General features: G+C 69.8%; 51 protein-coding genes and 1 tRNA gene (1 of these 52 running past the window's edge). 13 read left to right on the top strand and 39 right to left on the bottom strand.

The window, feature by feature from the left end; translation table 11 throughout:
- The 3 genes from aroC to ACWD3I_RS30985 all read right to left on the bottom strand — a co-directional run.
- Positions 1–615, bottom strand: partial view of a chorismate synthase gene (gene aroC, locus ACWD3I_RS30995; protein WP_365403317.1) — the 5' portion only. Its footprint begins 570 nt before the window's first position; only the first 615 of its 1,185 coding nucleotides appear in the window; it begins with the start codon at positions 613–615; its stop codon lies beyond the left edge, outside the window.
- A gap of 171 nt (positions 616–786) precedes the next feature.
- Positions 787–1,137 carry a hypothetical protein gene (locus ACWD3I_RS30990; protein ID WP_365403320.1) on the bottom strand — a complete coding sequence of 117 codons (351 nt, stop codon included), beginning with the start codon at positions 1,135–1,137 and terminating at the stop codon, positions 787–789.
- Positions 1,138–1,184: 47 nt separating this feature from the next.
- Positions 1,185–2,024 carry a shikimate dehydrogenase gene (locus tag ACWD3I_RS30985; protein WP_365403323.1) on the bottom strand — a complete coding sequence of 280 codons (840 nt, stop codon included), beginning with the start codon at positions 2,022–2,024 and terminating at the stop codon, positions 1,185–1,187.
- Between the two features lie 175 nt (positions 2,025–2,199).
- Here ACWD3I_RS30985 and ACWD3I_RS30980 point away from each other — a divergent pair, with 175 nt between their 5' ends.
- Entirely contained in the window at positions 2,200–2,439 is a 240-nt protein-coding gene (locus ACWD3I_RS30980) for a hypothetical protein (protein WP_365403326.1), read from the top strand.
- Here the strand turns inward: ACWD3I_RS30980 and mltG are convergent.
- The 5 genes from mltG to ACWD3I_RS30955 form a co-directional block, all read right to left on the bottom strand.
- The gene (mltG, locus tag ACWD3I_RS30975; protein ID WP_365403329.1) at positions 2,414–4,120 is read right to left on the bottom strand and encodes an endolytic transglycosylase MltG; all 1,707 of its coding nucleotides are present in this window, start codon (positions 4,118–4,120) and stop codon (positions 2,414–2,416) included. The two genes, ACWD3I_RS30980 and mltG, sit on opposite strands and share 26 nt — an antisense overlap.
- A gap of 122 nt (positions 4,121–4,242) precedes the next feature.
- Positions 4,243–4,707 (bottom strand): Holliday junction resolvase RuvX, encoded by a 465-nt coding sequence (gene ruvX / locus ACWD3I_RS30970; protein ID WP_266899739.1) that lies wholly within the window; start codon positions 4,705–4,707, stop codon positions 4,243–4,245.
- Positions 4,708–4,709: 2 nt separating this feature from the next.
- Positions 4,710–7,382 (bottom strand): alanine--tRNA ligase, encoded by a 2,673-nt coding sequence (gene alaS, locus ACWD3I_RS30965; RefSeq protein ID WP_365403332.1) that lies wholly within the window; start codon positions 7,380–7,382, stop codon positions 4,710–4,712.
- Positions 7,382–7,741 carry a hypothetical protein gene (locus ACWD3I_RS30960; RefSeq protein ID WP_046260066.1) on the bottom strand — a complete coding sequence of 120 codons (360 nt, stop codon included), beginning with the start codon at positions 7,739–7,741 and terminating at the stop codon, positions 7,382–7,384. Before ACWD3I_RS30960 ends, alaS begins: the two co-directional genes overlap by 1 nt.
- A 9-nt stretch (positions 7,742–7,750) precedes the next feature.
- Positions 7,751–8,185, bottom strand: a complete 435-nt coding sequence (locus tag ACWD3I_RS30955; RefSeq protein ID WP_365403335.1) for a DUF948 domain-containing protein — start codon at positions 8,183–8,185, stop codon at positions 7,751–7,753.
- Positions 8,186–8,345: 160 nt separating this feature from the next.
- Here ACWD3I_RS30955 and ACWD3I_RS30950 point away from each other — a divergent pair, with 160 nt between their 5' ends.
- On the top strand, positions 8,346–10,481 hold the full coding sequence (locus ACWD3I_RS30950) for an ATP-binding protein (RefSeq protein WP_365403337.1): 2,136 nt from the start codon (positions 8,346–8,348) through the stop codon (positions 10,479–10,481).
- Between the two features lie 30 nt (positions 10,482–10,511).
- Here the strand turns inward: ACWD3I_RS30950 and rpsD are convergent, their stop codons facing one another.
- From rpsD to ACWD3I_RS30935, 3 genes are all read right to left on the bottom strand, one after another.
- Positions 10,512–11,126 carry a 30S ribosomal protein S4 gene (gene rpsD / locus ACWD3I_RS30945; protein WP_046260069.1) on the bottom strand — a complete coding sequence of 205 codons (615 nt, stop codon included), beginning with the start codon at positions 11,124–11,126 and terminating at the stop codon, positions 10,512–10,514.
- A gap of 316 nt (positions 11,127–11,442) precedes the next feature.
- A complete protein-coding gene (locus ACWD3I_RS30940) occupies positions 11,443–12,798 on the bottom strand; it encodes a replication-associated recombination protein A (RefSeq protein WP_365403342.1) in 1,356 nt (451 codons plus the stop codon).
- A gap of 56 nt (positions 12,799–12,854) precedes the next feature.
- The gene (locus tag ACWD3I_RS30935) at positions 12,855–13,511 is read right to left on the bottom strand and encodes a vitamin K epoxide reductase family protein (RefSeq protein ID WP_365403345.1); all 657 of its coding nucleotides are present in this window, start codon (positions 13,509–13,511) and stop codon (positions 12,855–12,857) included.
- A 146-nt stretch (positions 13,512–13,657) separates the two neighbouring features.
- Between ACWD3I_RS30935 and ACWD3I_RS30930 the strand changes: the two genes are divergently transcribed.
- The 4 genes from ACWD3I_RS30930 to ACWD3I_RS30915 are packed head-to-tail and all read left to right on the top strand — an operon-like array spanning position 13,658 to position 17,185.
- A complete protein-coding gene (locus ACWD3I_RS30930) occupies positions 13,658–14,524 on the top strand; it encodes an ABC transporter ATP-binding protein (protein ID WP_365403348.1) in 867 nt (288 codons plus the stop codon).
- The gene (locus tag ACWD3I_RS30925) at positions 14,521–15,366 is read left to right on the top strand and encodes an ABC transporter permease (protein ID WP_365403351.1); all 846 of its coding nucleotides are present in this window, start codon (positions 14,521–14,523) and stop codon (positions 15,364–15,366) included. The genes ACWD3I_RS30930 and ACWD3I_RS30925 overlap by 4 nt, the downstream gene beginning before the upstream one ends.
- Positions 15,363–16,562 (top strand): sensor histidine kinase, encoded by a 1,200-nt coding sequence (locus tag ACWD3I_RS30920; RefSeq protein ID WP_365403354.1) that lies wholly within the window; start codon positions 15,363–15,365, stop codon positions 16,560–16,562. The genes ACWD3I_RS30925 and ACWD3I_RS30920 overlap by 4 nt, the downstream gene beginning before the upstream one ends.
- The gene (locus ACWD3I_RS30915; RefSeq protein WP_365403357.1) at positions 16,559–17,185 is read left to right on the top strand and encodes a response regulator transcription factor; all 627 of its coding nucleotides are present in this window, start codon (positions 16,559–16,561) and stop codon (positions 17,183–17,185) included. The genes ACWD3I_RS30920 and ACWD3I_RS30915 overlap by 4 nt, the downstream gene beginning before the upstream one ends.
- Before the next feature lie 48 nt (positions 17,186–17,233).
- Here ACWD3I_RS30915 and hisS read toward each other — a convergent pair whose 3' ends face one another.
- Together hisS and ACWD3I_RS30905 are read right to left on the bottom strand one after the other, a co-directional pair.
- On the bottom strand, positions 17,234–18,496 hold the full coding sequence (hisS, locus tag ACWD3I_RS30910) for a histidine--tRNA ligase (protein WP_365403360.1): 1,263 nt from the start codon (positions 18,494–18,496) through the stop codon (positions 17,234–17,236).
- Positions 18,497–18,507: 11 nt separating this feature from the next.
- Positions 18,508–19,218 carry an MBL fold metallo-hydrolase gene (locus ACWD3I_RS30905; protein ID WP_266894998.1) on the bottom strand — a complete coding sequence of 237 codons (711 nt, stop codon included), beginning with the start codon at positions 19,216–19,218 and terminating at the stop codon, positions 18,508–18,510.
- A gap of 180 nt (positions 19,219–19,398) precedes the next feature.
- Between ACWD3I_RS30905 and ACWD3I_RS30900 the strand changes: the two genes are divergently transcribed.
- Positions 19,399–20,214, top strand: coding sequence for a peptidylprolyl isomerase (locus tag ACWD3I_RS30900; protein ID WP_365403363.1), 816 nt, complete (start codon positions 19,399–19,401; stop codon positions 20,212–20,214).
- 135 nt (positions 20,215–20,349) lie between these two features.
- On the top strand, positions 20,350–21,579 hold the full coding sequence (locus ACWD3I_RS30895; protein WP_365403365.1) for a DUF349 domain-containing protein: 1,230 nt from the start codon (positions 20,350–20,352) through the stop codon (positions 21,577–21,579).
- A 72-nt stretch (positions 21,580–21,651) separates the two neighbouring features.
- Here ACWD3I_RS30895 and ACWD3I_RS30890 read toward each other — a convergent pair whose 3' ends face one another.
- From ACWD3I_RS30890 to pgsA, 15 genes are all read right to left on the bottom strand, one after another.
- Positions 21,652–24,186: a RelA/SpoT family protein gene (locus tag ACWD3I_RS30890; protein WP_365403368.1), complete on the bottom strand. Its 2,535-nt coding sequence runs from the start codon at positions 24,184–24,186 to the stop codon at positions 21,652–21,654.
- Between the two features lie 234 nt (positions 24,187–24,420).
- Positions 24,421–24,960 (bottom strand): adenine phosphoribosyltransferase, encoded by a 540-nt coding sequence (locus ACWD3I_RS30885; RefSeq protein ID WP_365403371.1) that lies wholly within the window; start codon positions 24,958–24,960, stop codon positions 24,421–24,423.
- Positions 24,957–26,066 carry a protein translocase subunit SecF gene (gene secF / locus ACWD3I_RS30880; protein WP_365403374.1) on the bottom strand — a complete coding sequence of 370 codons (1,110 nt, stop codon included), beginning with the start codon at positions 26,064–26,066 and terminating at the stop codon, positions 24,957–24,959. Before secF ends, ACWD3I_RS30885 begins: the two co-directional genes overlap by 4 nt.
- Before the next feature lie 2 nt (positions 26,067–26,068).
- Entirely contained in the window at positions 26,069–27,826 is a 1,758-nt protein-coding gene (gene secD / locus ACWD3I_RS30875) for a protein translocase subunit SecD (RefSeq protein WP_365403377.1), read from the bottom strand.
- 129 nt (positions 27,827–27,955) lie between these two features.
- The gene (yajC, locus tag ACWD3I_RS30870) at positions 27,956–28,459 is read right to left on the bottom strand and encodes a preprotein translocase subunit YajC (protein WP_365403380.1); all 504 of its coding nucleotides are present in this window, start codon (positions 28,457–28,459) and stop codon (positions 27,956–27,958) included.
- Positions 28,460–28,633: 174 nt separating this feature from the next.
- On the bottom strand, positions 28,634–29,704 hold the full coding sequence (gene ruvB, locus ACWD3I_RS30865) for a Holliday junction branch migration DNA helicase RuvB (protein WP_365403383.1): 1,071 nt from the start codon (positions 29,702–29,704) through the stop codon (positions 28,634–28,636).
- 10 nt (positions 29,705–29,714) lie between these two features.
- Complete coding sequence (ruvA, locus tag ACWD3I_RS30860; RefSeq protein ID WP_307033232.1) at positions 29,715–30,320, bottom strand: Holliday junction branch migration protein RuvA; 606 nt, start codon at positions 30,318–30,320, stop codon at positions 29,715–29,717.
- Complete coding sequence (gene ruvC, locus ACWD3I_RS30855; protein WP_365403386.1) at positions 30,317–30,856, bottom strand: crossover junction endodeoxyribonuclease RuvC; 540 nt, start codon at positions 30,854–30,856, stop codon at positions 30,317–30,319. Before ruvC ends, ruvA begins: the two co-directional genes overlap by 4 nt.
- 132 nt (positions 30,857–30,988) lie before the next feature.
- Positions 30,989–31,741 carry a YebC/PmpR family DNA-binding transcriptional regulator gene (locus ACWD3I_RS30850; RefSeq protein WP_365403388.1) on the bottom strand — a complete coding sequence of 251 codons (753 nt, stop codon included), beginning with the start codon at positions 31,739–31,741 and terminating at the stop codon, positions 30,989–30,991.
- 51 nt (positions 31,742–31,792) lie between these two features.
- On the bottom strand, positions 31,793–32,401 hold the full coding sequence (gene pdxT, locus ACWD3I_RS30845; protein WP_365403391.1) for a pyridoxal 5'-phosphate synthase glutaminase subunit PdxT: 609 nt from the start codon (positions 32,399–32,401) through the stop codon (positions 31,793–31,795).
- A 7-nt stretch (positions 32,402–32,408) separates the two neighbouring features.
- Positions 32,409–33,314, bottom strand: coding sequence for a pyridoxal 5'-phosphate synthase lyase subunit PdxS (gene pdxS, locus ACWD3I_RS30840; protein ID WP_266833219.1), 906 nt, complete (start codon positions 33,312–33,314; stop codon positions 32,409–32,411).
- A 116-nt stretch (positions 33,315–33,430) separates the two neighbouring features.
- Complete coding sequence (locus ACWD3I_RS30835) at positions 33,431–33,973, bottom strand: LemA family protein (RefSeq protein ID WP_365403396.1); 543 nt, start codon at positions 33,971–33,973, stop codon at positions 33,431–33,433.
- Between the two features lie 44 nt (positions 33,974–34,017).
- Positions 34,018–35,187, bottom strand: coding sequence for a glycosyltransferase family 4 protein (locus ACWD3I_RS30830; RefSeq protein ID WP_365403399.1), 1,170 nt, complete (start codon positions 35,185–35,187; stop codon positions 34,018–34,020).
- Entirely contained in the window at positions 35,184–36,092 is a 909-nt protein-coding gene (locus ACWD3I_RS30825) for a phosphatidylinositol mannoside acyltransferase (protein WP_365403402.1), read from the bottom strand. The genes ACWD3I_RS30830 and ACWD3I_RS30825 overlap by 4 nt, the downstream gene beginning before the upstream one ends.
- Positions 36,089–36,817, bottom strand: a complete 729-nt coding sequence (gene pgsA / locus ACWD3I_RS30820; RefSeq protein WP_365403445.1) for a phosphatidylinositol phosphate synthase — start codon at positions 36,815–36,817, stop codon at positions 36,089–36,091. The genes ACWD3I_RS30825 and pgsA overlap by 4 nt, the downstream gene beginning before the upstream one ends.
- Positions 36,818–37,060: 243 nt before the next feature.
- Here pgsA and ACWD3I_RS30815 point away from each other — a divergent pair, with 243 nt between their 5' ends.
- Together ACWD3I_RS30815 and ACWD3I_RS30810 are read left to right on the top strand one after the other, a co-directional pair.
- Positions 37,061–39,256: an elongation factor G-like protein EF-G2 gene (locus tag ACWD3I_RS30815; RefSeq protein WP_365403447.1), complete on the top strand. Its 2,196-nt coding sequence runs from the start codon at positions 37,061–37,063 to the stop codon at positions 39,254–39,256.
- A gap of 220 nt (positions 39,257–39,476) precedes the next feature.
- Entirely contained in the window at positions 39,477–41,144 is a 1,668-nt protein-coding gene (locus ACWD3I_RS30810) for a hypothetical protein (RefSeq protein ID WP_365403405.1), read from the top strand.
- 4 nt (positions 41,145–41,148) lie between these two features.
- On the opposite strand, the gene ACWD3I_RS30805 is transcribed toward ACWD3I_RS30810, so the two are convergent.
- Positions 41,149–41,706, bottom strand: coding sequence for an HIT family protein (locus tag ACWD3I_RS30805; protein ID WP_266833230.1), 558 nt, complete (start codon positions 41,704–41,706; stop codon positions 41,149–41,151).
- Positions 41,707–41,773: 67 nt separating this feature from the next.
- Here ACWD3I_RS30805 and ACWD3I_RS30800 point away from each other — a divergent pair, with 67 nt between their 5' ends.
- Positions 41,774–42,430, top strand: coding sequence for a potassium channel family protein (locus tag ACWD3I_RS30800; protein WP_365403408.1), 657 nt, complete (start codon positions 41,774–41,776; stop codon positions 42,428–42,430).
- A gap of 45 nt (positions 42,431–42,475) precedes the next feature.
- Here the strand turns inward: ACWD3I_RS30800 and thrS are convergent, their stop codons facing one another.
- The 3 genes from thrS to ACWD3I_RS30785 form a co-directional block, all read right to left on the bottom strand.
- A complete protein-coding gene (gene thrS / locus ACWD3I_RS30795) occupies positions 42,476–44,452 on the bottom strand; it encodes a threonine--tRNA ligase (RefSeq protein WP_365403411.1) in 1,977 nt (658 codons plus the stop codon).
- A gap of 91 nt (positions 44,453–44,543) precedes the next feature.
- Positions 44,544–45,770, bottom strand: a complete 1,227-nt coding sequence (locus ACWD3I_RS30790) for a hypothetical protein (protein ID WP_365403414.1) — start codon at positions 45,768–45,770, stop codon at positions 44,544–44,546.
- Positions 45,767–46,333 (bottom strand): DUF4365 domain-containing protein, encoded by a 567-nt coding sequence (locus tag ACWD3I_RS30785; protein WP_365403417.1) that lies wholly within the window; start codon positions 46,331–46,333, stop codon positions 45,767–45,769. Before ACWD3I_RS30785 ends, ACWD3I_RS30790 begins: the two co-directional genes overlap by 4 nt.
- Before the next feature lie 168 nt (positions 46,334–46,501).
- Here ACWD3I_RS30785 and ACWD3I_RS30780 point away from each other — a divergent pair, with 168 nt between their 5' ends.
- Positions 46,502–47,230, top strand: a complete 729-nt coding sequence (locus tag ACWD3I_RS30780; protein WP_365403420.1) for a 3'-5' exonuclease — start codon at positions 46,502–46,504, stop codon at positions 47,228–47,230.
- Between the two features lie 56 nt (positions 47,231–47,286).
- On the opposite strand, the gene ACWD3I_RS30775 is transcribed toward ACWD3I_RS30780, so the two are convergent.
- Both ACWD3I_RS30775 and ACWD3I_RS30770 read right to left on the bottom strand, forming a co-directional pair.
- A tRNA-Val gene (locus tag ACWD3I_RS30775) sits at positions 47,287–47,358 on the bottom strand.
- Positions 47,359–47,397: 39 nt separating this feature from the next.
- Complete coding sequence (locus ACWD3I_RS30770) at positions 47,398–47,844, bottom strand: SRPBCC family protein (protein ID WP_365403423.1); 447 nt, start codon at positions 47,842–47,844, stop codon at positions 47,398–47,400.
- Positions 47,845–47,930: 86 nt separating this feature from the next.
- Here ACWD3I_RS30770 and ACWD3I_RS30765 point away from each other — a divergent pair, with 86 nt between their 5' ends.
- Positions 47,931–50,267 carry an SCO7613 C-terminal domain-containing membrane protein gene (locus ACWD3I_RS30765; protein ID WP_451084223.1) on the top strand — a complete coding sequence of 779 codons (2,337 nt, stop codon included), beginning with the start codon at positions 47,931–47,933 and terminating at the stop codon, positions 50,265–50,267.
- A 62-nt stretch (positions 50,268–50,329) separates the two neighbouring features.
- On the opposite strand, the gene ACWD3I_RS30760 is transcribed toward ACWD3I_RS30765, so the two are convergent.
- The 5 genes from ACWD3I_RS30760 to ACWD3I_RS30740 all read right to left on the bottom strand — a co-directional run bounded on the left by ACWD3I_RS30760 (position 50,330) and on the right by ACWD3I_RS30740 (position 56,928).
- Complete coding sequence (locus tag ACWD3I_RS30760; RefSeq protein WP_365403429.1) at positions 50,330–53,065, bottom strand: exo-rhamnogalacturonan lyase family protein; 2,736 nt, start codon at positions 53,063–53,065, stop codon at positions 50,330–50,332.
- A 112-nt stretch (positions 53,066–53,177) separates the two neighbouring features.
- Positions 53,178–53,777 carry a hypothetical protein gene (locus ACWD3I_RS30755; protein ID WP_365403432.1) on the bottom strand — a complete coding sequence of 200 codons (600 nt, stop codon included), beginning with the start codon at positions 53,775–53,777 and terminating at the stop codon, positions 53,178–53,180.
- A 24-nt stretch (positions 53,778–53,801) separates the two neighbouring features.
- A complete protein-coding gene (locus ACWD3I_RS30750; protein ID WP_365403435.1) occupies positions 53,802–54,674 on the bottom strand; it encodes a carbohydrate ABC transporter permease in 873 nt (290 codons plus the stop codon).
- Complete coding sequence (locus ACWD3I_RS30745) at positions 54,671–55,627, bottom strand: carbohydrate ABC transporter permease (RefSeq protein ID WP_365403438.1); 957 nt, start codon at positions 55,625–55,627, stop codon at positions 54,671–54,673. The genes ACWD3I_RS30750 and ACWD3I_RS30745 overlap by 4 nt, the downstream gene beginning before the upstream one ends.
- A gap of 14 nt (positions 55,628–55,641) precedes the next feature.
- A complete protein-coding gene (locus tag ACWD3I_RS30740) occupies positions 55,642–56,928 on the bottom strand; it encodes an ABC transporter substrate-binding protein (RefSeq protein WP_365403441.1) in 1,287 nt (428 codons plus the stop codon).
- Between the last annotated feature and the right edge of the window lie 383 nt (positions 56,929–57,311).

The following is a 57,311-nucleotide window of genomic DNA, read 5'->3' as shown; positions in this document are numbered from 1 at the left end:
CTTCGACGTGTCCGCGTCCAGGCAGCGCAGCGGGTCGGCGTCCAGCTTCTCGACGTCGGCCGGGGTCGGGTACACACCCTGCGGGGCCTTCACGGAGCACAGCTCGACGACGTGGCTGACGATCTCGATGCCGGCCGTCTCCTTGATGTACGACCGGGCCACCGCACCCAGCGCCACACGCGCCGCGGTCTCGCGGGCGGAGGCGCGCTCCAGGATCGGCCGGGCCTCGTCGAAGCCGTACTTCTGCATGCCGGCGAGATCGGCGTGGCCGGGGCGCGGGCGGGTCAGCGGCGCGTTGCGCGCGAGTCCGGCCAGGATCTCCGGGTCGATGGGGTCGGGAGCCATGACCTGCTCCCACTTGGGCCACTCGGTGTTGCCCACCATGATCGCGACCGGGGAGCCGAGGGTGAGGCCGTGCCGGACACCACCGAGGAAGGTGACCTCGTCACGCTCGAACTTCATCCGCGCGCCGCGTCCATAACCGAGGCGGCGCCGGGCGAGGTGGTCCGCCACCATCTCCGTGGTGATCGGCACGCCGGCGGGAAGGCCCTCCAGCGTCGCGACGAGTGCGGGGCCGTGGGACTCCCCCGCGGTCAGCCAGCGCAACCTGCTCAACGGTGCTCCTCAGTGCTCGCGCCCTCGTACTGCCCTGCGTACACGCGTCCTCGCGTACGGCAATGGCGCGACCGGGTGCGCGGCCCCGGCCCGCCACCTTCGATCCTCCCATGTCCGGCACGCTCCTCCCGCCGCTGGTCCATCAGGCGGACGGATGCACACCGGAACGGCTCAGACGGAGCCGTTCCCCTGCCGGTTCTGCGGCGCGTAGGCCCCCAGGAAGTCGGCACCGTTCTGCTGGGCGGGCGCCTGCTGCGCCGGGGCCGGCTGCTGCTGGGGCGCGTACGCACCGAGATAGTCGGCGCCGCTGCGCTGCCCGTACCGCGCCGCCGCGTGGACCGGCTGCCCGTTGCGCACGGCACGCCGGTAGTCGATCTTCCGCTTGAGCTTGACACCCCAGGACACGAGCACCACGAGCACGACCAGGGCGATCACCGTGATCTGCACCCAGTCGGGCATGAACTTCAGTACGGCCTCGAATATCTCGCTCTTGCCTGATGCCAGCTGCATGCCTGCGGACACGTCTGTACTCCCCTCCCGGTTCCGCCCCCTGCGGAACCCGGAGGATCCTAGCGGCCGGACAGCGCGTGCTCGCCCGCTTTTCGCATGGCCGCCAGCGGGGCCCTGGCACAGCCCGTCATCTGCTCGACCTGGAGCACCGCCTGGTGCACCAGCAGGTCGAGTCCGCTGACCACGGCCCCGCCGAACATGGACCAGCGGGCCGCGAGTTCGGTGGGCCACGGCTCGTAGAGCACGTCGAAGAGGGTCGTGGGCCGCTCGGGTACGGCGGCGGCCAGGGCGTCCGTCGTGCCGGCCGGGGTGGTGGCGATCACCAGGGGGTGGTGCAGCGCGTCGGCGGCGTCGGTCCAGTCCTCGGTACGCACGTCGACGTCGAGGCGTTCGCCCCACTGCCGCATCTCGGCGGCCCGGGCCTCGCTGCGGACGTAGACGACGACCTCACCGGCGCAGACCCGGGCCAGCGCGGCCAGCGCGGAGGACGCGGTGGCGCCCGCGCCGAGGATCGCGGCGGAGTCCACCTGTTCGATGCCGTGCTCGCGCAGGGCGGCGACCATCCCGGGGATGTCGGTGTTGTCGCCGACCCGGCGGCCGTCCTCGGTGAACACGAGGGTGTTGACCGCCTCGACCGAGGCGGCGGTCTCGCTGACCTCGTCGAGCAGCGGGATGACGGCCCGCTTCAGCGGCATGGTCAGCGACAGCCCGGCCCACTCCGGCCCCAGTTCCGCGACGAACCCGGGCAGCGCGGCCTCATCGACGTCGAACCGGTCGTAGGACCAGTCCGTGAGCCGCAGTTCCTCGTACGCGGCGCGGTGCAGCACCGGCGAGAGGGAATGGACGATGGGCGAACCGAGCACGGCGGCCCGGCGGGCGTCAGTGGCCCGAGCTGTCATTGAACCTGTCCTTGAGCCTCGCGAATCCGCCCTGCGGCGCCTGCGGATTCGGTCCGTGTCCCGACATCGGCCCCCAGTCGAACAATTATCCGAAAATCACCACTCGGCGTCCGGAAACCCGCTGTCTGACGACCCTTCCGGATCGTATCGTCCCTCGCGTCTTGATCCTTTGTCAGTGAGGACACCGAGCAACCCCGTCAACGTCGGCATCCGTGCCGAGGGCGGCACCTGGATCAAGGACCCCGGCAACTACGACTCCTACGCCGGTCCCGTGCACCTGAAGGCCGCGGGCAAGTGCGTGCAGTACATGGGGTCGACCCGCTGGTGGAGCTCTTCGCTCCGTACGGTCGGGCCCGGGGGCGGACATCCGCCGCGGGGCCCGACCGTTGTCAGTCCTCGTTCCTCGACGCGTTGAACTGCTGGACCAGCTTGTCGTGCTCCGCGAGCGTCTTGGTGAACTTGCTGGTCTTGCCGTCCAGCGAGATGAAGTAGTACCAGCCCTGCTTCGTCGGGTTGAGCGCTCCCTTGAGCGCCTCCGCACCGGGGTTGTCGATGGGCCCGGGGGGCAGCCCCTTGACGTAGTACGTGTTGTACGGGTTGTTGTACTGCTTCAGCTCGGCGATCGTCAGGTCGATCTTGCTCTGGTTCTTGACGTAGTTGTACGTGGAGTCGAACTCCAGGGAGCCGTACGTCTGCGGGTTCCCGGGCTTGAGCCGGTTGTAGACGACCTCGGCCATCTTGCGGAAGTCGTCGTGGCTGGTGCCCTCGGCCTGCGCGAGACTCGCCACGGTGAGCAGTTCCCAGGGGCCGTCAAGGCCCAGGCCCTCGGCCTTCTTCTCCAGGCCGAGCTCCTCGTACGTGTCGTTCGCCCGGGCGACCATCTCCTTGAGGACGGTCTCCGGCTTCTGCCCCTTGCTGGCCGCGTAGGCGGAGGGGTAGAGGAACCCTTCGAGCGGGTCCTTCAGATCGGAGTGGCCGAGCGCCCAGTCGGGGAGCCCGAATTCCTTGTACTTCTGCTTCGCGACCTTCGCCGTGGTGCCCTTGTCGAGGTCGAGGCGCTTGTCGATCGCCTCGTAGACCTTTGAATTGCGTTGGCCTTCGGTGACGATCAGGTTGTTCTTGCTCTTGGGGTCGAGCATCAGCGCCACGGCGCTCTCGGCGGACATCTCCTTGTTCAGGAGGTAGGAGCCGGCCTGGATGCTGCCCGAGTTGTCGTTCTGGGTGAACGCGGACACGAACGCGTCCACGCTCTTCACGACGCCGGCCTTCTCAAGGAGCCGCCCGATCTCCGCGCCGTTGGCACCTTTCGGGACGGTGACGGCCACCGTCGAACTCGTTCCGTCGCCCGCGAAGTCCGGAGCCGAAGAGAAACGATCCTGGTAGAACTGATAGCCGAAATAGCCCACGCCACCGACCCCGCCACCGAACACCAGCAGGACCACCAGGCACGCGCAGCCACTGCGCCGCTTCTTCGGCTTCTTGCCGCCGCGGCCCCTGCGGTCGCCGCGTCCGCCCTGGTCGTCGGTGTCCTCGGCATCGTCCTCGTCGTCACCGCCGCCCGCGAAGAAGGCGTGTTCGCCCTGGTCGGGGCCGGGATCCCAGTCCGCCCGCTGCGGTTCCGGCTCGGTGCGCCGGCGGCTCGGCGGCTCCGGCGGCGGGTAGGCGTCGGGGGTGCCGTAGTAGTCAGGCTGGTCCCCGGTGCCGTACGCGGCGGCCTGCTGGCCGTACGGGTCCGACGGGTCCGTGTACTGGACATGCGTGTGCGTCCCGGTGCCCCAGCCGTTGTTGTCGTACTGCTGCTGATGCTGCTGGGGCGCGTACTGCTGCTGGTCGTAGTTCTGCTGCGGGTCGTACTGCTGCTGGTCGTACTGCTGCTGGTACTGCTGCTGCGCCTGACCGTAATCGGCCTGCTGGCCGTTGCCCCAGTCGCCGTACTCCGGCTGCTGCGGCTGCTGCGGATAGTGCTGCGGCTGGCCGCCGTAGGCAGCTTGATGGCCGACCTGGCCCTGCTGCCCTTCCCATCCGCCGTCCCCGTAATACGGGTCCTGCGGATGCCACGGTTCGGAGCCTTCCTGGCCCCGGCCATACTCAGTCATCGATCCCCTAGAGCCGCGAGGCGGCGGTCGCGCGGCTTGTGGCCCGGCATCAGTTCCGCCTCTCTCTGTGCGGCATCTGTTCGAACAGCGCCGCAGTCGCGCGGAACGTTACCGTATCGCGATCAGATGACCACTTCGACGCTCTCTCCGGGTGCTTTACCTGACACCCGTTCGGATTCGAGCGCCTGCTGGAGGATGATCACAGCGGCGGCCTGGTCGATGACGGAGCGGCCCTTCTTGGATTTCACGCCCGAGGCGCGCAGTCCCTGGCTGGCCGTCACGGTCGTCATCCGCTCGTCGACCAGGCGAATCGGTATCGGCGCGATGCCCTTGGCGAACTCCTGGGCGAAGGCCCTGACCTTGACCGCGGCCGGGCCCTCACCCCCCTTGAGGGAGCGAGGGAGTCCGACCACGACCTCGATCGGCTCGTACTCCTCGACGATCTGCTTCAGCCGTCGATGGGCGGCCGGGACGTCCCGGCCGGGGACCGTCTCCACCGGAGTGGCGAGGATCCCGTCGGGGTCGCACGAGGCGACCCCGATCCGGGCGTCCCCGACGTCGATGGCGAGCCGACGGCCTCTGCGCATCGTCACTTCGCGGTGTCCGTGACCAGACGCTCGACGGCCTCGACGGCCTCGCCGATCGCGGCCGCGTTCTGGCCGCCGCCTTGGGCGACGTCCGGCTTGCCGCCACCGCCGCCGCCGAGGGTCTTGGCGGCCGTACGGACCAGGTCGCCGGCCTTGAGACCGCGCTCGCGGGCGGCCTCGTTGGTGGCGATGACGGTGAGCGGCTTGCCGTTGACCGTGGTGAACAGCGCCACGACCGCGGCCCGGCCGCCCTGGATGCGGCCGCGTACGTCGAGGACCAGCTTGCGCAGGTCGTCGGCGGTGGTGCCGTCCGGGACCTGACCGGTGACGAGGGCGATACCGCGGACGTCCTTGGCGGACTCCGCGAGACCGCCCGCGGCCTGCAGGACCTTCTCGGCGCGGAACTTCTCGATCTCCTTCTCGGCGTCCTTCAGCTTGCCGAGCATGGCGGAGACCTTCTCCGGGAGCTCCTCCGGGCGACCCTTGATCAGCTCCTGGAGCTGGGCGACGACCGTGTGCTCACGGGCGAGGAAGTTGTAGGCGTCGACACCGACGAGGGCCTCGATACGGCGCACACCCGAGCCGATCGAGGACTCGCCGAGCAGCTTGACCAGGCCGAGCTGCGAGGTGTTGTGCACGTGGGTGCCGCCGCACAGCTCCTTGGAGAAGTCGCCGATGGTGACGACGCGGACGCGCTCGCCGTACTTCTCGCCGAACTCGGCGATGGCGCCCTGCTTCTTGGCCTCGTCGAGGCTCAGGATCTCGGCGTGCACATCGAGGTCGCGGGCGAGCACCTCGTTGATCTTCTGCTCGACGTCCGTCATCACGGCCGTGGGAACGGCGGACGGGGAGCCGAAGTCGAAGCGGAAACGGCCGGGCTGGTTCTCGGAACCGGCCTGGGCGGCCGTCGGGCCGAGCGCGTCGCGAAGGGCCTGGTGGGTGAGGTGGGTGGCCGAGTGGGCGCGGGCGATGGCCGTGCGGCGGCGGAAGTCGATCGAGGCCTGGGCCTTGGCCCCGACCGTGACCTCGCCGAACTGCACGACGCCCTTGTGGACGTACACCCCCGGGACCGGCTTCTGGCAGTCGCGGATCTCGATGACGGCACCGGAGTCGACCTTGATCTTGCCGGTGTCGCCGATCTGGCCGCCGCCCTCGGCGTAGAACGGGGTGCGGTCCAGGACGATCTCGACCTCGTCGCCCTCGGTGGCGGCCGGGGAGGAGGCGCCGTCGACGAGGATGCCGACGATCGTGGACTCGCTCTCGGTGTCCGCGTAGCCGATGAACTCGGTCTCGCCGGCCTTGTCCGCGATCTCGCGGTAGGCGCCGGCGCCGGCGTGGCCGGTCTTCTTGGCCTGCGCGTCGGCCTTGGCGCGCTCCCGCTGCTCCTTCATCAGACGGCGGAAGCCGTCCTCGTCCACGGACAGCCCCTGCTCGGCGGCCATCTCGAGGGTGAGGTCGATCGGGAAGCCCCAGGTGTCGTGGAGCAGGAACGCCTTGTCGCCGGCGAGGACCTTGCCACCGGAGGCCTTGGTCTCGGTGACGGCGGTGTCGAGGATGTTGGTGCCGGCCTTCAGCGTCTTGACGAAGGCGTTCTCCTCGGCCAGGGCGACCTTCTCGATGCGCTCGCGGTCGGAGACGAGCTCCGGGTACTGCTGGCCCATCATCTCGATCACCACGTCGATCAGGTCCTTGACGACCAGACCCGTGGCACCGAGGAGGCGCATGTTGCGGATGGCGCGGCGCATGATGCGGCGCAGGACATAGCCGCGGCCCTCGTTGCCGGGAGTCACGCCGTCGCCGATGAGCATCACCGACGTGCGCATGTGGTCGGTGACCACGCGCAGGGAGACGTCCGAGTCGTGGGCGTCGCCGTAGGCCACGCCGGTCAGCTCGGTGGCCTTCTTGATGACGGCCATGGAGGTGTCGATCTCGTACATGTTCTGCACGCCCTGCAGAATCATCGCGAGCCGCTCGAGGCCGAGGCCCGTGTCGATGTTCTTGCTGGGGAGCTCGCCGAGGATCTCGAAGTTGTCCTTGCCGATGCCCTCGCCACGCTCGTACTGCATGAAGACGAGGTTCCAGATCTCCACGTACCGCTCGTCGTTGACGGCGGGGCCGCCCTCGACGCCGAACTCGGGGCCGCGGTCGTAGTTGATCTCGGAACAGGGGCCACAGGGTCCGGGGACGCCCATGGACCAGTAGTTGTCCTTCATGCCGAGGCGCTGGATGCGCTCCTTCGGCACCCCGACGACCTCGTGCCAGATGCGCTCTGCCTCGTCGTCCTCGAGGTAGACGGTGATCCAGAGCTTCTCCGGCTCCAGGCCGTAACCACCCTTGTCCTGGGGGCTGGTGAGCAGCTCCCAGGCGTACTTGATGGCGCCTTCCTTGAAGTAGTCGCCGAAGGAGAAGTTGCCGCACATCTGGAAGAACGTGCCGTGCCGGGTGGTCTTGCCGACCTCTTCGATGTCGGGCGTGCGGACGCACTTCTGCACGCTGGTCGCGCGCGCCCACGGCGGCTTGACCTCACCGAGGAAGTAGGGCTTGAAGGGGACCATGCCGGCGGGGACCAGGAGCAGAGTCGGGTCGTCCGCGATGAGCGACGCCGAAGGGACGACGGTGTGACCGCGCTCCTCGTAGAAGCTCAGCCAGCGGCGGCGGATCTCGGCCGACTCCATCAGTGGTCCTCGTTTCGGTTGTACGGGTACGTCCGGTACGTCGATCCCTCGACGTACTTCGGGTTGTTGCGGTTCTCGATGGCGGCGTGCCGCCGGGGTGCGGGGAGTTCGGGGTCGACCGGGGCGTTCAGCCCGAGTGCGTCACCCAGTTCTTCCTCCCGCTGGGCCATGTTGTCGCGGACGTCGAGCGCGAAACCCACCGCGCGGTCCTTGATGCGGTGACCGGCCTCGAGCGCCTTGTTCGCCGCGGTCGCGGCGAGGCTCTCGGGGGTCAGCTGCCTCAGCTTGCGGTTGACCTTGGTGGTGGCCCACACACCGGCGGCGACGCCCGTGCTGAACCAGAACGTACGGCGGAACATCGCTAGGTCTCAGTCCTTCTTCCGCTTGCTCCGTCGTGACGCCGGAACGGTGCGGCCCACGATCACGGTACGCCGGGGTGCCTTCGCGGGCACATCGTCCTTGCGTCCGCTGACCGCGCGGCGCACGCCGTAGCCGAAGGCCGCGACCTTGACCAGGGGGCCGCCGAAGGTGGAGGCGACGGTGGTGGACAGCGCGGAGGCGTTGGAGGTGACCTCCTGGACGTCCGAGGCGATCGCGTCCACCCGGTCGATCTGGGTCTGCGCGGAGCGGACCGCCGAGGAGGCGTCCGCCAGGAGCGGGACGGCCTGGTCGGTCACGTCCGCCACCAGCTTGGTGGTCGCCCTGAGCGTCTGGGCCAGCCTCGCCAGCGCGACGGCGAGGAAGGAGACCAGGATCGCCCAGAAGACGGCCACCAGGATCCCGGCCACCTCGCCACCGGACACTGCGCACCCGCTCCCTGTACGTGCCTGAACATCGAAAAAGTCGTGCGGTGAGCCTATCGCGCCGCGGGCGGGCCTCCGCACCGGATTACCGTGCGCGCGAGGGCCGCGTCGCACGGGGCGATTGTACGGACCGAACACGCTTCAGTACGCTCCGTGTTCCATGCGTGACGATCGGCTCTGCGACGGCAACCTCCCCCTCGAACTGGACGCGTTCGTGGGCCGCTCGGCCGAACTCGCCGCACTCTCCCTGGCCCTGGAGAGCTCTCGGCTGGTGACCGTGACCGGCGCCGGCGGCATCGGCAAGTCCCGGCTGGCGGCACGGGCGGCGTTGCGGGACGGGGCGTGGCGGGTCGAGCTGGCGTCGGTGCGCGATCCGGAGTTCGTCGACTTCGCGGTGGTGGAGGCGCTGGGGCTGACCGACCACACCACACGGCTGCCGCGCGAGATCCTGCTCGCACACCTGGCGCGGCCGGGGCGTGAACTCCTGCTGGTTCTCGACGGGTTCGAGCACCTGGTGGACGTCTGCGCCGAGCTGGTGACCGATCTGCTGCACCGGGCGCCGGGGCTCAGGGTGCTCGCCGTGGGCCGCCGCCCGCTGTCCGTGGCGGGCGAGCGGGTGTTCGCCCTGGAGCCGCTCGCCGAGGCCGAGGCCGTGGAGCTCTTCGTGGACCGGGCGGGCCGGCAGGGCCTGTCCGTCGCCGCGGATCCCGACGTACGGGAACTGTGCCGACGCCTCGACGGCATCCCGCTCGCCGTCGAGCTGGCCGCGGGGCGGCTGCGGGCCCTGTCCCCCGGTCAGTTGCTGGAGCGGCTCGACGACCGGTTCCGGCTGCTGACCGGCGGTGGACGGGACACGCTGCCCCGGCATCGGACGCTGCGTACGGCGATCGGCTGGAGCCATGAGCTGTGCACGCCGCAGGAGCGGCTGCTGTGGTCACGACTCTCGGTGTTCGCCGGGCCCTTCGACCTGGAGGCCGTGGAGTACGTGTGCAGCGGCAACGGGCTGGCCGAGCAGGACGTTCTCGATGTGCTGACGGAGCTGCTCACGCAGTCCGTGGTCGGGCGCGAGGAGTCCGCGACGGGCGTGCGCTACCGGATGCTGGACACGGTCCGGGCGTACGGCGCCGAGTGGCTGGAGGCGACCGGGGACGCGGAGCGGCTGCGGCGACGGCACCGCGACTGGTACCTGGGCCTGGCGACCTGGTGCGAGCTGGACTGGTTCTCCCCGCGGCAGACCGAGGTGGCCGCCCGCGTCGACGCGGAGCTGCCGAATCTGCGCAGCGCCCTGGAGCACTGTCTCGGCGACCCGGACGAGGCGCATCTGGGCCAGTACCTGGCGGGTTCGCTCTGGTTCTACTGGGTCGGCTGCGGACGGCTGTCGGAGGGCCGGCACTGGCTGGAGCAGGCCGTGCGGCTGGAGTCCGACAACGAACTGTCCCGGCTCAAGGCCCTGTGGGTGCTCGGCTACGTCGCGATCCTGCAGGGCGACACGGTGCCGGCGCTGGCCGCGCTCCATGAGTGCCGGGAGGAGGCGGAGCGCTCCGCGAACCCGACGGCGGTGGCGTACGCCGAGCACCGCACCGGCTGTCTGGCCCTGGTCAGCGACGACATGGCCCGCGCGGAGACGCTGCTGCGTTCGGCGCTGGAGCGTTACCGGGAGATCGGCGAGCTCAACAGCAACGTCCTGATGGGTCAGGTCGAGCTGGCGATGACGCGGGCGTTCCAGGGCGACCTGCCGGAGGCGGTGCGGCTGTGCCAGGACGTCCGAAGGGTCTGCGAGGACCACGGCGAGGGCTGGACCAGGTCGTACGCACTGTATGTGCTGGCGTACGCGGCCTGGAGCGAGGGCGATCCGGCGGCGGCCCGCACGCTGCTGACCGACTGTCTGGGCGCCGCCCACGCCTTCCACGATCTGCTCGGCTCGGTGCTGACGATCGAACTGCTGGCCCTGGTCACGGCGGCCCAGGGCGACTCGGCGGAGGCCGCTGTCCTGCAGGGCGCCGCCGCCTCGATGTGGCCCTCGGTGGGCCTGCCGCTGTTCGGCTCCGCCTACTACAACGCGCCGCACGAGCTGTGCGAGGCGACGGCCCGCGAGGACCTGGGCGACGAGCGGTACGCGGAGTGCGTGCGGACAGGGGGCCGGCTCGGCCGGGACGCGGCCGTGGCCCGGGCGCTGGGGCGGAGTCCGAAGGCACTGCCCGCACCGCGCGGAGCGGCCCGGCACGCTCAGGGTGGCGTCGCCATGCAGCAGCCCGCCGCCTCGCCCACCCGGAAGGGTGGGGAGACGGCGGGCTGAGGTGGTGCGTGTCCTACGTCCGGCTGGTGATCAGCGGGCGTAGTACTCGACGACGAGCTGCTCGTCGCAGATCACCGGGATCTCCTTGCGGTTCGGCTCGCGGTCCAGGCGGAACGCCAGGGCGCCGAGGTTCACCTGGAGGTAGCGCGGGGTCTCACCGTCGGGGGCGAACCCACCGGCACGGGACACCTCGAACAGCGTCTTGCTGCGGCTGCGCTCGCGGACCATCACGACGTCGTCGGGACGGACGCGGAACGACGGCTTGTCGACCTTGCCGCCGTTGACCTCGATGTGGCCGTGGACGACCATCTGGCGGGCCTGGTAGATCGTGCGGGCGATGCCCGAACGCAGGACCAGCGCGTCGAGACGGCGCTCGAGCTCGATGATCAGGGCCTCACCGGTCTTGCCCTGCACCTTGGAGGCACGCTCGTAGGCGCGGACGAGCTGGCGCTCGGACACGTCGTACTGCGCACGCAGACGCTGCTTCTCGAGCAGACGGACCTTGTAGTCCGAGTTCTGCTTGCGGCCACGGCCGTGCTCACCCGGGGGGTAGGGACGGGCCTCGAAGTACTTGACGGCCTTCGGGGTCAGCGCGATGCCGAGGGCACGCGACTTCTTGACCTTGGGGCGGGACTGATTCGCCACTTGATCTTCCTTGTCTGTTTCTACGGCTCGTCAGGGTTGAGGGAGGTCGCATCCGCAGCCGGGGAAACCCTCCGGGTCCGTTGCCGGGCCTGATGGGCAGCCGCTCCCCTGGTCTGGGCACATACGTGCAACACGCGAGTGGCCCACCGACCGGTCCCGTCATACGACGAGTGGTGGTGGGCTGCCCGCGACACCAATCGAACGGTGCGCGACGCTCCTGGAACCGATCCGAGGACTGGGTCCTCTGACTGGCTCCGGCTGACTGTCCTGTTCTGACTGCACAGGACGCAGCACTCCGAGGGAGTCTACAGGGCGCTCAGGACCGCTTGCGACCGAGGTGGTTCCTCGTCCACTCCACCGCGTCCGCGTACCGCGCCTCGGCGCCGTGCCTGGTCGGCGCGTAGTACTCGCGGTCCTTGAGGGCGTCCGGGGCGTACTGCTGCTCGGCGATGCCCTCGGGCAGATCGTGCGGATACACGTACCCCTGCGCGTGGCCGAGCTTGGCGGCGCCCTTGTAGTGCCCGTCGCGCAGGTGGGGCGGCACGGATCCGGCCAGTCCCTTGCGTACGTCCTCCATGGCGGCGCCGATCGCCGTCGTCGCGGCGTTGGACTTGGGGGCCAGCGCGAGGGCGATGGTGGCGTGGCTGAGGGTCAGGGCCGCCTCGGGGAAGCCGATCATGGCGACGGCCTGGGCGGCCGCGACCGCGATCGGCAGCGCCTGGGGATCGGCCAGGCCGATGTCCTCGCTGGCGGAGATCATCAGGCGGCGGGCGATGAAGCGGGGGTCCTCGCCGGCCTCGATCATCCGGGCCAGGTAGTGCAGCGCGGCGTCGACGTCCGAGCCCCGGATGGACTTGATGAGGGCGCTGGCCACGTCGTAGTGCTGGTCGCCGTCGCGGTCGTACTTCACGGCCGCGCGGTCGACCGTCTCCTCGAGCGTGGTGAGGGAGACCTCCGCCTCACCCTTGTCGAGCGCGGCCCCGGCGGCGGCCTCCAGAGCCGTCAGGGCCCGGCGGGCGTCGCCACCGGCGATCCGCAGGAGGTGGTCCTCGGTGTCCTCGGGGAGGGTGACGGCGTCCTTGAGACCGCGGTCGTCGCCGAGCGCCCTGCGCAGAAGCCCGCGGAGATCGTCGTCCGTGAGGGGTTCGAGGGTCAGCAGGAGCGAGCGGGACAGCAGCGGGGAGATCACCGAGAAGTACGGGTTCTCGGTGGTCGCCGCGATCAGGGTGACCCAGCGGTTCTCGACGGCCGGGAGGAGGGAGTCCTGCTGGGCCTTGCTGAAGCGGTGGATCTCGTCGAGGAAGAGGACGGTCTCCTTGCCGTACCCACCGGTGGCACGGCGGGCTCCCTCGATGACCGCGCGGACCTCCTTGACGCCCGCGGTGATCGCCGACAGTTCGACGAAGCGCTTGTTGGTGGCCTTGGAGACGACGTAGGCGAGGGTCGTCTTGCCGGTGCCGGGCGGACCCCACAGGATCACCGAGGACGGGCCCGCCGGGCCGCCCGTGCCCTCGCCGACCAGGCGGCGCAGGGGCGAGCCGGGCCTCAGCAGATGCTGCTGGCCCATCACCTCGTCGAGGGTGCGCGGACGCATCCGCACCGCCAGGGGACTCCCGGCGGGGTCCTTCTCCTGGCGCTCTTCGGCGGCTGCGGTGAACAGGTCGGGCTCCACGTCAAGAACCCTAATTCACCGCACTGACAATCCCGTCGGCGCCCGTGCAGGCCGGGTCAGCTGGTCCAGAAGTCCCACCAGCGCGTCAGGATCAGCATGCCGATGATCCCGATGTGCAGAACCGGCAGCACCCAGGTGAACTCGCCGAAGAAGCTCTTCAGCCAGCGCGGGGCGGGCAGGAAGCCGTTGCGCACGTTGAACGAGGTCACGTACCAGAACATGATGATCGTCGCGACCCAGGCCAGGGAGCACCACAGGCACAGCGCGTTGATCCGGTACAGCGACTGGAACATCAGCCAGGCGCAGAAGGAGACTCCGAAGAGGGTGCCGGCGTTGAAGGTCAGCCAGTACCAGCGCGGGAAGCGGGCGCGGGCCAGCAGGCTCATGCCGACGCCGATGACGATGCCGTAGGCGACGAGGCCGAGCACCGGGTTGGGGAACCCGAAGACGGCGGCCTGCTTGGACTCCATGACGCTGCCGCAGGAGACGACGGGGTTCAGACTGCAACCCGGGGTGTAGCTCGTGCCCGCGACCTTGGCCTCGAGCAGCTTGAACTTGTCGATCGTGATGACCCACGCGGCGAGCAGGCCGGCCGCGCCGGTGAGCAGCAGCATGATGGCGAAGGCACGACTGCCACCCACCAGCCGTGGCTCAGCGGCCGTCCGCTCCGGCTCGGGCTCGGTGGAGACGTCTTTGACTGTGGTCTTGCTCATCACGCCGATTCCGTCTGCTTGAGAGTTGGACCTTCTTCGGGCAGGGGCCATTGTGCCGTACACGGGCCCGTGTCCACCGTTCGGTGGACATAAGGAAGTACGCCTGGTCGTCCCTGAGCGTTCGGTTCCGGTCGAAGCTCGAGGGCATGACAACACACGCGAACGAACTCGCGGTGGACGTACGGGGGCTGCGCAAGCAGTACGGCGACGTGATCGCGGTCGACGGCATCGATCTCGGCATCGGCAGGGGCGAGGTGTTCGGCCTGCTGGGGCCCAATGGCGCGGGCAAGAGCACGACGTTGGAGATCCTCCAGGGCAACCGGAGCCGGGACGCGGGCGAGGTCCGGGTGCTCGGCGCGGATCCGGCGAAGGGCACGCGTGCGTGGCGCTCACATGTCGGAATCGTCTGGCAGGACGAATCGGCGCCCGCCGAGTTGACGGTCCGCGAGACCGTACGGCACTTCGCCCGCTACTACCCGAAGCCGCGTGACCCGGAGGAGGTCATCGGTCTGGTGGGTCTCCAGGCGAAGGCGGGCAGCCGGATCAAGGCCCTGTCGGGCGGGCAGCGCCGCCGCCTCGATGTGGCGCTCGGCGTGATCGGCGGTCCCGAGCTGCTGCTCCTGGACGAACCGACGACCGGCTTCGACCCGGCGGCCCGGCGCCAGTTCTGGGACCTGATCCGCTCCCTGTCCGACGAGGGCACGACCATCCTCCTCACCACGCACTACCTGGAGGAGGCGGAAGCCCTGGCCGACCGGCTCGCCGTGGTGACCGCGGGGCGGATCGTCGCCGAGGGCCGCCCGGCCGCCCTGCGGGACCGGTACGGCACCGAGGCCACCGTCGAATGGACCGAGCCGGACGGCACGCCGCGCACCGAGCGGACTCTCACTCCGACCCGCACGGTCGCCGAGCTCACGCACCGCTTCGACGGCGAGATCCCGGGGCTGCGGGTCAGCCGCCCCACGCTGGAGGACATCTACCTCCGGCTGACCGGACAGGAGGACGCACGATGACCACGACTGCCGTACGGACACGCGCGGACGCGGTCGCCGAGCGGTTGCCCGGCGCGTTCGGCATCGGCCTCCAGCGGGGAGCCCTGGAACTCAGGCAGTTCTTCCGCCAGCGCGACCAGGTGGTCTTCACCTTCGCCTTCCCGGTCGTCTTCCTGTTCCTGTTCGCGTCGATCTTCAGCGACGACGTGAAGGGCGCCGGCATCACGGCCTCGCAGCTCTACGTCCCCGCGATGATGGCCGCCGGCATCATGTCGACGAGCTTCCAGTCCCTCGGCATCTCGATCGCCATCGAGCGCGACGAGAAGGTGCTGCGCCGGCTCCGGGGCACCCCCGTCCCGCCGGCCTCGTACTTCCTCGGCAAGATCTGGCTGGTTCTGGTCACCGGCCTGATGGAGACGGCGATCCTGCTGCTCGTCGGCACGACGCTGTACGACGTCGATCTGCCCTCGGACGCCACGCACTGGTTCCACTTCACCTGGATCTTCGTCCTCGGACTGACGGCGTGCGCCCTGCTCGGCATCGCGATCAGCTCGGTCCCGAAGTCCGGCAAGAGCGCGACCTCCGTGGTCGTACTGCCCTTCCTGGTCCTCCAGTTCATCTCCGGGGTGTACATCGCGATCGACACCATCCCGGACTGGATGCTGAACATCGGTGCCCTGTTCCCGCTGAAGTGGATGTGCCAGGGTCTGCGCGGGGTGTTCCTGCCGGACTCGGCGCAGGTCCTCGAACAGGCCGGCGGCTGGGAGTTCGGCCGTGTCGCCCTGGTCCTGGGGGCCTGGTGCATCGGAGGATTGGTGCTGTGCCTGTTGACCTTCCGGTGGAAGAACCGGCGCGACGGATGAGGATCCCCTCCGAGTCGGCGGGCGCCTACACCTGGGACCGCTCGTTCCGGCTCTGGGACACGTACTTCGCGCTGATCTGGCTGGCCACCTCGGTGTTCGTGCTCGGCACGGACTTCCCGGGGTGGCCGGTCCGTGCGACGGCGGCGGCGCTGCTCGTGCCGTTGATCCCGCTGTACGTCGTGGTCGGGCGCCCTGTCCTGCGGGGCGATCCGCCGGACGAGCGCCGGGCGTTGGTCTTCCTGGCGGTCACGATGGCGCTGTTCCTGCCGTCGGCGGTGCTGGTCGGCGAGACACGGCTGATGACGTTCGCGCTCGTGCCGCCGTGCTTCATGGCGCTGCGCGTCCGATGGGCGCTGGGGGCCGTGGCCGTCATCAACCTCGTGCCCGTGGTGGGCTGGGCGCTGCTGTGGTGGCCGAGCGACCAGGACGTCTTCTTCAACTCGACGTTCGCGGTCGTCACCTTCGTCTTCTCGGCGGCCGTCGGCAGCTGGATCATCCGGATCATCGAGCAGAGCCAGGAGCGGGCCGAGCTGATCGCGGAGCTGGACGCGAGCCGGCACGAGGTGTCGCGGCTGTCGGCGGCGCACGGGGCGCAGGCCGAGCGGGAGCGGATGGCCCGGGAGATCCACGACACGCTCGCCCAGGGCTTCACCAGCCTGCTGATGCTCGTCCAGGCGGTCGAGGCCGAGCTGGAGTGCGACGTGCCGCAGGCCCGCCGGCATCTGGCGCTCATGGAGGGGACGGCCCGGCAGAATCTCGCCGAGGCACGCGCCCTGGTCGCCGGGTCGGCACCGGTGGACCTGGACGGCGCCGCGCTCCCCGACGCGCTGCGTCGACTCGCCGCCCGCCATGCGGCGACGCTGGAGGTGACGGGCCCGGTGCGGCCGTCGCCTGCCGGGGCCGAGGTGGTGGCCCTGCGCTCCTGCCAGGAGGCGTTGTCGAACGCCCGTAAGCACGCCGGGAGTTCGGCGGTCGTCGGGATCGCCCTGGCGTACGCCGAGGAGACACTGACCGTGTCCGTACGGGACGACGGCCGCGGTTTCGACCCCTCGGCCGTGACCGACGGCTATGGGCTGGCGGGGCTGCGCGCCCGGGCCGCCGAGGTCGGCGGGACCGCCCGGGTGGACAGCGCCCCCGGTGCCGGCACGACGGTCACCGTCCGGCTGCCCGTACCGCCTGTGAGGAGCTCATCGTGATCCGGATCATCCTGGCCGACGACCACCCCGTCGTACGGGAGGGGTTGCGGGCCATGCTGAGCGCGGAGCCGGACCTGGAGGTGGTCGCCGACGCGTCCAGCGGCCCCCAGGCGGAGGCGCTGGCGGCGGAGCTCCGCCCCGACATCGTGCTGATGGACCTGCGGATGCCCGGTGGCGGGGGCGTGGACTCGATCGAGCGGATGACCGCGGCCGGACTGGGCTGCCGGGTGATCGTCCTGACCACGTACGAGACGGACCGCGACATCCTGCGGGCCGTGGAGGCGGGGGCGGCGGGCTACCTGCTCAAGGACCTGCCCCGTGGGGAGTTGGCGGAAGCGGTACGGGCCGCCGCACGCGGCGAGACCGTACTGGCGCCGTCGGTGGCGGCTCGGCTGGTGGACCAACTGCGGACCAGGCCGGAACGTCCACGCCTGTCCGAGCGCGAGACGGCTGTGCTGCGGCTGGTGGCGGAGGGGTGCACGAACGCGGAGATCGGGCGACGGCTGTACATCGGGGAGTCGACGGTGAAGACCCATCTGCTGCGGGTCTTCGGCAAGTTGGGGGTGGACGACCGGACGGCGGCGGTGACGAGTGCGATGCGGTTCGGGTTGCTCGACCAGTGACGAAGGTGCCGGGTCCCCTGGAAGGACCCGGCACCTCACCACGCCGTGCTAACCCAGCCGTGCTTCCAGCTCCGCCACGATCTCGTTCACACCGATCGCCGTCTGCTCACCGGACTCCATGTCCTTGAGCTGGACGACGCCCTCGGCGAGGTCGCGTTCGCCGGCGACGACCGTGTAGCGGGCGCCGCTGCGGTTGGCGTTCTTCATGGCGCCCTTGAGGCCCTTGGCACCGTAGGAGAAGTCGGCCGCGATACCGACCTTGCGGAGCTCCGTCACCTTGGCGAAGAGGACCCGACGGGCCTCTTCGCCCAGCGGGACCGCGAAGACACTGGTCGTGGAGGGGAGTTCGAGCTCCACGCCCTCCGCCTCCAGTGCCAGCACCGTACGGTCGACGCCCAGCGCCCAGCCCACCGAGGGCAGCGCGGGGCCGCCGATCATCTCGGACAGACCGTCGTAGCGCCCACCGCCGCCCACCGCGGACTGGGAGCCCAGACCGTCGTGGACGAACTCGAAGGTCGTCCGGGTGTAGTAGTCCAGGCCGCGCACCAGCTTGAGGTCGTCCTCGAAGGCGACGCCCGCCGCGGTGATCAGTGCGCGGACCTCCTCGTGGTACGCCTTGCAGGCGTCGCAGAGGTAGTCGCGCAGGAGCGGGGCGTCCCCGAGCTGCTTCTGGACCGCCTCGCGCTTGTCGTCCAGGACGCGCAGCGGGTTGATCTCCGCGCGGCGCAGCGTCTCCTCGTCGAGGTCGAGCCCCCGGAGGAAGTTCTGCAGCGCCTCCCGGTACACCGGACGGCACTCCTTGTCGCCCAGGCTGTTGAGGAGGATGCGGAAGTCACGCAGCCCCAGCGAGCGGTACGCCTGGTCGGCCAGGATGATCAGCTCGGCGTCCAGCGCCGGGTCCTCGGCACCGATCGCCTCGGCGCCCACCTGGGAGAAGTGCCGGTAACGGCCCTTCTGCGGGCGCTCGTAGCGGTAGTACGAGCCCGAGTACCAGAGCTTGACGGGGAGGTTGCCCGCCTTGTGGAGGTTGGCCTCGAGCGCCGCGCGCAGCACGGAGGCCGTACCCTCGGGGCGCAGGGCCAGCTTGTCGCCGCCCTTGGTCTCGAAGGCGTACATCTCCTTGGTCACGATGTCGGTGGACTCACCTACGCCGCGCGCGAAGAGCTCGACGCTCTCGAAGCCGGGCGTCTCGATGTAGCCGTAGCCGGAGTTGCGCAGCGGAGCCGCGATCGCCTCGCGCACCGCGAGGAACTTCGCGCTGTCCGGCGGAATGAGGTCGTACGTGCCCTTGGGGGCCTTGAAGGTGCTCACGGAAAGTCTCGTCACATTCCTCGTCGGGGAGCGTCGACATGTGCTCCCGGGCCGGCGGCCACCTGCCGCAGATACGGGTTGGTGGCACGCTCACGGCCGATGGTCGTGTGCTCGTTGTGGCCGGGCAGCACCACGGTCGAGTCGTCGAGCGGCAGGACCACGCGGGCCAGGGACTCGAGCATGTCGTCCATGGAGCCACCGGGGAAATCGGTGCGTCCGATGGAGCCGGCGAACAGCAGGTCGCCCGAGAAGAGAAGCGGAGGAATGTCCGCCACCTCGGGCAGGCCGAAGGTCACCGACCCCCTGGTATGGCCGGGCGCGTGCGCCACAGTGAGCTCCAGTCCCGCCAGTTCCAGCTTCACGCCGTCGGTCAGTTCCTTGACGTCGTCCGGCTCCCCCACGGTCAGTTCACCCATGAGCGGCATCCCGATGGAGCGGCCGAGCGCCTTCTCCGGATCGCTCATCATGAACCGGTCCTCGGGGTGGATCCACGCGGGTACGTCGTGCGCTCCGCAGACCGGGACGACCGAGGCGACATGGTCGATGTGGCCATGGGTGAGGACGACGGCGACGGGCTTGAGCCGATGCTTCTTCAGTGCCTCTTCGACTCCCTGGGCGGCCTGATGGCCCGGGTCGATGATCACGCACTCCTCACCGGCGGCGGGGGCGACGAGATAACAGTTCGTCCCCCAGGCCCCGGCGGGGAACCCGGCAATGAGCACGATCGTCCTTCGTTGTGTCGATAAGGGTGGGCTTAAAAAACGGCTGCGCCTGTGGTCAGAGCCTACCGGCGCTGCCGTTTCCTCAGCGAACCCATATACGGTACGGGGCACACGCACGCGGTCGGCTCACAAGACGCAGGCGTCCCAGCAGACATACGAGACGCATGAGGAGAGAACCCGGTGGTCACCCAGGAACAGCGGAAGCGGCAGCTCGCCCGGGAGAAGTTCTTGCGGCAGCAGCAGCGGCGCACGGCCGCGCGGCGCAAGGCCCGCATGCGCAACTCCGTGATCGCGTCGGTGCTCGGCGTGATCCTGGTGGGCAGTCTGGCGCTCTATACGTCGGACGTCCTCAAGGGCGACGACGACAAGTCCGACGCCGCCGCGGCCACGCCGTCGCCGACGCCCAGCGCGATCGCCGACCCGTGCAAGAAGCCTGCGGAGGGCAAGGTGAAGACGGCGACCTGGAAGAAGGAGCCGTCGATGACGATCGACAAGTCGGCGAAGTACACGATGAAGCTGGCGACGACGTGCGGTGACATAGACATCGCGCTCAAGACGAAGGCGGCTCCGCACACCGTCAACTCGTTCGACTTCCTCGCGGCCAAGGGCTACTTCGACCACACCAAGTGCCACCGGCTCACCACCAACGGCATCTACGTGCTCCAGTGCGGCGACCCGACGGGCAGCGGCAGCGGTGGTCCCGGCTACACGATCCCGGACGAGAACCTGAAGGACAAAAGCCTCAAGGACAACATCTACCCGGCGGGCACCATCGCGATGGCGAACACCGGGAAGGCGCACACCGGAGGCAGCCAATTCTTCCTCGTCTACCAGGACAGTCAGCTGCCGCCGAGCTACACACCGTTCGGTACCGTTTCCGAATCCGGTATGACGGTCCTGAAGAAGATCGCGGCCGCGGGTGAGAGCACCGGAGCGGGTGATGGCGCTCCCAACGCAACGGTCGTGATCAACAAGGCGACTGTCACCAAATCCTGACCCCCAACAGCCAAATTTCGGTCGCGCGGGATGCGGACAGGCAACCCGCCGGTCGCCTATGTTGGCCGTGACGAAACTGTGGACGATGCCCGGGGGTGCTGAAGCCCCATGCAGGCATCATGTGGAGGAGGCGCTGTGAGCAGCGACCCGTGGGGCCGCGTCGACGAGACGGGGACCGTGTACGTGCGTACGGCCGACGGCGAGCAGGTCGTCGGTTCCTGGCAGGCCGGCTCCCCTGAGGAGGCGCTGGCCTACTTCGAGCGCAAGTACGAGGGCCTGGTTGTCGAGATCGGCCTCCTCGAGAAGCGAGTGAAGACCACCGATCTGTCGGCGAAGGACGCACAGGTCGCCATCGACCACATTCGCGAGCAGGTGGACGCGCACCACGCGGTCGGTGACCTGGACGCCCTCAAGGTGCGTCTGGACAAGCTCGTGGAGACGGTCGAGAAGCGTCGCGAGGAGCGCAAGCAGCAGCGCGCCAAGCAGTCCGACGAGGCCCGTCACTCCAAGGAGGCGCTGGTCGTCGAGGCGGAGGAGCTGGCGCAGTCCGACCAGTGGCGGGCGGCCGGTGAGCGACTGCGGGCCCTGGTGGACACCTGGAAGGGTCTGCCGCGGCTGGACCGCAAGTCCGACGACGAACTGTGGCACCGCTTCTCGCACGCCCGGTCGGCGTTCTCCAAGCGTCGCAAGGCCCACTTCGCCTCGCTCGACGCACAGCGCGAGGAGGCCCGTAAGACCAAGGAACGCCTGGTCTCCGAGGCCGAGGCGCTGTCCGGCTCCACCGACTGGGGTCCGACGGCCGCCCGCTACCGCGAGCTGATGGCGGAGTGGAAGGCCGCGGGCCGTGCCCAGCGCGAGCACGAGGACGACCTGTGGAACCGCTTCCGCGGCGCCCAGGACGTCTTCTTCGCCGCCCGCAGCTCGGTCTTCGCCGAGCGCGACGCCGAGCAGACGGAGAACCTGAAGCTCAAGGAGGAGCTGGCCGGGGAGGCCGAGAAGATCCTCCCGGTCACCGACCTCAAGGCGGCGCGGTCCGCGTTCCGCCAGCTCAACGAGCGCTGGGAGGCCATCGGCCACGTCCCGCGCGACGCGCGTCCCAAGGTCGAGGGCCGGATGCACGCCGTCGAGCGGGCCATCCAGGAGGCCGAGGAGACCGAGTGGCGCCGGACGAACCCGGAGGCACGCGCGCGTGCCGCGGGTCTCACCGGCCAGCTCCAGGACGCCGTGGCCAAGCTCCAGCGCCAGATCGAGCAGGCCCGCGCCCAGGGCAACAACGCCCGCGCCGACAAGCTCGAGCGCGAGCTGGAGGGCCGCCAGGCGCTTCTGGACCAGGCGCTCAAGGGTCTTCAGGAGTTCGGCGGCTGACAGGCCGCGGTTCGGCTGCTACGACGAGAAGGGCCCCGTACCTCGTGTACGGGGCCCTTCTCGTGGTCTGCCCTACGCCCGGGCGCGCGCCGACGTCACGCGGTAGACGTCGTAGACGCCCTCCACGCCGCGTACCGCCTTCAGGACGTGGCCGAGGTGCTTCGGGTCGCCCATCTCGAAGGTGAAGCGGGAGGTGGCGACGCGGTCGCGGGAGGTCTGGACGGCCGCGGAGAGGATGTTGACGTGCTGGTCGGACAGGACGCGGGTGACGTCGGAGAGGAGCCGGGAGCGGTCCAGGGCCTCGACCTGGATGGCGACCAGGAAGACCGAGGACTGGGTGGGCGCCCACTCGACCTCGAGGATGCGCTCGGGCTCCCGGGACAGTGACTCCACGTTCACACAGTCGCTGCGGTGAACCGATACGCCGCTACCGCGTGTGACGAAACCGATGATGGGGTCGCCGGGTACGGGGGTGCAGCAGCGGGCGAGCTTGACCCACACGTCGTCGACGCCCTTGACCACGACGCCGGGGTCGGCGTTGGAACGGCGCTTGCGGCCACGGCCGCGGGACGGCGGGACCGACTCGTCGATCTCCTCGGTGGCCGCCTCCTCGCCGCCGAGCGCGGAGACCAGCTTCTGCACGACGTTCTGCGCGGAGACATGGCCCTCGCCGATCGCCGCGTAGAGCGCGGAGATGTCGGGGTAGCGCATCTCATGGGCGAGCGTCACGAGGGAGTCGCCGGTCAGGATGCGCTGGATCGGCAGGTTCTGCTTGCGCATCGCGCGGACGATGGCGTCCTTGCCCTGCTCGATCGCCTCGTCGCGGCGTTCCTTGGAGAACCAGGCCCGGATCTTGTTGCGGGCCCGCGGGGACTTGACGAACCCGAGCCAGTCACGGGACGGACCCGCGCCGGCCGCCTTGGAGGTGAAGACCTCCACCAAGTCGCCGTTGTCCAGGGTGGATTCGAGCGGTACGAGGCGGCCGTTGACCCTCGCCCCTATGGTGCGGTGCCCGACCTCGGTGTGGACCGCGTACGAGAAGTCCACGGGCGTCGCGCCGGCGGGCAGCGCTATCACGTCGCCCTTGGGGGTGAAGACGAAGACCTCGTTGCGCGACAGGTCGAAGCGCAGGGACTCCAGGAACTCCCCGGGGTCCTCGGTCTCCTTCTGCCAGTCGAGCAACTGGCGCAGCCACGCCATGTCGTTGAGGTGGTCGTCCTTGCCGGTGGTCCTCGGCTGGTCCGAACGCACCTTGGAGGTTCCGGCGACGGCCTCCTGCTTGTACTTCCAGTGCGCGGCGATGCCGTACTCGGCGCGGCGGTGCATGTCGAAGGTGCGGATCTGGAGCTCGACGGGCTTGCCGTTGGGGCCGATGACCGTGGTGTGCAGCGACTGGTACATGTTGAACTTGGGCATCGCGATGTAGTCCTTGAACCGCCCCGGAACCGGGTTCCAGCGGGCGTGGACGGTGCCCAGGGCCGCGTAGCAGTCCCTGACCGTGTCCACGAGGACGCGGATGCCCACCAGGTCGTAGATCTCCGCGAAGTCACGGCCGCGGACGATCATCTTCTGGTAGACGCTGTAGTAGTGCTTCGGTCGGCCGGTGACGGTCGCCTTGATACGGGCCGCGCGCAGGTCCTGCTGTACCTCGTCGGTCACTATGGCGAGGTACTCGTCGCGCTTGGGGGCGCGCTCGGCGACGAGACGGACGATCTCGTCGTACATCTTGGGGTAGAGGATCGCGAAGGCGAGGTCCTCCAGCTCCCACTTGATGGTGTTCATGCCCAGGCGGTGGGCGAGCGGCGCGTAGATCTCGAGGGTCTCGCGCGCCTTCTTCTCCTGCTTCTCGCGCTTGAGATAGCGCATGGTGCGCATGTTGTGCAGACGGTCGGCGAGCTTGATGACCAGGACACGCGGGTCCTTGGCCATGGCGACGACCATCTTGCGCACGGTCTCGGCCTGGGCGGCCTCGCCGAACTTGACCTTGTCGAGCTTGGTGACGCCGTCGACGAGCAGGGCGACCGAGTCGCCGAAGTCACGGCGGAGCTGGTCCAGGCCGTACTCGGTGTCCTCGACGGTGTCGTGCAGAAGGCCGGCCATGAGGGTGGCGGGGTCCATGCCGAGCTCGGCGAGGATGGTGGTCACCGCGAGGGGGTGCGTGATGTACGGGTCGCCGCTCTTGCGCTTCTGGCCGCGGTGCCAGCGCTCGGCGACCTGGTAGGCCGTCTCGATCTTGCGGAGGGTCGCGGTCTCGATCTTCGGGTCGTTGCTGCGCACTATCCGCAGCAGGGGCTCCAGGACCGGGTTGTACGGGTTGGAGCGCTGGACGCCGAGACGGGCCAGACGGGCGCGGACGCGGTTGGAGGAACCGGAGCGGGCGGGCTGGCCGGCCAGCGGGCGGACCGCGGCGGGCGTGGACGCGGGCGCGGGGCGCTCGGGCGCGGCCGGCTTGGGGCGTGGCTGCTCGGCCGACTTGTCGACGGGCGCGGACTGGGCGTGCTCGACCGAGCCCTGCGCGGCGTTCTTCGCGCTCGGCGCGGGCGTGGCCGCGGCGCCTGCCGAAGGCTCGGGCTTGGCGGCGGTCAGTGGCTGGGCCTCGTCTGGCAAGAGGACTCCTCGTGCGCGATCCGGGTCCCCCGATCAGGCTCCGGAGACCCCATGGTAGCGATCCTGCGGCTCAGGATCGCCTTCAGGCCGATGTGAGGACCGTCTACCGGAGAAACGTGAGGGGCTGCCGCCGGCATTCCGGAGGGGGCTCGGCGCCCCTCCGGGGCACGAAAACGGCCGCCCCGGATCTACCGGGACGGCCGTTTTCGTGAGACCTGAAGCGCTGTGCCGGCCTCAGACCACCAGGAGCGCTTCCAGTGGAGCGCCCTCCAGGGCCGATTCCAGGCGGGGGCGGCCCGCGAGGAAGCCGAGTTCCATCAGGACCGCGAGGCCCGCGACCTCGGCGCCGGCCCTGCGGATCAGCTGGATCGCGGCCTCGGCGGTGCCGCCGGTGGCCAGGACGTCGTCGACGATCAGGACACGATCGTCGGCCGACAGGTCCTCGGCGTGCACCTCGATCTCCGCGGAGCCGTACTCCAGGTCGTACGCCTGGCCGAGGGTGGCTCCGGGGAGCTTGCCCGCCTTGCGTACGGGGATGAAGCCGAGGCCCGCGCGGACGGCCACCGGGGCGCCGAGGATGAAGCCGCGGGCCTCCAGGCCGACGACCTTGGTCGCGCCGGTGCTCCCGGCGATCTCCGCGAGCGCGTCGGTCAGCGCGGTGAACGCCGCCGGGTCCGCCAGGAGCGGGGTGATGTCCTTGAACGTCACACCCGGCTCCGGGTAGTCGGCCACGTCACGGATGCGGCTGAACAGCAGCTCCTTGATGTCGGTCATCGCCGCTTCCCCGAGGGTCGGCCGCGGCCCCGGCTGCGCGAGGCGGGCTGGGTGCGCGGGCCGACGACCGCGTGGGCGTCCTCCGGCTCGTCGCCGTGCGAGTCCTCGCCGCGGGCCTCCGCCTGCTCGTCCTCGGCGCCGGCCTGGGCGCGCTTGGCCAGGACCCGCTTCTTGAGGGACTTCATCTGCGGCTCGAGCTCCTTCAGGTCCGCCACGAGCGGCGTGGCGATGAAGATCGAGGAGTACGCACCGGCGGCGAGGCCGACGAACAGCGACAGCGAGATGTCGTTGAGCGTGCCCGCGCCGAGGAAGCCGCCGCCGATGAACAGCAGGCCCGCCACCGGCAGCAGCGCGACCACCGTGGTGTTGATGGAGCGGACCAGGGTGCTGTTGATCGAGCGGTTGGCGATGTCGCTGTAGGTCCAGCGGGTCTGCTTGGTGATGTCCTTCGTCTGCTCCTTGAGGGAGTCGAAGACGACCACCGTGTCGTAGAGCGAGTAACCGAGAATGGTCAGCAGACCGATCACCGTGCCCGGCGTGACCTCGAAGCCGACGAGGGCGTAGATGCCGACGGTGATGGTGATGTCGTGGATCAGCGCGACGAGCGCCGCGATGGCCATGCGCCACTCGAAGGCGATCGCCAGATAGATCACCACCAGGACCATGAAGATCGCCAGGCCCTGCCAGGCCTTGTTGGCGATCTGGTCGCCCCAGCTGGGACCGACGAGGTCGGCGGCGATCTTCTCCGGGTCGACCTTGAAGTCCGTCGCGAGCTTGTTCTTGATCTCGTCGGACTGCGTGGTGTCCATGCCGGCGATCTGGATGCGCAGCGTGCCGTTGCCGAGCTTCTGCACGACGGCGTCGTGGCCGGAGGCCTCTTCCGCGTACTCCTGGGCCTGGGAGACCGAGATGCTGGTCTTCTCGGTGGTGAAGACGGCACCGCCCTGGAAGTCGATGCCCATGTTCAGGCCGCGCACCGCCAGGCCGACGATGGCCGTGATGGTGATCAGGATCGAGATGCCGTACCAGAGTTTGCGGTGGCCGACGAAGTCGTAACTGATCTCGCCACGGTGCAGTCGGGCGCCGAGGTTGCCGAGTTTCGACATGCTCACGCCTCCTTCGTCTCAACGGGGGCGGGACGGCGGGTGCGGCGCAGTGGCGGCTGGGCACCCAGGCTCTTCGGGTCGAGGCCGGACCACTTGTTGCCGCTCGCGAAGAACTTGCGGCGGGCCAGCAGCGTCATCAGCGGCTTGGTGAAGAAGAAGACCACGACGACGTCGAGGACGGTGGTCAGACCCAGCGTGAACGCGAAGCCCTGGACCTTGCCGACGGTGACGATGAACAGCACCGCCGCGGCGAGGAACGACACGAAGTCGGAGACCAGGATGGTGCGCCGGGCGCGCGGCCAGGCCCGCTCGACGGCCGGTCGCAGGGAGCGGCCCTCACGGATCTCGTCGCGGATGCGCTCGAAGTACACGATGAACGAGTCCGCGGTGATACCGATGGCGACGATGGCACCGCACACGGCCGGCAGGTTCAGCGCGAATCCGATGGCCGGGCCGAGCAGCGCCATGAGCACATAGGTGAGGATGCCGGAGACGAGCAGCGAGGCGATCGCGACCATCGACAGACCGCGGTAGTAGAACACCAGGTACAGGATGACCAGCGCGAGGCCGATCGCACCGGCGAGCAGACCGGCGTGCAGCTGGTCGGTGCCGAGCGCGGCGGTCACCGTGGTCACGCTCTGCTCCTGGAAGGAGAGCGGGAGCGCGCCGTACGACAGCATGTTGGCGAGGCTCTGGGCCTCCTCCTGCGTGAAGCTGCCGGAGATCTGGGCCTGGCCGCCGGTGATGGACTGGCTGACGGTCGGGCTGGAGACGACCTGGCCGTCGAGGACGATGCCGAACTCGTTCTGCGGCAGGGTGTTCTGGGCGAGCTGGCCGGTGATGTCGGCGAACTTCTTGGCGCCGCTCTTGTTGAAGTCCATCGTGACCTGCCAGCCGGCGGCGGTCTGCGTGTCGTAGACGGCCTTGGCCTCGTCGACCTCGGTGCCGGCTACGGCGGCGGGGCCGAGCAGGTACTTGTACCAGACGCCCTGGATCTCGCCGCAGCCCACGGTCGAGTCCTCGGGCTTGGAACCTTCGCCGGCCTTGTTGCGCTGCGCCTGCTTGGAGCAGTCGAGGGCGGTGTACGCGGCCTGGAGCTTGGCCTCGGCGGCGGTGGGAGTGCTCGCGGAGGCGGACGGGCTCGCGGAAGCGGAGGCCGAGGCGGACCCCGACGGGGTCGGGTCGGCCTTCAGCGCGTCGGAGGCGGCGCGGCCCTGCGTGGTGGCGGAGGCCGACGGGGAGCTCGACGAGGTCGCCTTCTCACCCGTGGTGGCCGACTCGCTCGTGGAGGGGCTCGGCGAGGCGCTGGAGGAACCGCTGGAGGACGCGCTCGGCGAGGGCGACTCGGCGGCGGCACCGGTGGCCTCCTGGGCCAGCACCGGACGGAAGTACAGCTTCGCGGTGGTGCCGACCTGGTCCCGGGCTTCCTTGGAGTTGGTGCCCTTGGGGATGTTGACGATGATGTTGTTCTTGCCCTGGGTCTGCACCTCCGCCTCGGAGACGCCCAGGCCGTTGACACGGCGGTTCATGATCTCGACCGCGGTGTTCATGTTGGCCGAGTTGATCGCAGAGCCTTGGTCGGCCTTCGCCTCCAGCGTGATGCTGGTACCGCCCGCGAGGTCGATACCGAGACGCGGGGTCGTGTGCCCGGAGAGGAACATTCCCCCGGTGAGCGCCACGATGGCGATCAGGATCAGGGCCAGCGAGCGCCCTGGCTTGCTCTGGGCACTCGAGCTCCGGCCCCTCTTGGGTGCTGCCACCTTCTCGTACTCCCTCTCGGGCCGCTGCGCGCCGGGTCTGCGGGCGGGCGGCCATGACATGGTGTCGATCCCGTGCGAGCTGCGTACGTCCGAGGGCGCGCAGGCCTGGCCCGCGCGCCCCGGGTACAGCTACTTCGCGTCGGAGTCGCCGTCGGTCTTCTTCGGCTCGTCGTCCGTCTTCGCCTCGGCGGCCTCGTCGGCAGGCTCGGCCTCGTCGGCGGGCTCGTCCTTCTTGCCGAGGTCGACGGGCTTGTCGTCGTCGGAGGCGGCGGCAGCTTCGTCGGCGGACTCGTCGGTCTCGGTGAGGGAGGAGGCGTCGTCGGGGACGACGTCGGTCTTCAGGTCGTGCTCGACACCGTGGACGATCCGGTTGTACTCGTCGTCCGTCAGGACGGCACCGATCGCGTTCTTCGCGAAGAGGAGCTCAACGCCCGGCCCCGCGTCGACGAGGATCGTCTCGTCGTTGACCTCCTTGACCGTGGCGTACATGCCCCCGATGGTGCGGATGCCACTGCCGGGCTGCATCTGGTTCCGCATGTCGGCGGCCTGCTGCTGCTTCTTCTTCGCCGACCGGGTCATCAGGAACATGGCCCCGATGAGCACGACGAACGGGAGGAGGGTCACGAGACTCACGGGTCGGTACTTCCTTCACGTGACCGCGATGGTGAGCGGCCTGATGGTTGGGGGTGTGCGCGCCGCCGACAAAGGCGGCATCGGCGGAGTCTAAGCGAGTCCGCGTGCAGGGAACAACGCTCAGCATGGCACCCGGGTTCCTGGCCCGGCCAATCCCGCACCGTCACAAAGACATCACGTCCCGAACAGGTCTTGTTGTCCGTTTCCTGTGGCCACCGAGCCGGGCGGGGTGAGGCCGAGGTGCGCCCAGGCGGCGGGAGTGGCGACGCGACCACGCGGTGTACGGGCCAGCAGACCCTCCCGGACGAGGAAGGGCTCGGCGACCTCCTCGACGGTCTCGCGCTCCTCCCCCACCGCGACCGCGAGGGTGGACAGGCCGACCGGGCCGCCGCCGAACAGCTTGAGCAGGGCCTCCAGGACTCCGCGGTCCAGGCGGTCGAGGCCGCGGGCGTCGACCTCGTAGACCTTCAGCGCGGCCGCCGCGATGTCACGTGTGATGAAGCCGTCCGCCTTGACCTGGGCGTAGTCGCGCACCCGGCGCAGCAGACGGTTGGCGATACGGGGCGTGCCGCGGGAGCGGCCGGCGATCTCGGCGGCGCCGTCGGTGTCGATCTCGACGTCGAGGAGGTTCGCGGAGCGGTGGATGACGCGCTCCAGCTCGGCGGGCTCGTAGAACTCCATGTGCGCGGTGAAGCCGAAGCGGTCGCGCAGCGGGGGCGGCAGCAGGCCCGCGCGCGTGGTGGCCCCGACCAGGGTGAACGGGGGCAGTTCGAGGGGGATGGCGGTGGCACCCGGGCCCTTGCCGACGATCACGTCGACGCGGAAGTCCTCCATCGCCATGTACAGCATCTCCTCGGCGGGCCGGGACATGCGGTGGATCTCGTCGAGGAAGAGGACCTCGCCCTCCTGGAGCGAGGAGAGGATCGCGGCCAGGTCGCCGGCGTGCTGGATGGCGGGGCCCGAGGTGATGCGGATGGGGGCGCCCATCTCCGCCGCGATGATCATCGAGAGGGTGGTCTTGCCCAGGCCGGGGGCGCCGGAGAGCAGCACGTGGTCGGCGGTGGCCCCCCGCGCGCGTGCGGCGCGCAGGACGAGGTCGAGCTGTTCGCGGACCTTCTCCTGGCCGATGAACTCGCCCAGGTCCTTGGGGCGCAGGGCGGCCTCCACGGCCTGGTCCTCGCGGTCGGCGACAGAGTCCACCAGCCGCTCGGGGGCGGTCGCGTCGGTGGTGTCGTCCCAGTTCACTGACGTTCTCCTAGCGGGCGCGGTTCAGGGTCTGCAGGGCGGCCTTCAGCAGCTGGCCCACCTGCGGGGTGCCCCCGGCGGCCTCGGCCTGGGGTGCCACGGCGGACACGGCCTCGTCGGCCTCGCGGGTCGCGTAGCCGAGGCCGATCAGAGCCGCGTGCAGCTGGTCGCGCCAGCCCTGGGTGACCGGGGAGCCGACGGCCGGGGCGCCGATGGGCTCGCCCAGGCGGTCCTTCAGCTCCAGGAGCAGCTTCTGGGCGCCCTTCTTGCCGATGCCGGGGACGGCGATCAGCGCCTTCTCGTCGCCCGTGGCCACCGCCCTGCGCAGGGTGTCCGGAGCGTGCACGGCGAGCATCGCCTGGGCCAGGCGGGGGCCGACGCCGCTCGCGGTCTGGAGCAGCTCGAAGACCTGGCGTTCATCGTCGTCCACGAAGCCGTACAGGGTCAGTGAGTCCTCCCGCACGACGAGGGAGGTGGCGAGCTTGGCCGGCTTGCCCAGCCGGAGCGTGGACAGGGTGTTCGGCGTGCACTGCACGGCCATGCCGACACCGCCGACCTCGACGACGGCGGCGTCGGGGGCGAGGGCGGCGATCGTGCCGCTCACGAAGGCGATCATGCCGTACGGCCTTTCGTTGCGTTGGCTGCGTGCAGGGCGACCGCCTGCTGGAGCCTGTTCTGTGCGGGGGCGCGCCAGATGTGGCAGATGGCGAGCGCGAGGGCGTCGGCGGCGTCGGCGGGCTTGGGCGGTGCGTCGAGCCTGAGCAGGCGGGTGACCATGGCGCCGACCTGGGCCTTGTCGGCGCGGCCGCTGCCGGTGACGGCGGCCTTGACCTCGCTGGGGGTGTGCAGGGCGACGGGGATGCCGCGGCGGGCGGCGCAGAGCATGGCGACGGCGCTGGCCTGGGCGGTGCCCATCACGGTCCGTACGTTGTGCTGGCTGAACACCCGCTCCACGGCGACGAGTTCGGGCCGGTGCTCGTCGAGCCACTGCTCGATGCCCTGCTCGATGGCGACGAGCCGGTGCCCCAACTCGGCGTCGGCGGGCGTCCGTACGACGCCGACGCCGAGCATCGTCAACGGTCGGCCGGCGACCCCTTCGACGACACCGACACCACACCGCGTGAGTCCGGGGTCCACCCCGAGTACGCGCACCGCGCCCCTCCTTCGATCGCCTGTTTGTGCAGGCTATCGGGTGGCACCGACAACGGCCGACATGGCGACGGGCCGACGGGGCGTGTCCCGTCGGCCCGTTGAGCCGTCACGTCCGCACAGTTCGCGGCAGCGCTACGCGTCGACCTTCTCCATGACCTCGTCGCTGACATCGAAGTTGGCGAACACGTTCTGCACGTCGTCGCTGTCCTCGAGGGCGTCGATCAGCTTGAAGATCTTCCGGGCGCCGTCCTCGTCGAGCTCGACCTGCATGGTCGGGACGAAGTTGGCGTCGGCGGAGTCGTAGTCGATCCCGGCGTCCTGGAGGGCGGTACGGACCGCGACCAGGTCGGTGGCCTCGGAGAGGATCTCGAAGGACTCACCGAGGTCGTTGACCTCCTCGGCACCCGCGTCCAGGACGGCTCCCAGGACGTCGTCCTCGGTCAGCTCGCCCTTGGGGACGATCACGACGCCCTTGCGGTTGAAGAGATACGACACGGAACCCGGGTCGGCCATGTTGCCGCCGTTGCGGGTCATGGCGACCCGCACGTCCGAGGCGGCGCGGTTGCGGTTGTCGGTGAGGCACTCGATGAGCACCGCGACGCCGTTCGGGCCGTAGCCCTCGTACATGATCGTCTCGTAGTCGGCGCCACCGGCCTCGAGACCGGCGCCACGCTTGACCGCGGAGTCGATGTTCTTGTTCGGGACCGAGCTCTTCTTGGCCTTCTGGATGGCGTCGAAGAGCGTCGGGTTGCCGGACACGTCGGCGCCACCCGTGCGGGCCGCGACCTCGATGTTCTTGATCATCTTCGCGAAGAGCTTGCCGCGCTTGGCGTCGATCACGGCCTTCTTGTGCTTCGTCGTAGCCCATTTAGAGTGGCCGGACATCTGCCTGTCTCCTTCGCGTAACCCAACTCTTTACGAACGCCAGAGATCCTACTAGGACCCCGGAGTCCGGTTCGCGCGCACCATGTCGACGAACAGGGCGTGCACGCGGTGGTCGCCGGTCAGCTCCGGATGGAACGACGTGGCGAGCGCGTTGCCCTGACGGACCGCGACGATGTGGCCGTCGTGCTCGGCGAGCACCTCGGTCTCGGCGCCGACGGACTCGACCCGGGGGGCGCGGATGAAGACGCCCTCCACAGCATCGCCGTCGACGCCCTCGACGTCGACCGTCGCTTCGAAGGACTCGTTCTGCCGTCCGAAGGCGTTGCGGCGCACGATCATGTCGATGCCGCCGATCGTCTCCTGGCCCGAGCGCGGGTCGAGGATCTTGTCGGCCAGCATGATCATGCCCGCGCAGGTGCCGTAGACAGGCATTCCGGCACGCACACGCGCGCGGAGCGGCTCCATCACGCCGAACAGGACGGCCAGTTTGGAGATGGTCGTGGACTCGCCGCCGGGGATGACCAGACCGTCGATCCCGGCGAGTTCCTCGGGGCGCCGCACCGGCCTGGCCACGGCGTCCGCCGCGGCCAGGGCGATGAGGTGCTCCCGTACGTCGCCCTGGAGAGCCAGGACGCCGATGACTGGGGCTTCGTTCGACATGGGGTGGTTACCAGCCGCGGTTGGCGTAGCGCTCGGCCTCGGGGAGGGTGTCGCAGTTGATGCCGACCATGGCCTCGCCCAGGTTGCGGGACGCGTCCGCGATGATCTTCGGGTCGTCGTAGAAGGTGGTGGCCTTCACGATGGCGGCGGCGCGCTTGGCCGGGTCGCCGGACTTGAAGATGCCGGAGCCCACGAAGACGCCCTCGGCGCCGAGCTGGCGCATCAGCGCCGCGTCGGCGGGGGTGGCGACGCCACCGGCGGAGAACAGGACCACCGGGAGCTTGCCGAGCTCGGAGACTTCCTTGACGAGCTCGTACGGGGCGCGCAGCTCCTTGGCGGCGGCGTACAGCTCGTTGTTGTCGTAGCCGCGCAGACGGGCGATCTCGTTCTTGATCTGGCGCAGGTGCCGGACGGCCTCGACGACGTTGCCGGTGCCGGCCTCGCCCTTGGAGCGGATCATGGCCGCGCCCTCGGCGATACGGCGCAGGGCCTCACCGAGGTTGGTGGCGCCGCAGACGAAGGGGGTCGTGAAGGCCCACTTGTCGGAGTGGTTGACCTCGTCGGCCGGGGTGAGGACCTCGGACTCGTCGATGTAGTCGACGCCGAGCGACTGCAGGACCTGGGCCTCGACGAAGTGGCCGATGCGGGACTTGGCCATCACGGGGATGGAGACCGCCTCGATGATCTCCTCGATCATGGTGGGGTCCGACATCCGGGCCACGCCGCCGTCCTTGCGGATGTCGGCGGGGACCCGCTCCAGGGCCATGACGGCCACGGCGCCGGCGTCCTCGGCGATCTTCGCCTGCTCGGCGTTGACCACGTCCATGATCACGCCGCCCTTGAGCTGCTCGGCCATGCCGCGCTTCACACGGGCGGTGCCGGTCTCGGGAGCCTGGTTCTCGGTGATGGACACGGATTGACCTCGCTGATGTGAAAAGAGGATTTCTGCAGCACTGAGGAAACGTGAAGAGAGCAGTCCACAGCAAGGGCCAATGGGGAGGCGGTGGATCGTTTTCCGAGCGGGCGCGGCTACGCGGCCCGGTCCACCAGGGCCACCGGAGGCTCGTCGTCCATCTCGAACGCCATCGGGAACGGGGCGTGTCCCGCCAACCGGAACCAGCGGACCTTGCGGTGGCGCCGCAGGGCACGGGCGGCCCGTACGGCGTCGTTGTGGAAGCGCCGGGCCATCGGCACCCGGCGCACCGCCTCGGTCAGCTCCCGGACGGCTTCCACTCCCCCGGGCGCCTCCCGCACCGTCTCCACCTGCGGAGTCTCCGCGAAGACGGCTCGCAGGGCCTGGGTCAGCTCGCTCTCGGCGACCTCCCGTTGCTCCTCCTCGGCCTGGCGCGCGGCGTGCGCCGCCTCGTAGAGCACGATCGAGGCGGCCGGGTCGAGGACACCGGAGGTCGCCAGTTCCTGGGTCACCGAGGCGCGCCGCAGCAGCTGCGCGTCCAGCGCGGCGCGGGCGGCGTCGATCCGGGCGTGCAGCCGGTCCAGTCGTCCCGCGGTCCAGCTCAGGTAGAGACCGATCGCGATCAGGGCGACGAGGATCCAGATGAGGGTTGGGGTCACGGTCGCAAAGGTTACCGACGTACGGCCCCGGCCCTACGCGCCCCTCAGTCCCGCGCCAGCCCGAACCGCGACAACAGGCTCGTGGTGCGGTCGTCCTCGGCCGCTGCCACCGCCGCCGCGCCCGCCGTCACCGTCTCGTACACCGACAGGATGTCCGCGCCGACCGTCGACCAGTCGAACCGCCGTACGTGGGCGCTCCCGCGCTCCCGCAGTTCGGCCCGCCGCTCCGGATCGGCCAGCAGCCGCAGCGCCGCGTCGGCCAGGGCGTCGGCGTCCTCGTTGGCGAAGAGTTCGCCCGCCGCGCCCTGGTCGAGCACCTGGGCGAAGGCGTCCAGGTCCGAGGCGAGGACCGGGGCACCGGCCGACATCGCCTCGACCAGGATGATCCCGAAGCTCTCGCCGCCGGTGTTGGGGGCGACGTACAGGTCGACGCTGCGCAGGAAGCGGGCCTTGTCCTCGTCGCTGACCATGCCGAGGAACTCCACGCGCGAGCGGAGTTCGGCCGGCAGGTTCTCCACGGCCTCCTCCTCGTCTCCGCGCCCGGCGACCAGGAGCCGGGTCTGCGGGCGCTCGGCGAGGATCTTCGGCAAGGCCTTCATCAGTACCGGCAGGCCCTTGCGGGGCTCGTCGATCCGTCCGACGAAGCCGAGGGTGTCGCCCTGCCACTCGGGGTTGGGCTCGGCCTTGGCGAAGAAGTCGACGTCGACGCCGTTCGGGATGACGACCGCGTCGCCGCCGAGGTGCTCCACCAGCGTGCGGCGTGCGTACTCGCTCACCGCGATGCGCGCGCTGATCTTCTCCAGGGCGGCCTGGAGGATGGAGTACGCGGCGATCATGGCCTTGGAACGCGGGTTCGAGGTGTGGAAGGTCGCGACGAGCGGGCCCTGCGCCGCCCAGCAGGCCAGCAGGCCCAGGGAGGGCGAGGACGGCTCGTGGATGTGGACGACGTCGAACTCGCCGTCGTGCAGCCAGCGGCGCACACGCGCGGCGCTGAGGAAACCGAAGTTCAGCCGGGCCACCGAGCCGTTGTACGGCACCGGCACCGCGCGGCCCGCCGAGACGACGTAGGGCGGCAGCGGGGTGTCGTCGTCGGCCGGGGCCAGGACGGACACCTCGTGGCCCAGGCGGATGAAGTACTCGGCGAGATCGCGGATGTGGAACTGGACGCCGCCCGGCACGTCCCATGAGTACGGGCAGACGATGCCGATCCTCACGAGGGCCCCTTACCGGGGTCGAGATCCTTGAGCCACAACCGCTGCAGCATGTGCCAGTCCTCCGGATGGTCGGCGATCCCCGAGGCGAAGGCATCGGCCAGCGCCTGTGCCATGACAGACGTCTTCTCGGCGCGGGTACCTGTCTCGGGTACCTCGACCGGGGGGTGCACCCGTCCCCGCATGACGGGCGAGTCGTCGTACCAGAGTGTCACCGGCAGCAGCAGCGCGCCGGTCTGCTGGGCGAGGAGCGCCGGGCCCGCGGGGATCCGGGTCGTCTCGCCGAAGAACCGGACCTCCACGCCGGAGGAGGACAGGTCGCGCTCGGCGACCAGACAGACCAGGCCGCCGTCGCGCAGCCGCCGGGCCAGGGTGCCGAAGGCGGTGCCACCGCTGTGCGGCAGGACCTCCATGCCGAGGCCCTCGCGGTAGGCGACGAACCGGTCGTACAGCGTCTCCGGCTTGAGCCGTTCGGCGACGGTGGTGAACGGCGTCTCCAGCTTGGTGGTGACCCAGGCGCCGGCGAGGTCCCAATTGGCCATGTGCGGCAGCGCCAGGACGACGCCCCGGCCGGAGGCGAGGCCCTCGGTCAGGTGATGCACGTCCTTGGGGTCGAAGCCGCCCCTGATGCGCTCCTTGCTCCAGGCGGGCAGCCGGAAGGACTCCATCCAGTAGCGCAGATACGAGCGCATGCCCGCGCGGGACAGCTCGGCGAGGCGCTCAGGGGTCGCGTCGGGCACCACGCGCGCGTAGTTGCTCTCCAGCCGCTGCACGCCCTTGCCGCGCTGCTTCCACGCGAGATCGGCGATGGTCCGCCCGAGGCGCACGGCGACCGGCTCGGGGAGCTTCTTCACCGCTCCCCAGCCGAGGCCGTACAGCGCGTCGGTGAGCCGGTCCTGGGCACTCACTTCGCCGCCTCGCTCCCCTGGGTCTCCTGCGGGGCGGCCGCGTCGGCCTCCGCCGCCTCACGGCGGACCGTGACGACGCGCTGGATCAGCGTGACGAGGCTGCCGACGGCGACGATCCACAGGGCGACCGGCAACAGGTACTGGATGCCCGGCACACCGAACGCGTGCAGACCCGCGAGACCGGCCGCGACCAGGGAGATCACCAGCCGCTCGGCCCGCTCGACGAGACCGTTGACGGCGACCGGCAGTCCGATCGACTCGCCCCGGGCCTTGGTGTACGACACCACCTGGCCGCTAGCCAGACAGAAGATCGAGACAGCGCACAGGACGAGGTCGTCGCCGCCACCGGCGTACCAGAGGATGAAGCCGCCGAAGATCGCGCCGTCGGCGACCCGGTCCAGCGTGGAGTCCAGGAAGGCGCCCCAGCGGCTGGAACGGCCGAGCTGGCGGGCCATGTTGCCGTCGACCAGGTCCGAGAACACGAACAGCGTGATCACGATCGTGCCCCAGAAGAACTCGCCCATGGGGAAGAAGACCAGCGCCCCCGCGACCACCCCTGCGGTACCCAGCAGCGTCACCGTGTCGGGACTGACGCCCCTTCTGATGAGAAATGCGGCGAACGGCGTGAGGACACGCGTGAAGAATGCACGCGCGTACTTGTTCAGCATGGCCTTCCCGAGGGTCGGTGTGGCCGCGCGGCCCCTGCTGGCCACCGGCTGGCCCATCGTAGCCACGCGCGCGCATGTGCGAACGCCGGGCACTCGCACCCCGTGTCACGGCCGCATGGCATACGGGTAACGGGAGGATCGCGTCCGCCGTATGGACGCACCGTGACCGGAGTGGAAAGCTCGAAGAACCGCGGGCGTCACCGGAGCCGCCATCGCTGGGGGCACCTCCCAGGCGGAGCCTGGGGGAGGATCCGCATGTCCGCGCCCACAGTGACCTCACCGTGCACGGGAGGCAAGGCCATGGGCGACAAGGCGAACGCACACCCCGGAGCCGCCGGCAGGGCAACAGCGGCCGACCACCCCGCGTCCGTACGGAATGTGGTGCTGGTCGGCCACTCCGGATCGGGCAAGACGACATTGGTGGAAGCTCTCGCGCTGACAGCGGGGGCGGTGAACAGGGCGGGCCGCGTGGAGGACGGCGGCACCGTCTCCGACTACGACGAGATCGAACACCGGCAGAACCGTTCGGTGCAGCTCTCCCTGGTGCCCGTCGAATGGGACGGCATCAAGGTCAATCTTCTCGACACCCCCGGATACGCCGACTTCGTCGGGGAACTGAGGGCCGGTCTGCGAGCGGCGGACGCGGCCCTTTTCGTCGTCTCGGCCTCCGACGGCGTGGACGGCTCGACCCGCATGGTGTGGGAGGAGTGCGCGGCCGTCGGCATGCCGCGCGCGCTCGTGATCACACACCTGGAGTCCGCGCGGGCGGACTTCGAGGCGATGACACGGACCTGTGCGGAGGCGTTCGGCGGGGACGACCCCGACGCCGTGCTCCCCCTGTATCTGCCGCTGCACGGCCCGCAGGGGCCGGACGGGCACGCGCCCGTGACCGGTCTGACGGGCCTGCTGTCGCAGAAGCTGTTCGACTACTCCTCCGGTGAGCGCAAGGAGTCCGAGCCGGGCGAGGACCAGCTGCCGGAGATCGAGGAGGCCCGCAATCGGCTGATCGAGGGGATCATCGCCGAGAGCGAGGACGAGACCCTCATGGACCGCTACCTCGGCGGCGAACAGGTCGACGTCAAGACACTGATCGAGGACCTGGAGCGGGCCGTCGCGCGCGGCGTCTTCCACCCCGTCCTCGCCGCCGCCCCCGCGGCCGACGGCGCCAGGCAGGGGCTCGGCACGGTCGAGGTGCTGGAGCTCATCACCAGGGGCTTCCCGACCCCCTTCGAGCACCCCACGCCGGGCGTCACCACCATCGACGGCAAACCGCGCGAGGTGAAGGCCTGCGACACGGACGGCCCGCTGGTCGCGGAGGTCGTCAAGACGTCCTCCGACCCCTACGTCGGCCGCGTCTCCCTCGTCCGCATCTTCTCCGGCACCCTGCGCCCCGACGAAACGGTGCACGTCTCCGGACACGGTCTGGCCGACCGCGGGCACGAGGACCACGATGTCGACGAACGCGTCGGCGCGCTGTCCACCCCGTTCGGCAAGCAACAACGCCCGGTGACGCACGCCATCGCCGGCGACCTGGTGTGCGTGGCCAAGCTGAACCGCGCGGAGACCGGCGACACCCTCTCGGCCAAGGACGACCCGCTCCTGATGGAGCCCTGGGAGATGCCCGACCCGCTGCTGCCGCTCGCCATCGAGGCGCACAGCAAGGCCGACGAGGACAAGCTCTCGCAGGGCCTGAGCCGGCTGGTCGCCGAGGACCCGACCATGCGGCTCGAACAGAACCAGGACACCCACCAGGTGGTCCTGTGGTGCCTGGGCGAGGCACACGCCGACGTGGCGCTGGAGCGGCTGCGCAGCCGGTACGGCGTCCAGGTCGACGTCGTATCGCACAAGGTCTCCCTCCGGGAGACGTTCGCCGACAAGTCGGCGGGCCGCGGCCGGCATGTCAAGCAGTCCGGCGGGCACGGGCAGTTCGCCATCTGCGCGATCGAGGTGGAGCCGCTGCCGGGCGGCTCGGGCATCGAGTTCGTGGACAAGGTCGTCGGCGGCGCGGTGCCCCGGCAGTTCATCCCCTCCGTCGAGAAGGGCGTGCGGGCCCAGGCCGCCAAGGGCGTCGCGGCCGGCTACGCGCTCATCGACGTACGGATCACGCTGCTCGACGGCAAGGCGCACTCGGTGGACTCCTCCGACGCCGCGTTCCAGACGGCCGGCGCGCTGGCGCTGCGGGAGGCTGCGGCGGACGCGAAGATCCACCTCCTCGAACCGGTCGCCGAGGTGAGCGTTCTGGTCGGCGACGACTACGTGGGCGCCGTGATGAGCGACCTGTCCGGGCGGCGCGGCCGGGTGCTCGGCACCGAGCAGACCAGCGGGAACCGCACCGTCGTCAAGGCCGAGGTACCGGAGATCGAGATCGGCCGGTACGCCGTCGACCTGCGCTCCCTGTCGCACGGCACGGCACGCTTCAACCGCTCCTACACACGGCACGAACCCATGCCGCCGCAGATCGCCGAAAGGATCCGTGAAGACGCGCGCGACTCCTAGGAGTTGGCGCCGGGCACACTACAAGTGGCTTTCCTGGAACGCTCCCCTCCGAGTCGGCGGGCGGCTTCGGCCGTCCGCCGACGAATGTCGGTGGCGGCGGATACGCTGATGGCGGTGATCAAGTCGGGGCCCAGATGCCGGGACGGCCTGATCAACAGGTGTGCGGGGCAAGGAAGTCGGGAAGGCCGCAGGAGCGACCAGGCGGCGATCGGGGGCGGGCATGACCGTTGGGACCGGTTACGAGAGCGTCTTCGGACCACAGGTTCCGCGCTCGGGCGACGAGAGCCAGACAGCCACGTTCGCCCTCGCTTCAGCCGCATACCGGGACAACCCGGTCGAGGACATAACCAAGGCCAACAGCGAATGGCACGAGACCACGGTCAAGGAGGGCCAGAAGTGGACCGGCGGCCTCTTCAAGCCCAACCTCGGTGAGGCGTTCTCCCGGGCCGTGATCGAGCGCATGATCGGCCCGGGACGCAAGCCCCTCATCCAGTCCTTCGGTACCGAACCGCAGGTCGTCGTCGACCACTGCCTGGCGGCCTACCGCCTCCGCCGCGAGCGGGACAAACGGCTGTCCGCCGTCATGGTGCTGTGCGGTGTGCTGTTCCTGCCCGGGCTCCTGGTCTGGCTCCTGGTCTTCACGATCCGCACCACCATCGACAAGAACCCCAACAAGAAGGCCTCCGCCCTCGCCACGGCCCTGCTCGTCGGCGTCGGCGCTCTCGCCGTCCTCTTCCTGGTCAAGATGCCGTTCACGGGCTTCTGGGGCTGGTACGCACGCGCATGCGTGGTCCTTCCCGTCCTCGGCTGGTTCTGGGCCAAGCAGATCTGCGATCGCTCGACGAGGGATCTGCGGGGCCGCTGGGACGGACTGATCGCGGGCAGCAGTGTCGGAGCCCAGGTCCCCGAAGCGGTGCCGAGCAGCCCCGGTGAGACCCAGGCCGAGCAACTGCGCCAGTCACTGGCCAGGTTGAGCACCGAGCAGCAGTCCAACTCCGTCTTCTACGCCGGCCCCAAGGGCATCCTGGGCATGGGCACGCGCTGGGGCAGCTGGCAGCTCGCCGAGGACCTGGTCCAGGCCGACCCGTCCCGGGAGATCCACCCGTTCCGCAGCTGGGACGTCATCCGCGCCATCCACGACAAGCTGCGCATGCTGGAGCGGAACACGATCAACACCGGCGGCTTCCCGAAGGCATCCATACGGCACTGGATCGTCACGCCGGTCGGGGAGAACGCCAAGGCGGTGGCCCGGACCGAGCAGTCGACGGACATCGAGGCGTTCCAGCACCGGTCCCACTCCATACAGGACATCTGCAACAAGCAGCAGTTCGGCAGCGGGGACCGGCACTACCTCGGGGTGCAGTGGACGCTGTGGGACGGCCAGTTGATCCTCACCATGATGATCACCGTCACCGTGCTGCACGAGACGCTGCGCATCGAGGTCACCGGACATGCGCTGGGCCCGGTCAACCCGCTGTTCATGGGCAAGCCCGAGGACCCGACGAAGGACGTCCAGAAGTCGTTCCGGCCCTGGGAGACCCGCAAGGTGAAGCTCCCGCTGGTCCCCACCAACGAGGTCGTCCGTCTCGCCGTCCGTGCCCCGCTGTCCTGGTACCCGCCGCTGCTGAACTGGCTCGGCGGGACGATCGCCCTCCCCGAGCCGTTCGGTCTGCGGCACGTCTGGGCCGACAAGCCGTGGCGCCACCGCTTCATGGCCGACGACGCCATGCGCGCCGCGACGCCCGTGCTGCGCGTGGTGCACGCGGCGGCGATCAAGGTCCTGGAGGACAACGGCGTGGACACGGAGAAGTTCGGCAACCGGTCGGCGTTCCTCAGCACCGCGGTGCAGGACCCGTCGCCGAGGAAGGCCGACCTGTACGACGCGTAGCCGCTTACGAGGGCCAGGCCTCCGCCAGCATCTTGCGGGTGTCGGCGAGCAACTGCGGCAGCACCCGCGTGTGCCCGACGACCGGCATGAAGTTCGTGTCGCCGCCCCAGCGCGGGACGATGTGCTGGTGGAGGTGGGCGGCGATACCGGCGCCGGCCACCGTGCCCTGGTTCATACCGATGTTGAACCCGTGGGCGCCTGACGCGGTGCGCAGCGCGGTCATCGCCTGCTTGGTGAGAGCGGCGAGCTCGATGGTCTCCGGCTCGGTCAGGTCGGTGTAGTCGGCGACGTGCCGATAGGGCACGACCATCAGGTGGCCGCCGTTGTACGGATACAGATTCAGCACGGCGTAGACCTGCTCACCGCGCCGGACGATCAGACCGTCCTCGTCGGACTTGGCCGGGATGGAGCAGAAGGGGCATCCGTCGTCGGCGCCTGGGCCGGTCGGCTTGTTCTCGCCCTGGATGTAGGCCATCCGATGGGGCGTCCACAGACGCTGGAACGCGTCCTGGGTCCCCACTCCCCACTGCTGCTCCGGCTCACTCGTCATGCAGGGAAGCATATGGCTTCGCCCGTTCGCGGCGTGTCGGCGGGGTTGCGGCGAAACCCCCTGGGGCCAAGCTGGGCCGGTGGACGATGACAGCCCCAACGCCCGCTGGGAACGGCACACCGAGGTCCCCCTCGCCGTGGCCTCCCTGGTGTTTCTCTCCGCGTACGCGATCCAGGTCCTGGCGCATGATCTGCCGGACCGCTGGCGGGACCTGTGCCTCGCGGCGACGCTGGCCGCGTGGGCGCTGTTCGCCGCCGACTATGCCGTGCGCTGGCGGCTCAGCGGACAGCGGCTGCGCTTCGTACGGACGCACGGGCTGGACACGCTCGTGCTGGCGCTGCCCCTTCTCCGCCCCCTGCGGGTCGTGAAGGTCTACGAAGCCGTCCAGCGGCGGCACGGCCGGCCCCGGCTCGCCCTGCACGCACGCGTGATCGTGTACGCCGGCCTGTCGACGCTCCTGCTCGGCTTCACTGGCGCCCTCGCCGTCTACCAGCAGGAACACGGAGCCCCCGGAGCGACCGTGCGCACCTTCGGGGACGCCGTGTGGTGGACCTGCGCCACCCTCTCGACCGTCGGCTACGGCGACGTCACCCCCGTCACGCCGAGGGGACGTCTGATCGCGGTCGGGATCATGATCATCGGGATGGCGCTGCTGGGCGCGGTGACCGGCACGTTCGCCTCCTGGCTGCTCCAGGTGTTCTCGCGGGAGGACGACGAGAGGCCCCCGGGAGACTGAGCCTCCCGGGGGCCTCTCGAAGGCCTTCGCCGACCCTGCGAGGGATCAGACCTGGACCCGCTCCTCGACGACCTTCGCGATCTTCGCGAGGGCCTCGTCGAACGGGATGCCGTTCTCCTGCGAGCCGTCGCGGTAGCGGAAGGAGACCGAGCCGCCCGCCATGTCCTCGTCGCCCGCGATGACCATGAAGGGCACCTTCTGCTTCTGGGCGTTGCGGATCTTCTTCTGCATCCGGTCGGAGGAGGAGTCCACGTCGACGCGCAGACCCTGCTTCTTGGCCGCCGCCGCGAACTTCTCCAGGTACTCGACGTGCGCGTCGCCGATCGGGATGCCCACCGCCTGGACCGGCGCCAGCCACGCCGGGAAGGCGCCCGCGTAGTGCTCCAGAAGCACCGCGAAGAACCGCTCGATGGAACCGAACAGCGCGCGGTGGATCATGACCGGGCGCTGCTTGGAGCCGTCGGGGCCCGTGTACTCCAGGTCGAAGCGCTCCGGCAGGTTGAAGTCGAGCTGAATCGTCGACATCTGCCAGGTCCGGCCGATCGCGTCCTTGGTCTGGACGGAGATCTTCGGACCGTAGAACGCTGCCCCGCCCGGGTCCGGGACCAGCGGGAGGCCCTGCTTCTCGGCGACCTCGCGCAGCGTCTCGGTCGCCTCCTCCCAGACCTCGTCGGAGCCGACGAACTTCTCCGGGTCCTTGGTGGAGAGCTCCAGGTAGAAGTCCTCCAGACCGTAGTCCCGCAGCAGGCCGAGGACGAAGGTGAGCGTCTTGTCGAGTTCCTCCGACATCTGCTCACGGGTGCAGTAGATGTGCGCGTCGTCCTGCGTGAAGCCGCGGGCACGGGTGAGTCCGTGCACGACGCCGGACTTCTCGTACCGGTACACGGTCCCGAACTCGAAGAGTCGCAGCGGCAGTTCACGGTACGAGCGGCCGCGCGCGTCGAAGATCAGGTTGTGCATCGGGCAGTTCATGGGCTTGAGGTAGTAGTCCACGCCCTCGTCGAGCTGCATGGGCGGGTACATGCCGTCGGCGTACCAGTCCAGGTGCCCGGACGTCTCGAAGAGCTTCCCCTTCGTCGCGTGCGGGGTGTAGACGAACTCGTAGCCCTCCTCCTCGTGGCGGCGGCGCGAGTAGTCCTCCATGACCCGGCGGATGATGCCGCCCTTGGGGTGGAAGACGGCGAGGCCGGAACCGATCTGCTCCGGGATGGAGAACAGGTCGAGCTCGGAACCGAGCTTGCGGTGGTCGCGCTTCTCGGCCTCGGCGAGGAAGTCGAGGTGCGCCTTCAGCTCGTCCTTGGAGGGCCAGGCGGTGCCGTAGATGCGCTGGAGCATCGGGTTCTTCTCGCTGCCGCGCCAGTAGGCGGCCGCGTTGCGCATCAGCTTGAACGCCGGGATGTTCCGGGTGGTGGGCAGGTGGGGACCGCGGCAGAGGTCCTTCCAGCACAGGTCGCCGGTCTTGGCGTCGAGGTTGTCGTAGATCGTCAGCTCACCGGCACCGACCTCGACGTCCGCGCCGTCGTCGGAGGAGGCCGAGCCCTTGAGGCCGATCAGCTCCAGCTTGTACGGCTCGGCGGCCAGCTCCTCGCGGGCGTCCTCGTCGGTCACCACACGGCGGGAGAAGCGCTGCCCCCGCTTCTGGATCTCCTGCATCTTCTTCTCGATGGCCTTGAGATCCTCGGGCGTGAACGGCTTCTCCACGTCGAAGTCGTAGTAGAAGCCGTCCTTGACCGGCGGGCCGATGCCCAGCTTGGCCTCGGGGAAGAGCTCCTGCACGGCCTGCGCCATGACATGGGCGGTGGAGTGGCGCAGGATGTCGAGACCGTCCTTGGAGGAGATCTCGACGCCCTCGACCTCGTCGCCCTCGGCGACGACGTACGCGAGGTCCTTCAGCTCACCGGCCACGCGCGCGGCGATGATCGAGCGCTCGCCGGCGAAGAGCTCGGCGGCCGTAGTGCCCGTCGTCACCGTGCGCTCTTCCCGCTCGGAATCGCGTTGGATGATCACACGGACGTCTGACACCGGTCTCTCCTGACTGAAGGTGGATGCGGGCGCCGTACCGTGAGCGCGCGCAATAGGGGATCGTACCGACCCCGGACCCACCTCCGCGAAATCAGTCCCCTGCGGGGGCCTCCCCGCAGGCCTCCTCGAAGAAGTCGAGATTCTCCTGGAGGGACTTCATCAGCCGGTCCCGCTCCGCCTCGTCCACCTGCACGGGCGCGACCCCGGAGGCTCCGGTGAGCCGGCGGAACCCGCCCCGGCTCTCCAGCCTCCCGTGCACCCGCACCGGCAGCCCGACGAGGTGCGCGTGCCCCGCGATCCGGTACGCCTCCTCGTCCAGGGTGAGCCGGATGTACGGCACCTCGACGCCCGCGATCACCCGCAGCCGTACGCTGCCGTCCCCGCGCGGACCCGACCTGCGCATCCGCACCACCGCGCCGGTGATCCGCACCGGCACGGACGGCTCCTCGCGCAGATAGCGGGCCCCGGCCTCGCGCAGCACGGGCAGATCGCCGGGCGAGAACTCGACGGGCTCGACCCCCGCGGCACAGCCCGTCGGCACCCCGGCGGCCGGCGCCCACTCGACGGCGATGCGCGCGCCCTCGGTCCCGCGCACGAGGGCGATCAGCGCCTCGGTGAGCTCTCGGCTGACGCCCGCTTCGACGGCGCCGTCGAAGGCGTCCATGCCACCGGTGGCGCGCTGGTAGTCGATGGCCTCGCGGGCGGCGTACAGGGCCTGGTGGAGGCGTACGGCGAGGGGGCGCCCGTTGCCGACGGGCACGAAGGCGGTGAGGCAGCCGCCGGTCGCCGTACCGACGAGCACGCTCTCCATGAGGGTGGCGGCGGCGCGGCGGTGGCGGGCGCCGTAGTACCCGGCACGCGCGCGTGTGGCGAGCGCGCCGGCGAGCAGCATCTGGCGGGCGGCGGCGCGCAGTTGTTCCTCCACCGTCCAGGGCGCGGTGCCGCCCGGTCCGGTCGGTGCGTCCCGCCACCAGCGGATCTCGTCGCTGGGCACGGCGAGGCCGACGAGGACCTCGCGGGCGGAGGGCGTGCCGCTGCGGGCGAGGGCGACGAGCGCCTCGCCGAGCAGGTCGTCGCTGTCGGGGAAGGCACGGCTCTCGGGCACCAGCAGGCTGGTCCCGCCGGTGCCCTGACCGGGCGGGGTCCAGCGGCCGTAGCGTCCGGGGGCGCCGCCGCGGCGCTGCCAGCCGTGGCGGTGCAGCAGGGCGGCGAGGACCGCGGGGTCGACCTCGTCGGGTTCGGGGGCGCGGTCCCAGGCGGCGTCGACCGGGTGCGGTCGCACGGGCCGCAGCGCCTCCTCCAAGGGGCGGTGGGTCATGGTCTGCCTCCCGTCCCGGTCCGCGTCATGATCTCGCACAGCGCCCGGTCGTCGAAGATGCGTGAGGTCGGTATCCGCACGGTGGTACGGGTCCGGCCGGTGATCGGGTGGCCGGCCAGGTTGACCCAGTAGCAGCAGTGCCTGAGGTCGAGCCGGTCGTGGCTGGCGCGCAGCCAGTCGTCCTGGGATCTCGGCACGAGCATGACGACGAGGATCTTGTGCACCGAGACGGGGGTGCGCGCGAGCTTGCGCAGATGGTCGTTGTCGAGCGTGAAGGAGAAGAACCGTCCCGGGGGGTTCGGCGGGACCTGGTACGTGCACTTGAGCTGCACCTTGATGGTGACCTCGTCGTCGACGGTGTGCCCGGGCGAGCCGTGGCTGACGTGCCAGTCGATGCCGTTGTCCGGGAAGGGTTGCGACAACGAGCAGCCGGCCGCCGCAGCGACGGCGTGCAGATAGCCCACCTGCAGGGTCTCCATGCAGGCGGTGGTGGCGAGTGTGCCGCGAAGGGGGCCCGTGCGCTCGGGCAGCAGCCCGCCCCGCTCGGGCTGCGCTATCGCCATGACCAACAGCCTTCCACGTTCGGTGAATTCGCACCGCGGGTCGCTGAACTGCAACGACCCGTATTCCTGTTGTGTCCTTCCGGCGTACGGCGCAAACAGCCCGGGTATCACCAAACAGGCAGAAGACGGTGCGTCAGCTGCCGTGGGTGAGCGAGGGGTTGAGTTGGAATGACGTGCTGGTACGAAGGGCCCCTGGCCGCCTTCGACACGGAGACCACGGGCGTCGACGTCGAGACCGACCGGATCGTGTCGGCCGCCGTCGTCGTCCAGGACGCCCCGGGTACCCGGCCGCGGGTGACCCGGTGGCTGGTGAACCCGGGTGTTCCGGTGCCGGAGGCGGCGACGGCGGTACATGGACTGACGGACGACCATCTGCAGCGCAACGGCCGCTGGCCGGCGCCGGTGATGTACGAGATAGCGGAACACCTGACCGAGCAGGCCGCCGCGGGCCGCCCGCTGGTGGTCATGAACGCGCCGTTCGATCTGACCATCCTGGACCGGGAGTTGCGCCGCCATCGGGCTTCGTCGCTGGACCACTGGTTCGATTCGTCGCCGCTGCTGGTGCTGGACCCGAGGGTCCTCGACAAACATCTGGACCGCTACCGCAAGGGCCGTCGCACGCTGACGGACCTGTGCGCGCACTACGAGGTCACGCTGGACGGCGCGCACGACGCGGGCGCGGACGCGCTGGCCGCGCTGGATGTCGTACGAGCCGTGGGGCGCCGTTTCGCGGCCCGGCTCGAGCGGCTGAGCGCGGGCGAGCTGCACGCCCTTCAGGCCGGGTGGCACGCGGCGCAGGCGCGGGGGCTGCAGGCGTGGTTCGCGCGCAGCGGCACCCCGGAGGTGGTGAACACGGCGTGGCCGCTGCGTCCGGAGCTGCCCGCGGCGGCCGCCTGAGGAGGGTCTCGACACAAAGAAGCCGGTCCGCGTGACGCGGACCGGCTTTCTCCCGGTGGGCGATACTGGGTTCGAACCAGTGACCTCTTCGGTGTGAACGAAGCGCTCTCCCACTGAGCTAATCGCCCGGGAACGGACTGAACAATACAGGTCCCCGCGCCCTTCCTTCAAACCGCTTGCAAGTACGCGACCAGACCCCGTCGTCCGGCCCGCATCATCAGCCAGTGGTTGGCACGGAACACCGGCCGTCCGGGCACGGCGAGGCGCCTCAGGAGCGGTTTGTTCACGTCGACCACCTGCTCGTAGCGGGCGAGGCTGCGCGCCCCGTCCCCGTCGATCGTCCAGCGCGCCCATCCCTCCAGGTCCCCGGTCATGGCGATCTCCAGCACTCCGGCCGCCCGGTCGCGCCGCACCTCTCGCGCGGTGAAGACCAGGTCGTAGGGCAGGGTGGCCCGGATCGTGATGACGCCGGTGGTGTCGTCGAGGCGGTTGACCTCGCGGACCTGGGGCCACCAGCGGGGGTAGTCCTCGGCCTGTTCCAGGGCGTCGTAGACGGTGGCGGGCGACGCGCTCAGGGCCCACTGCGTGCGGAAGCGGTAATGGGTCCAGTCCATGCACAGAGTCTGCCCGCACTGATCTGAGTACGTTCTGAGTACGCGCACTCATGCCGTACGACGTGACGCGGACCACACTCCAAGACATGACGCACATCCCGCCCCCGGCCGAGGAGCTCCGGCTCCTCGATGCCGAGCTGTGGCAACTCGACCGGCGCCGGGCGCAGTTGCTGACCCGACGCGCATGGCTGGTCGCCGCGCTGCAGCCGCGGCCGACGACGAACCCGGCCCCTGTGGCCTCGCCTCGCCCGGAGACCAGCGCTCCCGGCGTGCAGAACCTTCTTCTGCTGCTGGGCGGTGTCCTGCTGACGATCGCCGCGATGGTGTTCACGCTGGTCAGCTGGGGGCATCTGGGGATCGCCGGCCGGGGTCTGGTGCTCGGCGCACTCACGCTGGCCGCGCTCGCCGCTCCGCTGCCCCTGCTGAAGCGCGGGCTGCGCTCGACGGCCGAGTCGGTGGCGGGTCTGGGTCTGGCGCTGACGGTGCTCGACGCGTACGCGCTGTACGAGGTCGCCTTCCCCGGGACGGGCGGCGCGGGCTACACGGCTACCGCGTCGGCGCTGCTGGCAGGGCTCTGGCTGGCCTACGGCCTGCTGCCGCGGGCGGCGGAGCTGCGTCTGCCCCTCCCTGCCGCGCTGACCGCGGCCCAACTCCCGCTGTTGTGCTGGGGGATCTCGTCCTCCATGGGCGCCCACGGCATCGCGGCCGCGCTGCTGGTGACGGCCGCGTTCGACACAGTTGTCGCGCTCCGGGTGACGCTCGGGCCCGTACGTCTCGTCGCCACCGTCGGCGCGTACGGCCTGGGCTCCTCGGGCGCACTGACGGCCGGCTGGTTGTCCTGGACGGCCACCGGTCCGAGCGCCGCCGCCCGTGCGGCGGCGCTCATCCTCCTCGCGGCGGCGATCGCCCTGGGCGCGGCCTGGCGCGGCGGCCTGGGCAAGGGCCACGCCACCGGCCTCGCCGTGACCTCGGGTCTCCTCGCGGTCGCCGCGCTCGGCGGCGCCGTCCGCCCCGCGGTGCCGGACGCGTGGACGGTTCCGGTGCATCTCGCCTGCGGGATCGCCCTGTTGGCGGCCGTGCGGATCGGTCGGCTGCCGGAGACGGTACGCAACGGACTGGCCTGGTCCTCCGCCTCCGTTCAGGGGCTCGCGGTGCTGTGGGCGCTGCCGCTCGTGGCGCTCACCCTGCTGGGGCCGGTGGCCTGGACCTCGCGGGCATGGTCCGGGGCGCCGGCGAACATGCGTGAGGCGGTGACGGTGGACGCGCCCTGGCCGCCGGACATGGCGGCGGCTCCGCTCGTCCTGGTGGCCGTCGCGGCGGTGCTCGCCCTGGCGGCCAGGAACACCGCCCGGCACGCCCAAGCCCTGACCGGCGCACTGGTGCTCACCTGGGCCGCGGCCCTGACGGTCCCGGCGGTCCTCGAACTCCCCTACACGACCGGCCTGTTGACGCTCGGCGCCCTGACCGCGGTCGCGCTCGCCGCTCCGTACGGGCAGCCGACGGCGACGATCCTCGCCCTCGCCACCTCCGCCAACCTCGCCTGCACCGCACTGGCCTCACAGACGGCGACCCTCACCGCGCTCGGCGCCCTCACCGCGTTCTTCGCGGCGGTCTCCTGGCGGCTCACGTCCATCACGGCCCCGGCCGCCCTCGCGTACGCCACCGCGCTGGCCTGCGCGACGGGAGCGGCCGCGGACTGGCAGCCGCAGCACACCGCGCTGTTGGTCCTGGTGGTCCCGGTGGCCGCGGCCCTGATCGCACCGCGCGTGAGCGAGCGGATTCCCCTCGAGGCGGCGGGTGCCGTCGCCGGACTGCTCGCCATCGGACTCGCCGCGACCGACCTGCCGATGCTCGCCCTGGTCCTGGCCCTGTGCGGGGTGATCGCCGCGGGCACGGCGATCCGCCCGGACCGCCGTGCCGTCGGCTACGCGGCAGCCGTCCTGTTCGTCCTGGCGACCTGGGTACGCCTGGCGGCCTGGGAGGTCGACATGCCCGAGGCGTACACGATCCCGGTGACCGTCCCGGCACTGGTAGTCGGCTTCCTGCGCAGGCGCCGCGACCCACAGACCTCGTCCTGGACCGCGTACGCCCCCGGCCTCGCCGCCACGCTCCTCCCGAGCCTGGCCACGGCCTGGACCGACCCGAACTGGACCCGCCCCCTCCTCCTGGGCCTGGCCACCCTGTCGCTGACCTTGCTGGGCGCCGGCTACAACCTCCGCGCACCCCTCCTGCTGGGCGGCACGGTCCTGGCCCTGGACGCGCTGCACGAACTCGCCCCGTACATCGTCCAGGTGACCGACGCCCTCCCCCGCTGGGTACTTCCCGCCCTGGCCGGCATCCTCCTGCTCACGCTGGGAGCAACGTACGAGCAGCGCATCAGGAATGTCCGCAGGGCGCGAGAAATCCTGGGGAAGATGAACTGACGCACGGGGCGCGGGGAACTGCGCGACCAGCCACGACGGTCCCGCAGCTCCCCACTCACCTGTTACGGCATCCTGTCCCCGAGCAGCGCCAGGTTCTCGATCGCCGCGAGCCCGTACAACGCGGTGTCGTTCGTGGACACCCAAGCCGCCTCACTGCCCGGCACCAACGCCACCGGCCCGCTCAGCTCCTCCGTCTTCCAGGGCGCCGACTCCTTGTACCCGTCGGAGTTGTAGAACTTGTCCCACGCCCGCTTGACGAGCTTCTCGTCCCCGGTCTGCACAGCCGCGTACGCGTCGAGCCGCGAGTGCCCCTGGAACAGCAGCAGCGTGCCGAAGTTGGACCCGTACCGCGCCGCCTGCTCGGCCTTGGTGGCGTTGAAGTAGCGGCAGTAGTCGTAGTACGCCTCGTTGAACTTGGGGATGTCGACGAGGTCGATGAGCTCGGCGCACAGCTCGTTGAGCCCGAAGACCGCGGAGAGGTGCGAGACCCCGACCACCGGTGCCGAGGCGACCGCGAACTTGCCGGTGTCGAGGTCGTACAGCCCGGTCCCCTGCACGAACCCGTTCGGCTGGGCGCCGATCGTCTCCATGGTCGACAGCACGCGCGCCTTGGCCTTCTCCCACTTCGGCCCCTTGCGCTCCCACTCGGTCAGCCACGCCGACACGAGCCCGCTCCAGTCCGTGCCGAAGCCGATCGACAGCGCGTGCCGGTCGGGGGTGTACGGCTCGGTGCGGATCTTGCGGATGGGGTCGAGGACGAGGAAGGTCTCGTCGGAGTCGACGTTGGCGTGCATGAGGTCGCCGACGCGCTCGTCCGCGGTGAGGAAGTAGTAGTAGCGGCGGTACGTCGTGTTGGCGATGCGCTGCTGCTTGGCGCTGTCGGCGTAGTGCTGCACACCGTGGCGGGTGCCGAGCCCGGCCCACTTGCCCAGGTGGTAGACGTCGACCTCACCGGTGTGGCGGGTCATCGCCTCGGCGAAACGGAAGATGTCCGCGCGGCCCGAGCGGAGGTACGCGAACCAGAGCCAGAGGTCCGGCGACAGCTCGGAGTTGTCCCAGGCGTAGCCACCGATGTCGTACCGCCACTGGTGCCGCACCGTGTCGTAGGTGTGCATGATGTCGCCGTAGTCCCAGAAGCCGTACCAACGGCGCTGCTCCACCTGGTCCTTGTAGTAGGTGAAGAGGAAGTCGAGGTGGTCCTCGATCTTCGCCTTGGCGGGCGTGGAGCGGTCGGGCTCGGAGTACAGGCCCGGGCCGAAGACCTTGGCCTTGATGAGCTGCTTGGGCGGCGCGGCGAGCTGCGGCAGCACCCGTACGGCCTCGACCTGTTCGGCGAGCTTCGCCGGGGCCGGGGTCGTCTCGTTGGCCCAGAACAACAGCTCCGACGTACGCGCGATGCCGTACGGGGTGCCGAACTCGGGCTCGTAGTCCTCGTAGGTGATGTTGAGGCCTTCGAGCTGCTCGGCGAAGGTGTCCTGGCCCATGCCGTCGTGGTAGAAGCGCAGGTCCATCGGCTGTGCCTCGGGCGACCAGAGCCAGAGGGTGACCTCGGCCTCGTCGGTCTGGGCGTCGCGGATGTCGAGCTGGGCGGGGAACTTCTCCCAGAAGTCCCGCAGGCCGAAGGAGAGTCCGCCGCTCGCGCCACCGACGTAGCCGAAGCCGGACGCCCGCTTGCCGCCGCCCGCGCCGATCCAGCCGTGGCCCTTCTTGGTGCGCTTGCGCAGGTTGAAACCGTCGGCGGAGAGCTGGGAGAGGGTGTAGTCGCCCCACTCGGGGATGTACTGGAGGCGGGTGGTGACCCGCTGGTCCCAGGTGGCCGGGTCGGGCAGCTTCTCGCCCGCGTACTGCGCCGCCTGCACGGCCGCACCGGGGTCCCGGCGCAGACCGGTGATGCCCTTGACGGCCTCGCGCAGCAGACCGGTGCCGTCACCGCCGATGCGGATGTGACGGTCGTAGGACTGGTCGCGCATCGGCACGGTGAAGCGGACGCCGATGCCGCGGATGAAGTCGCCGCTGGCCTTGCCCGGCTCCTGGGTGCCGTCGAAGGTGATGGTGTGCACCATGCGGAAGGAGTCGGCGCCCGCGTAGAAGTACAGACGGATGGAGAACGGCAGCCAGCTCCGGTTGCCCTTGCGGTGCTTGCCGTCGATGCGGACGACCGCGCGGACCGGGCCGTCCTGCTCGACGGTGACCTCGGAGATGGCGCCGTCGAAGCGCTCGGTCTTGACCGCGCCCTGGTCCTCGTCCTCGATCTCGGGCTGGCGGATCAGCACGAGCTTGCCGTTCTTGGCGATCTCGGTGGAGCCGCGGGTGACCGACTTGATCAGGGTGGCGCCGGACTTGCCGATCTTCGCGGTGATGACACCGGTGGAGACGGTGATGGTGCCACCGCTCTTGTCGACGGTGACCTTCTTGTCCGGTACGGCGGCCTCGCCGGCGGCGAGGGTGAGCTTGCCGTCGCCCGAACTCACCGCGTGGGCGGTCCACTTGAGGGACCCGTCCGGCCAGTAGGCGATCGGCCAGGACTGCACGGGCACGGACTTGCCGTCCGCGTCCGTCAGCGCGAAGGTCTGGTCGTCCTGGTAGGTGCCCTTGGGCCAGGGCACGCCGAGGGTGGAGCCGGGTGCGGCACCCAGCCCGCCGTCCTCCAGCCAGTCCAGGGTCACGGGATCGGCGTCGGCCTCCGCGGCTCTCGGCGCGGCCTGCGCGTCCTTGGCTCCTAGGGCCCAGCTGAACTGTGCGGCGGCGCCGGCCACGGCGGCCGCCTTGAGGATGGACCTGCGGGGGATGGGAGACATAGGGGTCCTGCCTTTCCTTCCGTGCGGGAAGCTTTTTCCATGCAGGTGGTCAGGGGCATGACAGAGAGAGGTACGACGCCCGGGCGCCGACCTGGTGCGAGGGCACCGCCCGTCAGCGGCGCCGGTAGCGCTCCTCGACGGCGACGGCCGCGGCCGCGACGGCCCCGAGGACGGGGACCGCCAGCGGTGCGATGAACATGGCGGACAGGGCCACGACGCCCAGCCCGCAGACGATCAGGAAGGACCCGGCGGGATCGAGCACGGTCCGCCGCCCGGCGTCCGCGAGCAGCAGCCGCCAGGCGTCACCGGGCGTCCAGTGCGCCGCCGCGCGCAGCAGGGCCACGACGAGTCCGATCAGCGCGAAGATGCCGACGGCCCCGACGAGCGGCCCGCCGGGCAGCCCGGCCCGCGCGGCCAGGACGTCCACCCAGACGACGGCGGCCACCGCCCACCCGGCGAGCCCGACGACCCACCCGCCGCGCAGGGCCGTACGGAAGTCCACGACGAACTCCCGCCAGCCACCGCTCTCGTGCGTCGTACGACGCCGCAGATGCCGTGCGCCGGCGGCGAAGGCCGCGGGATAGGTGACGACCCCGAGACAGGCCACGGCGATCCACACCCCGGTGAGCAGGGACTCGGCGAAGACCGCGAACCGCTCACCGAACATGGACCCCCTGCGCCGGGAGCGGGCCTTCACTCGTGCTTCCGCCATGGTGACCGCCTCAGTCCTTTCCGCTCACTTCAGTCCGGACGTCGCCATACCGTCGATGAGATACCGCTGGAAGGCCATGAAGAAGGCGATGACCGGTACCAACGCCACCAGCGACATCGCGATCATGCTGCCGTAGTTGGAGATGCCCTCCTGATCGCGGAACATCATCAGACCGAGCGAGACGGTGTACTTGTCCGGGGTGTTGAGGTAGATCAACGGCCCCATGAAGTCGTTCCACGCGTTGATGAAGGTGAAGATCGCGCTGGTGATGAGGGCGGGCCGGCACAGCGGCAGCACGATGGACCAGTAGGTCCGCAGATGCCCGCAGCCGTCGAGCTTGGCGGCCTCGTCCAGTTCCTTGGGGAGGCCGCGCATGAACTGCACCATCAGGAAGACGAAGAACGCTTCCGTGGCCAGGAACTTGCCCGCGACGAGCGGCACCAGGGTGTCGGTGAGCTCGAGCTTGCGGAACATCACGTACTGCGGGATGAGCAGGACGTGATACGGCAGCAGCAGCGTGCCGATCATCAGCGTGAACAGCAGGTTCCGCCCGGCGAACCGGATCTTGGCGAAGGCGTACGCGGTCAGCGAGCTGGACAGCACGACACCGGCCACGGCGAGCCCCGCGTACATCAGCGAGTTCGTGAAGAACGTGCTGATGGAGATGCCGGAGATACCGTCGGCGAGCGCGGAGAAGTTCTCCCAGACCGGCTTGACGGGCAGCAGGTCGATGCTGGCGATGATGTCCTTGCTCGGCTTGAACGAGGCACCGATCACCCAGATCACCGGGTACAGGACGACCGCGAGGACGGCGAGCGAGCCCACGTGCCAGGCGATCGAACCGGTGCGCTTGCGCTCGTTGGCGGTGCGCACGGCGGGGGTGCTGACACTGGTCACTTGGCGGCCTCCTCGTAGTGCACCCACTTCTTCTGCGACCAGAACAGGACCGCCGTGACGAGCGCCACCGCGACCACCAGCGTCCAGGCCATCGCGGAGGCGAAGCCCATCTGGGCCTCCTTGAAGCCCTTCTGGTAGAGGTAACAGGTGTAGACGAGGGTGGCGTCGGCCGGCCCGCACTGGGTGTTGGAGACCACATAGGCGGACCCGAACACCTGGAACGCGTGGATGGACTCCAGCAGCACGTTGAAGAACAGCACCGGGGAGATCATCGGCAGCGTGATGTTCCAGAACCGCCGCAGAGGTCCGGCCCCGTCCATCTCGGCGGCCTCGTACAGCTCCTGCGGAACCTGCTTGAGACCGGCCAGGAAGATGACCATCGGCGCGCCGAACTGCCAGATGCTCAGGGCGACCAGCGCGTAGATGACGTAGTCCGGGTTGCCGATCCAGCCGCCCACGTCCAGCCCGAAGACCTTCTGCGTACGATCCACGATCGCGTCGTCCGAGAACAGCGCCCGCCACACGAAGCCGACGGAGACGCTGGCGCCGATGAGCGAGGGCATGTAGAACGCGGCCCTGTACAGCCCCTGCCCGCGCCGTTTCTGCGCGAGCAGCAGTGCGACACCGAGCGCGAGCAGCAGCTTCAGCGGGGTGGCCACGACGACGTACTTCAGCGTGACCTCGACCGACTTCTGCCAGCGCGGGTCCTGGAACATGGTCGTGAAGTTGTCGAAGCCCACCCACTCCGGTGGAGTGAAGAGGTTGTAGCGGGTGAACGCGTAGTACAGCGACGCGATCATCGGCCCCGCCGTGAGGACCAGGAATCCCGCGATCCACGGCGACATGAAGAGATAGCCGGCGATGTTCTCGCGGCGCCGCCCGCGCCGCCCGGCGGAAGGAGCGGCGGACCGCTTCTTCGCCGGACGCGCGGGCGCTTCCTTGACGAGCGTCATGGTGGTACGTCCCCTCAGCCCGCGAACGCGGCCTTGGCCTCGCTGAACAGCGCCTTGGCGGCGTCGGCCGGCTTGGTCTTGCCCTGGGAGACCTCGCCGCCGATGCGCAGGAACGCCGCCTCGATGACATCCGCGCCGGACGGGTGCGGAGTGATCTTCCCGAGCACACCGGCCTTGGCGACCTCGTCCTCGTAGGCCGCGACGCCCTTGTTGTTGGCGTCGGTGGGCTTGAACGCGTCGTACTGCTCGGTCGTGGAGAGGATGCCGCGGTCGTAGCCCATGATCTTGCCGACCTCGGGGTCGTGGACCATGAAGCTGATGAACTGGGCGACTTCCTTGGGGTGCTTGGTCCCGGAGAAGGCGCTGAGCATCAGCGAGCCGAGGTACTGGCCGGTCTGCTTGCCGTCCGTGGTGGGGATCGGCGCGAGCCCGTAGTCCGACTCGCCCTCGCCCTCGTAACGGATGGAGAAGTTGTCCCAGGTGAATTCGGACGCGGCGAGCCCTGCCGAAAGACCGGACTTGGGCTGGACCTGCTCGATCTTCTTGGGGTCGGTGACAAGCCCGGACTTCACGCGCTTGTACCCGTCCGACCACCACTGCGTCAGATCGTCCTCGGTGAAGCCGAGATCGGAGTCGGTGAAGAACGCCTTGCCGTTCTGACGCAGATACAGGTCGTACAGGTACATGATGCCGAAGTAGCCGGTGTCACCGGCGATCTTCAGCTTGTCCTGGATCGTCTGGAGGGCGTCGAAGTACTCGTCCCAGGTCCAGCCCATCTTCGCCTCGACACCGGCCTTCTTGAAGGCCTTCAGGTCGATGACGAGCGCCATGGTGTTGGCACCGACGGGGATACCGAGCTGCTTGCTGTCGACCTGACCGTTCGCCAGAACGCCGTTACGGAAGTTCTCCAGGCTCAGATTCCCGGCGTCCGCCTGCGCCTTGAGGTCCAGAAGAATGCCGCGCTTGTCGTACTTGCGCAGGAAGCCGACAGCATTCTGGAATACGTCCGGCGGATTCCCGCCGGAGGCCTGTGTCTGGAACTTCTCCCAGAACGCCTGGTAGTCGGTGAATTCAGGCTTGATCTTGATCTTCGGGTACTTCTTCTCGAAGGCCGCGATCGCCTTCTTCATGGCGATGGTGCGCGGCTCTCCACCCCACCATGCGTAACGGAGTGTCACCGTCCCGTCCCCGGAACCGCTGTCACCACCGCACGCGGTCGTCGCTCCCAGCCCGATGGTGGCGGCCGAGGCCCCGGCCACCTTCAGGATCGTACGCCTCTCAACATTCTTGCTGGTTCCCATGGTTGGGCCCCCTCCCCGCAGCGTCATTGCCGCCTGCATGAATCGTTTCAAGTAAGCGCTTGCTGGCACAAGCTACGAGGGGCCTCGGAGTGCGTCAATGATTCGGACAGGATTTTCTTGTGGGCCCGCTGGGCGAGTTGACGGCACGTCGGAGCCGAGTGATCCCACAAAGGACGCGAAGTCGCAGGTGAGACGCGGGCATTCGACGGATCGAACGCGAACTGGCCTGTCGCACCCGGACGTTGTCCGGCCGAAACTCGTCGGCGATGCGGAGGGCCCGGAACGACGTCGGCCCGTCTGCACTGAGGCAGACGGGCCGACGGTCCGAGTGGGCGATACTGGGTTCGAACCAGTGACCTCTTCGGTGTGAACGAAGCGCTCTC

Source organism: Streptomyces sp. NPDC002817, assembly GCF_053592055.1.
Note: the sequence above shows the minus strand (reverse complement) of the source record. Positions and strands in the feature narration are given on the sequence as shown.

Coding starts and splice junctions, on each gene's coding strand:
- secF (WP_365403374.1), bottom strand. CDS start 26,066: ATGTCGAAACTCGGCAACCTCGGCGCCCGACTGCACCGTGGCGAGATC.
- ruvA (WP_307033232.1), bottom strand. CDS start 30,320: ATGATCGCCTTCGTGAGCGGCACGATCGCCGCCCTCGCCCCCGACGCC.
- ACWD3I_RS30780 (WP_365403420.1), top strand. CDS start 46,502: ATGACGTGCTGGTACGAAGGGCCCCTGGCCGCCTTCGACACGGAGACC.
- mltG (WP_365403329.1), bottom strand. CDS start 4,120: ATGACTGAGTATGGCCGGGGCCAGGAAGGCTCCGAACCGTGGCATCCG.
- ACWD3I_RS30760 (WP_365403429.1), bottom strand. CDS start 53,065: ATGTCTCCCATCCCCCGCAGGTCCATCCTCAAGGCGGCCGCCGTGGCC.
- alaS (WP_365403332.1), bottom strand. CDS start 7,382: ATGGAGTCGGCCGAGATCCGCCGCCGCTGGCTGAGCTTCTACGAGGAG.
- ACWD3I_RS30925 (WP_365403351.1), top strand. CDS start 14,521: ATGACCACGACTGCCGTACGGACACGCGCGGACGCGGTCGCCGAGCGG.
- ACWD3I_RS30985 (WP_365403323.1), bottom strand. CDS start 2,024: ATGACAGCTCGGGCCACTGACGCCCGCCGGGCCGCCGTGCTCGGTTCG.
- ACWD3I_RS30885 (WP_365403371.1), bottom strand. CDS start 24,960: ATGACCGACATCAAGGAGCTGCTGTTCAGCCGCATCCGTGACGTGGCC.
- pdxT (WP_365403391.1), bottom strand. CDS start 32,401: ATGTCGAACGAAGCCCCAGTCATCGGCGTCCTGGCTCTCCAGGGCGAC.
- ACWD3I_RS30765 (WP_451084223.1), top strand. CDS start 47,931: ATGACGCACATCCCGCCCCCGGCCGAGGAGCTCCGGCTCCTCGATGCC.
- ACWD3I_RS30770 (WP_365403423.1), bottom strand. CDS start 47,844: ATGGACTGGACCCATTACCGCTTCCGCACGCAGTGGGCCCTGAGCGCG.
- ACWD3I_RS30755 (WP_365403432.1), bottom strand. CDS start 53,777: ATGGCGGAAGCACGAGTGAAGGCCCGCTCCCGGCGCAGGGGGTCCATG.
- ACWD3I_RS30930 (WP_365403348.1), top strand. CDS start 13,658: ATGACAACACACGCGAACGAACTCGCGGTGGACGTACGGGGGCTGCGC.
- ACWD3I_RS30790 (WP_365403414.1), bottom strand. CDS start 45,770: ATGACCCACCGCCCCTTGGAGGAGGCGCTGCGGCCCGTGCGACCGCAC.
- ACWD3I_RS30740 (WP_365403441.1), bottom strand. CDS start 56,928: ATGGGAACCAGCAAGAATGTTGAGAGGCGTACGATCCTGAAGGTGGCC.
- ACWD3I_RS30805 (WP_266833230.1), bottom strand. CDS start 41,706: ATGCTTCCCTGCATGACGAGTGAGCCGGAGCAGCAGTGGGGAGTGGGG.
- pgsA (WP_365403445.1), bottom strand. CDS start 36,817: ATGGGCCAGCCGGTGGCCAGCAGGGGCCGCGCGGCCACACCGACCCTC.
- ACWD3I_RS30850 (WP_365403388.1), bottom strand. CDS start 31,741: ATGTCCGGCCACTCTAAATGGGCTACGACGAAGCACAAGAAGGCCGTG.
- ACWD3I_RS30745 (WP_365403438.1), bottom strand. CDS start 55,627: ATGACGCTCGTCAAGGAAGCGCCCGCGCGTCCGGCGAAGAAGCGGTCC.
- ACWD3I_RS30935 (WP_365403345.1), bottom strand. CDS start 13,511: ATGAGCAAGACCACAGTCAAAGACGTCTCCACCGAGCCCGAGCCGGAG.
- ACWD3I_RS30950 (WP_365403337.1), top strand. CDS start 8,346: ATGCGTGACGATCGGCTCTGCGACGGCAACCTCCCCCTCGAACTGGAC.
- ACWD3I_RS30810 (WP_365403405.1), top strand. CDS start 39,477: ATGACCGTTGGGACCGGTTACGAGAGCGTCTTCGGACCACAGGTTCCG.
- ACWD3I_RS30920 (WP_365403354.1), top strand. CDS start 15,363: ATGAGGATCCCCTCCGAGTCGGCGGGCGCCTACACCTGGGACCGCTCG.
- ruvX (WP_266899739.1), bottom strand. CDS start 4,707: ATGCGCAGAGGCCGTCGGCTCGCCATCGACGTCGGGGACGCCCGGATC.
- ACWD3I_RS30815 (WP_365403447.1), top strand. CDS start 37,061: ATGGGCGACAAGGCGAACGCACACCCCGGAGCCGCCGGCAGGGCAACA.
- ACWD3I_RS30960 (WP_046260066.1), bottom strand. CDS start 7,741: ATGTTCCGCCGTACGTTCTGGTTCAGCACGGGCGTCGCCGCCGGTGTG.
- ACWD3I_RS30785 (WP_365403417.1), bottom strand. CDS start 46,333: ATGGCGATAGCGCAGCCCGAGCGGGGCGGGCTGCTGCCCGAGCGCACG.